We start from the raw sequence: 51,091 nt of genomic DNA, 5'->3' as shown, positions 1-51,091 counted from the left end.
TCGAGGATGCGGAACGAGACGGGCGTCTGTGCCGCGCTCTTCACGACCGTCGTGTCGAGCGCCAGCGTGTAGCCCTGGTCGGTGACCAGCAGGCCACCGGGCAGGGCACCGGCCGGTGCCGCCGCCGAGTGCTCGCCGTGCCCGGCCGGTCCGGCGGTCTCGTCCGGTTCCGGACCGACCAGGGCGCCGACGCCGAGAGCGATCCCGAAGACCGCCGCGAGGCCGAGGGTGAATCCGGCGAACTTGGTTGTCGCGTTCATCGGGTTTCCTTTCTTTCTGTGTCCGACTAGGCGACGAGGGCCAACTGGCGCGTTGCGCGCGGCCACTGCCGGTGATCGGCGTCGATGACGTAGGGGTGGGTGTGCTGGTAGAAGCGGTCGGTGATGCGGATCGCATCGGCCAGCCGGGCGGGATCGATGGTGCCGACCTCGTGGAGGTGGGTGATCTGCTCGGGATCGTGACGCGGCCAGGTCCTCAGCGCGACCGTGGTACCGATGGCTGCGAGGACGGCCAGCACGACCCAGGTGGTCGTGAATCCGGCCGCGCTGGTGAGCCACCCGGCGATCGGGTAGGTGAGCAGCCAGGCCAGGTGTGACAGGGAGAACTGAGCGGCGAACAGCGCGGCGCGATCGGCGGGCTGCGAAGACTTACGCAGGATCTGTCCGGTGGGAGTGAGGATGGCGGCGGTGCCGGCGCCGATCACGGCCCATGTCGCCATCGCGGCGCTCCAACGCCATTGGCCCGCATCGGCAGTCGACAACGTGATGGCCGACCCGAGTCCGAAGATCAACGTCGTGGCGCCGACCAGCATCACGGGCCGAGCGCCGATCCTGTCGAGGACGCGTGGCAGGGCCAGCGCGACGATCATTGTTCCGAAGCCATTGGCGGCCAGCAGAATCGCGACTCCGGTTTGTGTTCCGCCGAGCGTGTCGCGGACGTAGTTGACAGTGTTGACCATGATCACCGACCCGGCTGCCGCCACGACGAGGTTCAGGCCGAGCAGGCCGCGCAGCCGTGGAGTGGCGGCGAAGATCCGCATTCCGACCGTGATTCGTTCACGGAAGCTGCCCGGGGTGGTGGCGCCCGCGTTGGGGATACGTGTCGAGATCACGAGGACGGCTGAGACCGCGAAGCCGATGGCGGTGCCGACGAACAGCCAGTGGAAGCTGATGAGGGTGAGCGCTGCTGCGGCCAGCATCGGGCTGAGCAGCGTCTCCATGGTGGCGGCGAGCTGGGCCGCCGACAGTGCGCGGGTGTAGTCGCGTTCGTCGGGCAGGATGTCGGGGATCACGGCCTGGTAGGTGGGGGTGAAGGCGGCCGAGGCGGTCTGTAGGACCGCGATCAACACGTAGATGTGCCAGATCTGGTCGATGAACGGTAGAGCGAGCACGACTCCCGCGCGAATCGCGTTGAGCGAGACGAGGAAGAGTCTGCGCGGGAACCGGTCGGCGTAGGCGGCGACGACCGGGGCGACCGTCACATACACCAGCATCTTGATGGTGAGGGCGGTGCCGAGCACCGCACCTGCTTCGGCGCCGGCGAGTTCGTAGGCGAGCAGGCCGAGCGCGACGGTGGTGAGGCCGGTGCCGAACAAGGCGGTCATCTGGGCGGTGAACAGCCGCAGGTAGTCGCGGTTGGCGAACAACGAGGTGATCATCGGGGTTGTCCTTCTACTCCTGTAGTGGTGCTGCGCACCTGTGAAGCTGAGGGTGGCCACCCGTCCAGGGGCTCTGACTTCCCCGACGTTCTGTCGCGGTGTCACCGAATGGAAGTCGGTGACACCGCGGCCGCCTGAGAATCAGTTCTGAACGAGCTCGTAGCCGAGGTTCTCGACGGTGTCCTGAATCAGCGCGTCGTCGACCACGCCTGCGCCGATGACGGTCATCCGGCCGGTGGCGAGTTCGATGTCGACACCGTTGATGCCGTCGAGCTTGCCGATCTCGGCCTTGACCTTGCCGACGCAGCTGCCACACGACATACCCGAAACGACGTAGGTGCTGGTGCTGGTGTTGGCGCTCATGACCATTTTCTCCTTGTGCTTCTGGGGCTTTCCGAGAACGAACGATACGACGCAGAGATCCGGTTGTAAACCCCTAGGGGGTATCCGTATCAAACTTTACCTGTACCCCCATAGGGTATGTATGGTGTCGGTATGACAAAGCTGAATCGGATCGTCGTCGTCGGAGCTTCTCTCGCGGGTCTACGCGCGGTACAGGCGCTGCGGGCGGAGAACTTCGCCGGTGACATCACCTTGATCGGCGCGGAGAACCACGCGCCTTACAACCGACCGCCCCTGTCGAAAAGCGTCCTCGACGGCGACGACGACATCACCCTCCCCGGCGCGGAACTGCTCGACAGCGACTGGCTGCGCGGCAGGCGGGCCACAGCGCTGAGTACCGTCGATCGAGCAGTTGTACTCGACGATGGTTCGGAAGTTCGGTTCGACGGGCTCGTCATTGCAACCGGTGCGCGACCTCGTAGCTTCACAACGCAACCAGGCGGCGTGCACAGCCTGCGCACGGTCGACGACGCGCTCGCGCTGCGTGCCGAGCTGGCCGCAGGCCCGTCGCACGTCACCGTGGTCGGTGGTGGCTTCGTAGGCAGCGAGGTGGCATCGACGGCCCGGCGGCAGGGTATCGCTGTCACCCTCGTCGACGCCGGGATCCATCCGATGGGTGCGACAGTGGGGGAGCGGGCGGCGCGGTGGCTCGCCCGACACCACGAGCGCCACGGCGTCGAGCTGGTATCCGGCGTCCGTGCGAGTGGTTTCGACGGTGAAAGCCGGGTCACCGCAGTGCGTTTGAACGACGGACGGGCAATTCCTACGAGCCTGGTCGTCGCGGGTACCGGTGTGGAACCGAACACCGACTGGCTCCGTGAGAGCGGCCTGAAACTCGACAACGGAGTCGTGTGCACCAGTTCGCTGTTCGCTGCAGGCGAATCGGCGATCGTCGCCGCTGGTGATGTGGCGAGGTGGTCACACCCACTCTACGCTGGTGCGCTGGTGCGCGTCGAGCACTGGGCCAACGCCAATGAGCAAGGCGCCGTAGCGGCCCGCAATCTGCTCGCGGGCCCCGAGGCGGCGGAAGCGTATTCCGCAGTTCCCTCCTTTGCGACCACCGTGCACGGCGCACGCATCCAGATCGCCGGCCTACCCGCACTCGGCGACGCCGAGCGTGTCCTGATCGACGACCCGGCTGAGGATCGACTGGTGGTCGCCTTCACCGCCCGCGACGTCATCGTCGGCGCCGTTGCGGTGAGGGCACCCAAGGACCTGATCAGGCTCAAACGTGCGATCAGTGCACGGGCTTCGGCAGCAGAGATCGCAGCTTGACAGTAGCGAGCGGCGCCGGGCGGTGAATCCTGCCCGGCGCCGCATCGACCTGTGCTCGTCTGCCTTGGTCAGCGGCGAGTTCGGGCCAGCGCGCCGAGTCCTGCCGCCGCGCCGATTCCACCGAGGATCAGACCGCCGATTCCGAGCCAGAGCACGGCATCGGTATCGGTATCGGAATGACCCGCTTGGACGGATTCTTCCTCGGTGCCGTGCGAGTGACCGTCGCCGGGGTCGGCGGCCGCGAGGGTCAGCACAGGCAGCGGAAATTCCGGTTCGTCCGCACCCTCAGGCGTTGGCTGATCCCAGGTGTCGACCCGACCATCGCTATAGGTCTGCACGGCTTTGAACGCCACTGTGTCCTGCTTCGGCATGGGGCCGGCGTAGAGAACGAAACGTTGGAATCGACCGGGACCGACACCGGTGCCGGGTGCGGCAGTCCAGGTCACCGAGGTCGCCAAGTTGTTCGAGTCGCGGTGCACGACCGCGTCCCAGCCGGGCATGGTCTCGGTCCGTGCGGTTTTCAGACCCGGCAGCTCGACTGTCAACACAGTGGTCGAGGCTTCGTCTGACTCGTTGGAGATGCGGAACGACAGCACCGAAGAGACCCCTTGTTTCGCTCCGGGGGCTTCGACGGCCAGGTGTGCGGAAGCGATGCCGCCGGTCAACACAGTCGCGACCGCGACGGCGCCGGTTATGACGGCGATGCGCCGCAGGATGGTGTTCATGTCATGTGTCCTTCTGATAGTCAATGTCGGGGTGGCCGGGGACCGTTGGGGGTCCTCGGCGTTCGACTCCGGCGGTGGCGTTCCTGACTCCGTAGCGGGCGCGGCTCAACGCCGGGCCGTCGGCGAACCGGTGGCAAGCTGGTGCTGTGCCGGTTCCGGGGATGCCGCGTCGGTGCGCTCCAGCCGCACCAGGGCAAGGGCCGCGATAGTGCCGATAACGGTCAGCCCTGCCCACACCGCCCAGTCGGCTCCCGCGTCGCGGGCGGCGCCGACAACGGCTCCGGTGGCGAGGTTGCCGATGAGGATGCCGACCCCGACGACGGTGTTGTAGAACCCGTAGTGCGTCGCGACGAGTCTGTCGCCCGACAAGGACACAACGGTGTCCATCTCGAACGGGAAGACCGCGGCGGTGCCGATCGCCAGCAAGGTCGTCGTGACCAGGAGTGCCACGACGGCGGTGATCGTCCCGAACCGGCTCGGTCCCGACACCACGATCAGCGGGACGAACGATGCAGCGAGGACTGTCATACCGGCGACCAGACTTCGGCCCGCACCCCATCTGGCCCGCAGCCATGCGGTGATGCGCAATTGGCCCGCGACCGCGACCACACCAGACACGACGAAAAGCGCCGAAACCAACGTCTGAGCCTGAGCCCCCGCGATGAACTCGGCTTGAAGTGGTAGCGCCAGGTAGACCTGGAAAGACAAGACGTAGGAGCCGATCATGGCTACCGAGAACGCGAGGAATCGCCGATTGGACACCACGGTGCGCCAATCCTCGAGTACCGAGGTCTTCTCCGTCGAGAGCTTGCCTCTGCGCGCCGGCAGCGCGAACAGCTGCGCGACCGTCAGTGCGGCGAACACAGTCGCGGCAACGGCCGCAGTGGCCCGGAAATCGACCGCCATCAACGCCAATCCCACCAGAGGACCCGCGAGGATACCCGCTTGATAGAACATGTTGAACACGGCGAAGGCCTCGACGCGACGTTCACCGGCATCGGCGGCGAGATACGCGCGGACAGCTGGATTGAACAAGGCCCCGGCGAATCCGGTTGCCGCCGAGGCGATCAGGACGGTCGGTAGTGAATTCGCCACGATCAGCAGGGCGAAGCCGCCGGTGCGCAACAGGCAGCCGGCGACGATGAGCGGTTTGTAGCCGAGCCGGTCGGCCAGTGTCCCGCCGATAAGGAACATGCCCTGCTGGGAGAAGTTGCGAACACCCAGGACGAGCCCGACCGCCCATGCCGCCAGCCCGAGGGGACCGGCCAGGTAGCCGGCCAGATAGGGCATCAGCATGTAGAAGCCGAGGTTGATGCCGAACTGGTTGATCATCAGCAGCTGTGCGGGCCGGTCGAAACCGGCGAATTTGGTGAACACGCTCATGAGGTGAACTCCCCGGCCGGCCACGACAGCGGGGAACGGACTGAGGAGCACTTGGTCCAGCTCTGGACGACCCGATCCCCTGGATGTGCGATCGTGTCGGGTTCAACCGGCGGCTCCGCGTCCAACAGGTCGTGCTCGGCGCAATAGGCATCGTTGTAGATCGTGTCGAAGTAGCGCAGCGGGCCGTCCGGAAAGACAGCCGCGATATTGGTGTCCGGATCGCTGACCCGGGCGAGCCAGCCCGCGACCAACGCGACCGCGCCGACGCTCCAGCCGCCGGTCGCATGATGGGTAGAGGCCAAGGTCCGCGCGGCCCACACCGCTTCGGCGGGGGCGATCCAGTGGACTTCGTCGAAGGCGTCGTAGTCCACGTTGGCAGGAAAGATGCTCGAGCCAAGGCCGCGCATCAGCCGCGGTCCGGCGGGCTGGCCGAAGATTGTCGAGGCGATGGTGTCGACTCCGACCAGTTTCATCGCCGGGTTGAACCGGCGCAGCACTCGCGCGACGCCTGCGGAGTGGCCACCTGTGCCTACGGCGCAGACCAATGTGTCGACGGTGCCGAGCTGTTCGATCAGCTCGAGCGCAAGAGATTCGTACCCGTCGACGTTGTCGGGGTTGCTGTATTGGTCGGGGCACCAGGCGTCGGGATCTTGTGCCAACAGTTGGGCTACGCGCTCGCGACGGGCCTGCTGCCAGCCGCCGCTGGGATGTGGCTGGGCCACCAGCTCGACCTTCGCCCCGTAGGCGGCCAGCATCTTGGCCACGATCGGTTCCAGACCGGGGTCGGTCACGACGGTCACTGGATGCTGGTAGACCATGCCGGCCAGAGCCAGGCCAAGCCCTAGCGTGCCGCTCGTCGACTCGACAATGCGAGCGCCCGGGCGCAGGTCTTCGCGCTCGCGGGCGCGGCGCACCATGTGGAGCGCGGGTCGGTCTTTCATCCCACCGGGGTTGAAGCCTTCGAGCTTGGCCCAGAATCCACGCCCTGCCTCTGCGAACGGTTCTCCGATCCACAACACCGGAGTGTTGCCGACCAATCCACGCGGAGCGTGGGTGGCGTCAGGTGCACCGAGCAGACGTGGGTAGTGGTCGAGCTTGTTGGTGAGCATGACCTTGTTCACGGTATTTGTCTCTTCCTGCAATCGCGCTCGCGATGGGCAGCGCGTTACGACGACGGACAGCGGTCCCCGGCCGACATGTCGAGTCGGCCTGGCGCTGACCGGTCAGCGTCGGGCGATGCAGTGCAGAGACAGGATTGTGCGACCACAGGGGGATCGCGGCCGCCCAGGCGGGCCACGAATACCGACTCCACCCGCCGGTGGAAGCGGAGTCGCAGCGAATACCGCGGTGATCGCGGCGAGCATCAGCAAAGAGAAGACGAGCGTCACGATCCCCGGCGGGATCGCTTTGACTGTGCAGTGGAGAGTGTCGACGTCACAGTGTGCAGCTGTGGTGATCCCGTTCAGAAAGTCGTGAGCGTCGAGCACCGAGCTCGCGGCGGCGGGAGCGTGATGGCCGTCGAGGTGAGAGTGTTCGCGGACCAGCGAGCAGTCGACAGCGGGGATCACGAGCAGCGCTGCCAGGAGCAGCGCTGTCGGCCATCCGGCCCGTCGCAATCGAACGATGAGTCGCACTATGGCCCGATAATAACGGCTGGGTAACATCACCGGCAATCGCGACGCGCTCACAAATCGTCGACCGATCAACGCGGACGGGGACAAGCGGAGACGCCGAGCGAGCGACGAGCCAGGGTGAACAGGCGGCTCGAACGCAGCGCGCACCCTCGGCCTCCCTGATCGGATTTCTCGGTCATCGACAACTGGACGAAGATCAGCACGGTGACGGGACGGCAGGTCGACGACCGCACGCCAAATCTACTGTCCCGCTATGTAATAGTCTCGATGATGTGACCAGACGCACCTCGCTCGATGGCTTCTCCAGGCATGGTCGCCGAATCGGCCATCACGACGAGGTATGCCAGAATTTGACAAGCCTTGCGCTACCGCCGAGATCCACCGGTACTCGCTACGCGCCCGCGGTCAACGTATGCGATCAACACGTGCCGTTGCCGCTGGTGCGAGGTACGCACCCGACGCGAGCCGCTAGAGGAATCGGCGAATCTTGCTGTGATCCGAGAATTCGGCTATGGCGTCGCAGTGAGATCGATGAATATTGCGCCAGCGGCGTCCTATGGGAAGGTCGCAGGTTCGATTCCTCGGCGGGGCACATCGAAGACCTCCGATGTTCCTAACTGTCAAGCTGCAGCGGGTTTTGGGGTGTGAGCGGGGGCTTGGCCGAAGGCTTTGATCGAGTCGTAGGGCTCTCGGTTCTGCAGGCAGTAGTGGAGCTGTCCGAGCATCTTGTTGACCAAGTGCCGGGATGCGGCGGGGTGTCTATCGCCGTGGGCCCGGCGGTGTAGGTAGTGCTCGCGTGCGGGGCCGGGGTGGCTGAGGGCGCTGAATCCCCAGACCCAGCCCGCGGCGGCGAGGCGGTCGTTCTTGATCCGGCGGAAGGTGATCGAGATGGTTCGACCGGACGCTCGAGTGACCGGTGCTGTTCCGGCATAGGCCTTCAACGCGCGGGCGTCGGCGAAGCGGGCGCGGTCGTCGCCGATCTCGGCCAGCACTCGGGCTCCTGTGAGATCGGCCAGGCCGGGGAAACTGGTGATGATCGAATAGTCGGGATGGCGCCGGAACTCCTCCGCAGCGGCCTGTTCAAGGTCGTCGGCGCCAGAGCAGGCCGCATTCAAGGTCGCTAGCAGGGCGAGACATTGCCGGCCCATGGCCTTCTCGATCAGCTCGGGTTGGCGCAGCCCGGGGCGGCGTAGCCGCTCGACGATGTCGGCGGCGAGTTCGATGATCCCGCGTTGACGTCCAGCTCTGCGCAGCGCGGTGCAGACGCGGTTCGCGGTCAGCTTCATCGCCGCGGCCGGGGTCGACGCGATAGCCAGGACCGCGCGGACCTCTGGCTTGGCGAGGTTGGTCGCGGAATTGTCAGCGAACGCGGCGAGGAACGTCGGGTGGTATTCGCGCAACAGCGACCGCAGTTCGTTGATGGCTTTGGTCCGCCGCCATACTGCGTCTTGCTGGGCGCGGGCCAGGACCGCGATGGCTTGGGCAAGTTCGCTGTCGGCCGGGATTCGCCGGTGCATGTGGGCATCGACGCGCAAGATGTTGGCCAAGGTCATCGCGTCGGCGTGATCAGATTTCGCTCTCGCGACCGAGTGCCGTTCGCGGTAGCGGGCCACGGCCATCGGGTTGATCGCGTAGACCGGTCGGCCTGTTGCCCGGATCGCGGCGACCATCAACCCGCGCGGGGTTTCGATCGCGACAGGAATCGGGTTCTCTGCGGTGTCGCCAGCGTCGGTGAGCAGTTGGGTCAGGGTGGCGAAACCGGCCAGATCGTCGGTGATCCGTTCTTTCGACACGAGCATGCCGTCTCGGTCGACGATGGCGATGTCGTGATGGCCTTCGGCCCAGTCGATCCCGCAGTAGCGGTTCATCCCTCCTCCAATTCTTCGGTTGTTTCCGCAGGTCGCAAGACCCAGGCAGGAACGCGCGACGCTCTACTTACGAGCCTCTTTGGGCTGGCCTCCGATGAGTTGTTCGCGCTCCCAGCGCAACCCGCACGACACCTGTCTCGCTGAGAGCTGTGAGCTCGGAAATGCCGAGGTATTCGGTCGTGCGGGCGGGCTCGGACCACGATCTATGAAACGCCCGATAGCTGCTGAGCAGCAGTGGAATCGGTTGCTGCTCAGCCACTGAGTGGGCTGCCCAGCGCTCGCGCTCTTCGATGAGGCCTTGGGGCCGGATGGGAACTGGGAGTCGCCAGGCTGCGATTTCGTTACCCGCTAAGTAGATGGGAACGGGGACGACCTGCGGTTTTCGCGCGGTCAGTTAAGAATCGAAGCCGACTACGGGCTGTAGGCGGGGGCGGTGGTGATCATGAGGTATGTGAATTGCTGAGTGGCGGGTCAGGGGTTCGAGTCCCCTTAGCTCCACAGAAATAGTAGGTCAGGCCCGGTCAGTCACCGGGCCTGACCTGTTCTTGTGTCCTGGTCCCCGCAAACCCCTGTTTGGTTGTGGGTTTGATGGATCCCGTCCGGGCAGCCGTGTGGCGACACGACGCATGAGCGATCAACTCGGCGCCGAAGGCGTCAAAATCGGTCGTCACATGCAGCTGACGGGCGTCGAGTTCGGTCGTCGTCGTCGTCGCCGTGCCGGTCGCTTCAGCATGCGTTCCAGCTCTCGTGCGACTTCGACCAGGCCCGCCTCGCGTAGGTGGTCGACGATCTCCGCACCAGTAAGTACCTCGACGGTCACCAGTGTCTCGAGTTCGGCCAGTTTCACAGTATCGATCGCCATCCGCCTATCGTCCCCCACCAACTCAAGTTTCATCGCCTCGGCGACAAAGGGGTCCTGAACAAGTCTGACTGTTTGACCTGTTGACGGCAGTCACTATTGCCGAATCTGAGGCGTATTGGTTCTGATCGCGAATTCGGACACCGCTTGGTCGCGAATTTCGAGGGCGAACTATTCGTGACTGGTCGCGAATCTCGACACCACCGCACCAGCCTGGTGGCGGTGCGGCGGTACCAGGCTGAACTCCACAGCCAGGGGTTGTCAGTAGTCATCGTGATGGATCGTCGCGTTGCCACTCGGGGCCTCGACAGCAGAACTGGAATGCGTTCCCTCCTTGCTTGGCTTGGCCAGGAATCCGCGTTCTCTGGCTGACCGATAGGCGGCATGAGCGGATGTTCAGCAGGATCGGGATACAGCCACGGAGCTCAGAGCGGGTGTCGGGCAACGCGCTCCGGGCAGCGTTCGCACCAATCGGGAATTGGACGTGACCACGGGAATCCGTGGGGCAATACCTGCATGTCTGTGCCGTATTCGGTGCCGAGCATGGTCGTGACGAAGGTATGGCGCAACCGTCCGACCGGACGCGCGTGTCGCGGCATTTCCGGTATTCGCGAGGTTCGGTCGGCACGTTCCATTGAGAGCCCCGCGCGCACATCCTGCTGGCCTATCGGATCCCGAGCGCACCGAGCAGCATCGGCAGAGAGCGGTGGAAATTGTGGTGCCAGTAAGGCGGGCTGTGGGTGCCGGTGGTGAGGTGGGTAGTCACGTTGGCGTTCAATGCATGAAGCCGGTCGGCGACCAGCCGGGTGCTTTCACCCATGACCGCCTCCGTCAGGTCGACGTTGCTGGCGGGGAATTCGTTTGCGAGCCTGTCGATTTCAGGGAAGAGGCTTTCACGTGGCAGGTTCGCAGGATCGAATTCGCCGGGGGAGCCGTCACCGCTGGATAGATAGAGAGGTATCCCCGCCAGCTTGTCGGCCAGATGGTAGGGGTCGTTGGCTATCCATCGCGCGCGGTCGCGAATCGGGTCACCCCACAGTGCGGCGCCGTCGATGCCGAGGAAGGTGGCGGCGCCGAGGATCACTTCGGGGCGTCGGAGCGGGTGCAGCCAGCCGCTATAGCTGGCGGCGGCAGCAAACATATCGGGTCGGAGGGCGGCGTATTTCAGTGCGCCGTAACCGCCTTGAGAGATGCCCGCGATCGCCCGCGTCCGGCTCGCGCCGAAGTCACGTTCGATCAGCGGTATCAGGTCGTCGAGGTGGAAGGTCTCGATTTTTGGCCCGCCGTCTGCCCAGTCGGTGTAGAAGCCGAACATCGGCATTCCCGGAATTACGATCAGGACGTTTCGAAGCTGCGTTATGTCGGCGACGTCGGTGTCGGTTGTCCAGCTGGTGTGGTCGCCGTCACCGCCGGGTAGCAGGTACAGCACTGGCCACGTGCGTCCTGGTGTGCGGTCGCTCCAGCCGGTCGGGGTGATCAGCCGAACCGAGGTGTCCTGTGTGAGGGCATTCGACCGAACAGTGAGATCCACTGTGCGTTCGTCGAGGCGCTGCTGTGCGACCACCTCGATTCTCTGACCGCGATCGTCACTCGGTCGCTCGGGCACGGTTGTCGATGACGTGCACGCCGACACCGCAGAGACAGCCACGGCCGCCACGAAAATCGTGGCGGCCTCACGGAATCGGTGGCGGGTGATATCGAACATGGCGTAGACGCTACGGATCGGCCGAGTGCGCCCGCATCGGGAAACAACCCGATGCGAACCCCGATTTTCACAGTTGCTTGTACTCGCTCATCGGCGTGACAGGGCGTTCGGCGGGGTCACCCAACACATCGAAGTTCTCAGCTGTGGATACGTTCGCCGGAACCGGTGCTGTCTTCTGCGGGGTCGCTCCGTTTGCTCGCGATGATGCGTTTGGCGACCTCGACGACGATCGGCAGGACCGAGACGGCGACGATGAGTAGGAAGATGAGATCGATGTTGTCGCGGACCATCTCGATCTGGCCGAGGAGATATCCGAGGTAGGTGACCCCTGCGCCCCACAGCACGCCGCCGATGATGTTGTAGATCGCGAACGTTCGGTATCGCATGCCTGCCGCGCCCGCGACGACCGGTGCGAAGGTCCGCACGATCGGGACGAATCGGGCCAGCACGATCGTGATCGGTCCGTGTTTGACGAAGAACGCGTGGGATTCGTCGATGTAGCGTTTCTTGAAGAATCGTGCGTCGTTGTTCTTGAACAACGACGTGCCGCCGCGGGCACCGATCACGTATCCGACTTGGTCACCGAGGATCGCGGCGATGGGGATCAGGATCAGCAGGACCCCGATCGGTGCGAACGGTGCGATTTCGGTGGATTTCGACGCGGCGATCAAACCTGCGGTGAAGAGCAGGGAGTCGCCGGGCAACAGCGGGAACAGTAGCCCGGACTCGATGAACACCACCAGCAGGAGACCCGCCAGCATCCAGGTGCCGAAAGAGTTGAGCAGGTTCACCGGATCCAGAAAACCCGGCAGTAACGCCAGGTCTGTGGTCACCGAATTGGCCATGGGGTGCAACGTCATCGGGTACCTATTACCTGGGCTCGGCGATCACAGCGTGAGTATGTGGGTGCGGAGGGTCGGGCAGGGCTCACTTGCTGCCTGCCGCCCATTTCAGGCCCCACTGGTAGTCGCGGTCGAGGGCGGCCTGATTGCCGGTGATGTAGTTGACCTCGCGCTGGACCGTCATCCCTTTTCCGGTATTGGTGAGCAGCGCGATCGCGCAAATGCGGGCACCGGCGACCGCTGAATCGAGCCGGACCTCGATCTGCGGACCCGAGGTCGGGTACATGGTGACCACCCCGTCGACGGCGGCCCAATTCGCCGCACCCTCATAGATCATCGCGAAGATCAACACCCGCCGGAACAGCTCGGGCCGTTCCAGGTTGATGTGCAGGTTCTCCCCACCGGCGGCCGCACCGCTGCGGTCGTCGGCGTCCAATGCGATGTAGGGAGGCTTGTCCAGCGCGCCGAAGCTGTTGCCGAGGGCCTGGATGACGCCTTTGGACCCGTCGGCGAGCTCGTAGAGACACCCCAGATCCAGGTCGATGCCCCCGCCCAGGCCGGCGAGCTTGGCCAAGAAGCCGGTCTTGCGTGGTGCTCCGCTGGTCCAGTTCAGGTTCACCCGCATCGCGCCTTGCCGCTCACCTGACTTGGTCAAGGTGACAGTGCGCTCGGTTTTGGTGAGCGTGAGCTTGTTCAGGCTCACCGTCGGGGACGGCTCGGAGTCTTCGGTCGATGGCTTCTTCGTGTAGTCGATACCCATGGTGGTGCCACTTCCCTCGAGATGGATGTATCCGGGACTCAGATGTTGACGCCGTAGTCGCGGGCGATTCCGGCCAGGCCCGAGGCATAGCCTTGACCGATAGCGCGGAACTTCCATTCGGCGCCGTTGCGATAGAGCTCGCCGAAGACCATGGCGGTTTCGGTCGAGGAGTCCTCGGTCAGGTCGTAGCGTGCCAGCTCCGAACCGTTGGCACGGTCGACCACCCGGATGAACGCGTTGCGTACCTGCCCGAACGACTGCTGACGGGTGCCTGCATCGTGAATCGACACGGGGAAGAAGATGCTGGTGATATTCGGCGGGACCGACGCGAGATCGACGTTGATGACCTCGTCGTCGCCTTCGCCTTCGCCGGTCAGGTTGTCGCCGGTGTGCTCGATCGCACCGTCGGGGGAACGCAGGTTGTTGTAGAAGACGAAGTGCTGATCCGAGATCACTTTGTGGTTCTCACCGGTCGCGATCGCGCTTGCGTCCAGATCGAAGTCCGTGCCGGTGGTCGAGCGCACGTCCCAGCCGAGACCGACCGCGACCGAGGTCAGATTCGGCGCCTGCTTCGACAGCGAGACGTTGCCGCCCTTGGCCAAGCTCACACCCATGACAACTCACTCCTTCTGATCACTGAAGGCCAGACCGGCCCGGTCCGCCCAGCTCTTTCGGAAAACAACACGCGCCGTGTTCGGTCGGAAACTGTCTCTTGTTCAGCTGCCGAAGCGGCGATACGAACCTCGCCGACCTGTCGAATCTCTTTGCCCACACGGCGATTCGGCGATCGGTCGAGCCCGCGCCGCAAGGTCGGTAGATGCGATCACGATCGATCGACCACACAGTATCACGTGCCACGTTATAGTTGGCGCCATATGAGGGTGAGTGCAGCTCTCGCGCAGCGTGACCAACCGGCGTGGCGGTTCGAGCGCTGTTCACTGTTCGGTCGCATTCGCGACGGTAGCACGTGCCGCTGTATGGTTATGATTCGCTACGCGAAAGGAGGCGATCGTGACCGAAGCATTGCTCAAGATCGGGGAGTTGGCTGCCCGCGCCCAGGTCAGTGCCCGCACGATCGACCATTACACCAGTATGGGTTTGCTGGCCCCGGCGCAGCGTAGCGCTGGCAACTACCGTCTCTACGACCCGGCCGACGCAGAACGTATCCGCCTCATCCAAAGCTTGGAAGCCCAGGGTGTGCCGCTCGAGGAGATCGCGACGGCTCTCAACGCTGGTCAACCCCGCGATATGAACGAGATCCTCGCTCGCATCGATGACGATCTGAAGAACCTGGCAACGGTCACCGAGGCGGCGCCCGCGGAGATCCACGGGCTGCTCAACATCATCGCGACCCGCGTGCATTCGCTGATCGCGGTAGCGATGCAGATCCCACCCGATATCCCGATCCTGTAATCGGCGGCCGGGGCGCCGAACATCGACAGCGTGCGGCAGCCGCGCCATGCCGGATATGCCGCTTTCTTCTATACTGGGCTCACACCGCCGCTGAGACTCAGCGAGGAGAAAGGCCATGGACGACCCACATAGATCCAGCCGCCCATTCTGTCGCGGGCGGGCGTCATGACTCTGGATTCGGTTGTCAACATTGCGCTGGTAGTCGTGTTCATCCTGATCGGCGGTGTGTTCGCCGGGACCGAGATGGCGCTGGTTACACTGCGGGAGAGCCAGATCCGTCAGCTGGCCGAACGCGGGGAACGCGGGAAACGAACGGCGGCACTCGCCAAGAACCCGAATCGGTTCCTGTCTGCGGTGCAGATCGGAGTGACTGTCGCCGGATTCTTCTCCGCCGCCTACGGGGCCTCTACTCTGGCCCCCGACTTCACACCCACCCTCGAATCCTGGGGGCTGCCGGACGGAGTTGCCTCGGCCACGGCACTGATCGGCACCACCCTTGCCATCGCGTACCTGTCGTTGGTGCTCGGCGAGCTGGTGCCCAAACGTCTTGCGCTGCAACGCGGCATGGGCATGTCGCTGGCAACGGCACCGAGCTTGGACAGGTTCGCCGCGGTGATGCGACCGGTGATCTGGTTGCTGTCGGTGTCCACCGACGCGCTGGTCCGGATGCTCGGTGGCGACCCCAAGATCAAGGGGCAGGAGATCACCCACGAGGAGCTTCGCGATCTGCTCGTCGGGCACTCGACCGTGCCGGAGGAAGAACGCGTCATCCTGACCGAGGTGTTCGATGCCGGGCATCGCAGCCTCGCGGCGGTGATGAGGCCCCGTACCGGGGTGGAGTTCCTCTCTGCCGCCACCCCGATCAGCCAGGCGAAAGACCACGCCTTGCGCAGCGGGCACACCCGCTATCCGGTCACCGCCGGGTCGCTGGATGAGGTGGCCGGGTTCGTGCACCTGCGCGACCTGTTGCTTGCCGACCCCGTCACCACCGAGGCGGTGGCCGATGTGTCGCGTCCGGTGATGCAGTTCCCTGCGTGTAAGCCGGCATTGGCCACGCTGGCGGAGATGCGCCACGAGAACCAGCAGATCGCGATCGTCGTCGACGAGTACGGCGGCACAGCCGGCATCGTCACGATCGAAGACCTCGTCGAGGAAGTCGTCGGCGAGATCTCCGACGAGTTCGATCGTCCGCCGTCCGAGCGTCCTTCTCGCCGATCAATCCACCAACAGATCGACGGTCTGCTGGTACCCGGCGACTTCGCCGCTGCCACCGGAGTCAGGCTTCCGAAAGGCCCCTACGAGACCGTTGCCGGGTTCGTCCTGGACAAACTGCAACGAATGCCCCAACTGGGCGATGCCGTCGTCATCGACGGTCACCGCCCGACTGTCAACGCTCTGGACGGGCGCCGTATCGCGCAACTGCGCGTGACTACTCCTACACGCCGGAAGCAGCACGAAGACAACCGGCGTTGACGCTCACCCTTCCTGGGTGACGTCGGCGACGACGACGGTGACGTTATCGGGTCCGCCGCCCAGCAACGCGAGCTCGACGAGTTGCTCGGCGCATTCTTCGACCGAGCCCGCGGCGCGCAGGAATGCTGCGATCTGGTCTTCGGTCACGACGTCGGACAGTCCGTCCGAGCACAGCAGATATCGGTCCCCGGGTGCGGCGTCCGCGCAGACCAGCGTGGGTGTGAAAGGTCGACCGGTGAGGGCCTGCATGATCAGCGACCGGCGGGGGTAGGTCCTGGCTTGTTCGCTGGTGATGTGCCCGGCATCGACGAGCGCTTGAACGGAGGTGTCGTCGCGGGTGATCTGCGACAGTCCGCCGTCACGCAGCCGATAGGCGCGGGAATCCCCGACGTGGACCAGGCCGTAGCGGCTGCCGTCGAACAGCATCGCGGTCAGGGTCGTCCCCATCCCTTCCTGGTCCGATGATTGCGCCGCCCGCTGTGCGATCGCGTCGTTGCCGCGCAGCACCGCCTGCTGGAGGCGGTCGAGCAGATCACCGTCGAGGTCGTGTTCGAGCGGTGCCAGCGCAGCGATCATCAACCCGGACGCCACTTCACCGGCGGCGTGACCACCCATGCCGTCTGCCAGCGCCAGCAACCGCGGGCCGACATGAACGCTGTCTTCGTTGCCGGTGCGGACCAGGCCGCGATGCGTGCGCGTGGCACAGGTCAATCGGGTACTCACAGAGACACCTTCGTTCGAGCAAGCGGATCAGACGGCGGCGTGGTGGCCGAGCCGACGCCCAGGACCGCGCCGCGCCTTGTGCGCGAGGCTGCCACCGCCGTCATCGGCCTGACCGCTACCGCGTCGCAGCGTCACCGGTCGCGGTGGACTGGAGCAATCGTTCCAGGACGTCGGTGATGGTCAGCAGACCTACCAGGGTCGCGTCCTGCGGTGCGGTCACCAGACCGAGGTGACTGCGCGTCTCACGCATCGTCCGCAGCGCCTCGTAGACCGGCACCGTGGTGGACAGTTCCAGCACCGGCCGCATCAGTTCCTCGGCGGTGGTGCCCGGTGACGCGGTGAGGCTGTCGCGGACATGCACCACCCCACGTGTCCCCTCGCCGTCGCGTACCAACAGTCTCAAGTGGCCCGTGGCGCGGGAGGCGGCCTGGATGGCCGCGGTGTCGGCCTGCGGTGTGACCGCGCTCGGGGCCGTATTCGGTGTGACGATGTCGCCGACGGTGAGCTGTTCCAGTTCCAATGCGCTGGTGAGGTTTCCGCGGTACCGCTCGTCAAGGGTGCCGACAGTGGCCGAGTGCTCGACCAGGTGCCGTAGCGCGGCCGGGTCCTGGCCCGCGTCGACCTCGTCGACCGGGGTGACACCGACTTTGCGCAGGCACCAGTTGGCGGCGTGGTTCAGCGTGACCAGCAACGGGCGGGTCACGGTCATGAACAACTGCATCGGGATGGCCAGCATCGTGGCCGACTTCTCCGGATGCGCGATCGCCCACGACTTGGGCGCCATCTCCCCGACCACCAGGTGAAGGAAGGTCACCACGATCAGCGCGAGGACGAAACCGGCGACATCGGCGATCCACAGTGGCGCCCCGAGTCGTTCGATCAATGGGGTCAGCCAGTGGTGCACAGCGGGTTTGGTGACCGCACCCAACGCCAACGTGCACACGGTGATGCCCAGCTGGGATCCCGCGAGGAGCACCGGCAATTCCGCGGAGCTGCGCAACGCGGTCCGGGCGGCGAGGCTGGTCGGTGCGGCGTCTTCGAGCCGATGCCGCCGGGCGGCGATCAGCGCGAATTCGACAGCGACGAAGAACGCGCTGGCCGCGATCAGTGCGATGGTCACCGCGACGACCACCCAGGGGTTACTCATTGTCGCCTCGCTCGGTTCGGATGGTCAGCGATACCGACGACGGAACGTGTTGTCCTACCGCGCGCACCTCGGCGAGCACGGTGCGCGGCGCCGGGGGTTGTTGGGTGAGGAAGTCGGCTCCGCTAGGCGGCACCGCGATCTCCACCCGGTCGCCCACCTGCGGTAGTCCACCGAATTCGCTGATGACCAGCCCCGCGATGGTCTCGTAGTCCCCGTGGGGCAGGTCGACGTCGAGCAGCCGCTCGGCCTCGTCGAGATGCAGGTCACCGGCGACGAGCCAGCCTTCACCGTCGGCGATGATCTCGGCGCCGGTTCCGGAGTCGTGTTCGTCGGCGATCTCACCGACGAGTTCCTCGGCGATGTCCTCGACGGTGACGATGCCGGCGAAACCGCCGTATTCGTCGACGACCAGGGCCATCTCTTCTTTCGCGGCACCGAGCCGGGTGAAGACCTCGGGCAACGGCAACGACTCGGGGACCAGAGTTGCCGGGCGCATGTGATCGCCCGCGGTCCCGCTCACCTGTCCGTCGAGCAGGTCGTGCAGGTGGATGATGCCGCGCAGGTCGTCGCTACTGGTGCCGACGACCGGGTAGCGCGTATGCCCGGCGCCCATGCGGGCGAGGACCTTGGTGACCGGTTCGTCGACCGCAACGGTGTCGACCTGGGCCCGCGGAATCATCGCGTGCTCGGCGTTCGCGGCGGGAAAGTCGAGGATCCGGTCAAGCAAGGTCGACAATTCCTTGGGAAGTTCGCCCGCTTCGCGGGAAGCGGCGACGATGTGCTCGAGGTCGCGCGGGGTCGCTGAATGCTCGACGTCGTGCACCGGCTCGATCCGCAGCAGCCGCAACAAGATGTTGGCCGACTGGTCGAAAAGCCAGATCAGCCAACCGAAGACACGCAAGTAGATCGTCGTCGAGCGGGCCAGCCAGCGCGCCACCGGCTCGGGCCGGGCGATCGCGAGATTCTTCGGAAACAGCTCGCCGAACAGCATCTGCACCAGCGTGGAGAACACGATGGCGAGCACGGTACCGACCGCCACACCGACTGCCACGGGCACGCCGACTCCGCCGAGCAGCTCACCGAGCCCGCGTCCGATCAGCGGCTCGGCCACATAACCGACGAGCAGACCGGTCACGGTGATGCCGAGCTGGGCGCCCGAGAGCATGAACGAGGTCCGCCGGGTCACCGTCAGCGCGCGCGCCGCCGCGGTATCGCCGGTCTCGGCGCGCGCTTTCAGGCGCGACCTGTCCACTGCCATGTACGCGAATTCCTGGGCGACGAAATACCCTGTCAACGCGGTGATCAGCAGAACAACCACGACACCGGCAACAATGCTCAGTACGGTCAGCACGCCTCGACCTCGTCGCGAACGGTGCGGGCTTGTTCAGCAGCTGTGTAGTCGAACTGTCGAGATCTGCGCGTGTCGCGAGACCCCTCCTCGTCTGATTCACCATCCGGCATGCGCGCCACACTAGCACGTGCCACTGTATGGTTACCCGAGGTGTCCGACTCCCTGGCGGGACGTTGCGTCCCTGCCCGCACACCATCCCAGTTCACCGAAAGAGGCGGTCATGACGACACGGATCCGATTCGACGGCGCCTGGTACGACGTCCCGAGTGACAGACTCGACAGCGTCACCACCGCGCTGGCCGCCACCCGCGGCGGCCGAAACCAGGTCGTTGTGCTGCCGCGCCAGGGCGGGTACGTCCATCTGCTGCTCACGCCTCAGTCCTCGATCATCCTCGAAGCCGACACGATGATCGAATTCCCTGACATCCCAACGCGCTGACTCCCACACGCAAGGCTCCTGCCGCCTCATCGACAACCGCTACCGCATCGCGGCAGACCATCGGACACCATGGTAGGAATGCGGGCGCAGGTCGATCCACCCTGCCGCGCCAGCAATGTGCGCGAGGTGCGTTGGTGTCGACGTCACCCCATCCGACGGCGGCGCCGACGCACCTGCGCGTAGCGGCCGATTCACCGGCACTGTTCGATACGGCGGGCAGAGGCACTACACGATTCGTTGCGCGGCTGCACTGCAGCGGTGCAGCACCGCCTCGATGGGGCCGCGTCGAAACCTCCGCGACCACATCGTCGCCGCCACCGCGACCACGACAGCGAATCCGCCGACCACCCACCACGACCGAGCTGCCATACCGTTCGCATCCAGCAACCACAGCCCGGCGATGTGGGCCAGATAGGCGGTCAACGACATCGACCCCACGGCGGCGATCGGCGCCACCGGCCACCGCACCGCTCGGCAACGGTCGATCACCGTGGACAACAACACGATCACCATCACCGCGACGCCGGTGTTGCCGATGACCGACAGCGTTGTCTGGCTGTGTGGCGCGGCCACCAACAACCACGACCAATGCTGATGGTCGAAATAGCCGTCCGGGTTGGCCCACCACAACGACGAATCCCGCAGCGCCGGATCGACACCGGGCAACCCGCGCAGCGCGACCCACGAGCCCGCGTAGCCGAGCACTGCCATCACTGCTCCGGACAACGCCAACCACGCCCGTGTCCGTGCAGCCGAGATATCCATGCGAGCCACCGCCATCCCGGCCAGCACCAGCGGTGTCCACGACAGCGCCGGATAAGTGCCGGTCACGAGCGGATCGACTGAATCCGGAGACAGTCCCTCGAGATACGGGCGGGAGATGAACAACACCTGCGGACCCAGCAACGCCCACACTGCCGCGATCCAGGCCAGTCGACGGGCCGGAAACCTACACATCGGCACCACCAGTAACAGGTACGCGCCGTAGTAGGCGAGAATCACTTCCACCGGCGCCCCGGCCGCAGTCAACACCGTCCCCAGTGCCAGCAGGATCCCGGCCCGCACGAGGACCGCGGTCGCCACGGTCAGGCCGGAGGAGCCGGGTCGGTTTCGATCGCGGTCGACTATCGCGATCAGCGTCACGCCCACCAACACCGCGAACAGCGCCGAGGACCGTCCCTGCGCAACGTCCACCGCGACATCGACGCCACGTCCGCCCGGTTCCGGGCCCAGATGCACGGTGAACATGCCCAATACGGCTACGCCGCGGGCCACATCCAGCCCGATCGCACGCCCACCAGCAAACACCCGACCCACTCCTCGTCCCACAGACGCCCTCTATCAGGCGTCGAGACAAAACAACTGTGCCACAGTGGGTTTCGCGCACGACATCGCGGATCGGCGAGTGTTTTGCCGCAGTGACCGCTTCACACCTGGTAAGTCTGCATTTTTCGGGTCGAGCGGTAGGGGTTGCCTGACACCGTCACCGATTCAGGCTTTGGTGACCCGTGTGCCGCCCGCGAAGTTGTCGTGCCAGCCCTGTTTGGTGGAGCTCGCGCTGACCGTGACGGCGATCGAGATGGCGCTGATGAACCACAACAGCCCGCCGATCCAGGGAATCAGGTTGAACAGCATGTAGGCGTTGCGCTTTCCCGATTCGACGATGCTCGGCTTCGATGCGCCACCGGCGCCGTGCACGTGCAGGCCGAGGAGCTTCTTGCCCGGTGTCGATCCCGTCGCGACTTCGAAGAACACGAAGTACAAGAAGCCGAATCCGGCGCCGGGAAGGATCGATACCCAGCCGGGCAGGTCGGCTACCCGCTCGAGCACCCAGAACACGACCCCGCCGACGATGCCGGCGATGATCCAGTCGATGAACCTGGCCGCGGCGCGGCTGCCGATCCCCGCTGAGGCCTCGTTCGTCTGATTCTGTTGGTATCCACTCGTTGTCATGGTGACCCCTTCATTCGAGCGTCCATCGCCGTGGCCGGTGCGCCACCGGTACCACAACGAGCATCTCACGAAGTGCGCCACGTCTGCAGGGCCCAACGGAGACGAAGTCGCCGTGTGATCCTGGGCCGCAACGTCTTCCATGAACCGCTCGGTAGGCTGACACCGTGATTACGCTCGAGAAGGAAGACGGCCCAGCTGATCTGGCCGGTATCACCAAACTCAGTGTCGGCGTCAGCTGGGATCCGTCAGCGGGCAGCAGCGGCGGGCTCCTCGGTATGGCGCGCCGCAAGCGCGGGGTCGACCTGGATCTGGTCGCAGTGCTGATGCAAGGTGGAGAGCCGTTGCGCTTCGCCGGGCTGGACTCGCTGGATCCGATCGGCACCGGCGCGGTCGTACACACCGGCGACGAGCAGACCGGTGCGGCATCCGGGGATGACGAAACCGTCAACGTCGTCTTCGGTGACATCCCGGCAGCAATCGACTCGATCGTCTTCATCGCAGCCGCATTCAAGAAGGGCAGCTCGTTCGAGAAGGCCAACAACGTCTCGTTCAAGATCTACGACGCCACCGGTAGTGACTCCCAACAGGTCGCCGACATCGGCCCTCGCTGCTGGGCGCCGAGAACGCCAACGCGATCGCGCGAGCGTTCCGCAGCGGACCCGTCTGGCAACTGGAGGTCCTCGACCGAAAAGGCAAGATCAAGCAGGGCGATATGCAAGCCCTGCTGCGCTTCGCCGTCGGGTAACCACGCTGTCCTGTTCCGCCTGTCCCACAACCTATTTCAAATGTCACCGACAGTCGCGGGGCGCAAACCCTACAGTCGCACGTGCTAGTGTTCGGATGGTCGGCGCCTTTCGCGCCGCGATGATCGATGGGAGATATTCGTATGGGTGTCAGTCTGTCCAAGGGTGGCAACGTCTCGCTGACCAAGGCCGCGCCGAACTTGACCGCCGTCGCGGTCGGCCTCGGCTGGGACCTGCGTACCACCACCGGCACGGACTTCGATCTCGATGCCAGCGCGATCGGGCTCGGCGCCGACAAGAAGGTCGTGTCGAGCGGGCACTTCGTCTTCTTCAACAACCTCAAGTCACCCGAAGGTGCGATCGAGCACGCCGGTGACAACCGGACCGGTGAGGGCGAAGGCGACGACGAGGTGATCAACGTCGACCTGGCCAACACCCCGCCGACGATCGACTCGATCGTTTTCCCGGTCTCGATCTATGACGGCGCGAACCGCAGCCAGTCCTTCGGGCAGGTACGCAACGCCTACATCCGCGTGCTCGATCGCAGCAACGGTGAGGAACTGGCCCGCTACGACCTGTCCGAGGACGCCTCGACCGAGACCGCGATGGTCTTCGGTGAGTTGTACCGCAACGGCGCGGAGTGGAAGTTCCGGGCCATCGGACAGGGGTACGCGTCCGGTCTGGAAGGTATCGCCCGCGACTTCGGCGTCAACCTCTGATCGGCCGTCCTGCCCTCGCGCCCGTATGGGCGAGGGCAGGGCTAGGTCAGCCGGCCTTCGCGCGGATGGCGGTCCGAGATGCAACGGGCTGAGGAAACACCGCGCACGTCCTTGTCTTCCCATTGCTGGTGCAGCATCGCGTCATCCTGCGGTGTGTACTCGCTCAAATCGACCAAGGGCAGCGGCATCCACCATCATCGCTCCCCATCGACATGGATGGTCACATCGACCGAACTAGGCCAGCTCATGTTCGATCGTGTGCCAGCGAGCCCGGTCTACCTGGAACGCCGCGCCTACGGGGATTGGCGAACCGAAGTGGCCCGGCGCGGCGTCATCGGGACGTCTGGCGCGTTGTGGCGATCAGTGTTCGCAGTCGCTGTGCGCTGGCGGACTGTAGGTGGTCGCACCGCACGCGAGGCAGGTGTGTGCGCGGTGGTGGCCGCCGATGCGCCGACACGGCAACACGGCGACGGCCGCTCGTCCTGCACCGAGGCGGTGGCCGTCGGGGCAGAACCGCGGCGAGGGCTCTGTCCAGACTCCGAGCCGTAGGTATGGTCGCGTGGATTCGCACACCTGTTCGACTATAGCCCGCGTGTTGCTGGTAGGCGACACCCAGACGCATAGCGTGGGGGGCTAGAGGCCGACCTTCACCGGTGCCTGGTTGATGTGGGCGGCCAGCGCGGTCGTGACGTGTTCGGCGTCGCGGTGGACCCCTCGCAGGGTGTTGGAGGAGAACGACCGCTGGAACTCGAGCCCGACGTAGGCCAGGCCGGGGTGCGTGGTCGATATTCCGGCGCTGTGGAGCGGGTAACCGTTGTCGAGGGCTCCGAGGTCGGAGAGGTAGCCGAGGTTGGGGCGGTAGCCGGTGGCGAAGAGCACGGTGTCGACCGGTTCGCGTGTGCCGTCGGCCCAGACGATGGCGTCGGTGTCGAAGCTGGTGAACATGGGTCGGCGGTCCATGCGCGCGGTGTCGAGGGCGTGTTGGTAGTCACCGGTGTCCATGACCAGGGTGCCGCCGACGTAGCGGATGAGCCATTGCGGGGGGAGTTGGTCGAATCCGGTGGAGACGAGCCAGTGGTGGATGTCGTGTCCGTCGCGGTGTTGGGGCAAGAAGGTGATCGGGTTGTGGGTGGCCAGGGTGACGGTGGCGTGGTCGGCGAGTTCGTAGGCGATTTGCACGGCGGAGTTGCCCGCGCCGACGACGATGACTCGTTGCCCCGAGTAAGGCTGGGGGCGCCGGTAGTCGGCGGCGTGCAGGACGGTGCCTCGGAATTGGTCTTGTCCGGGCAGTTCGGGCACATAGGGGTTGCCGAAGGAGCCGGTGGCGGCGACGATTCCGGCGGTGTGGAGTTGTTGGCCGTCGTCGGTGTGGACGACGAAGCCTTGATCGGGGTGGGCCTCGACGGTGGTGACGGCGGTGTGGGTGCGGATGTCGGCGTCGAGGGTCTTCGCGTAGCGGCGCAGGTAGTCGACGACATCGTCACGATGCGGGTAGTGGTCGGGCTCGGCGGGGAAGTCCAGACCGGGCATGCCGGAGTGTTGGGCGGGCGAGAACAGAGTGAGGCTGTCGTAGTAGTGCGGCCAGGACCCGACGGGGTCGGGCCCGGCCTCGAGCACAACCGGGGACAGGCGGTGATCGCTGAGGGCGCGGGCGGCGGTGAGTCCGGACTGTCCTGCGCCGATGACGATTGCGTCGATCATGAGTGATGTTCTTTCGGTCAGTATTTCGGGATGGTGGTCAGCGACAGTGCCGCGGCGAGGGCAGCGGCTGCGCCCAGGATCAGGAACGTGGCGGGATAGCCGCCCAGGTTGGTGGCCATGGCGGTAGCCACGAAAGGTGCTGAGGCCACGGTGATGGTCATCGGCGCGGAGACGAGCCCGGTGAGCTGCCCGTAGTGAGTCGAGCCCCACCGATCGGTGATCGCGGTGGCTTGTAGCAGGGTGAATACCCCGCGTGCCATGCCTGACAGGATCGCGGCGACGGTCAGTGCTGCTGCGGTGGTGAAGATTCCGAGCAGCATGGTGGTGGCGGCGATCGCGGCCAGGATGATTGCGGTGCGGGTGCGCACACTGGTGCGGTTAGCGAACGCGCTGTAGCCGATGCGGCTCACGACCTGCCCGAGTCCGCCCAGTCCGAGAGCGAGTGCTGCGGTGGTGGTGGAGATCCCGCGCTCGGTCATCAACGGCACGAGGGTGACCACGACCGCGAAGGAGGCGAATCCGGTGACGCTCAACGCGATCGCCAGGGTGATGAATGCCCGGCTGCGCGCGATGGTGCCGGGGTTGCCCAGGTGGAGGTGTTCGGGGCCTTCTTCTGGTCGGGGTGGCCAGGCCAATCGTAATCCGAACCAGTGGCCGGGGATCGTCACGAACGCGAGGATTGTGGCAAGGATCAGATAGGTTGCGCGCCAGTCGAATCTGGTTGCCAGGGCTGCGGTCAGGGGTGCGAAGACGGTGGAAGCCAGCCCGCCTGCGAGGGTCAGCACGGTCAGGGCCTTCACTCGGTCAGGCCCGTACCAGCGGGTCAGCGCCGCGAAGGCCGGGGGATAGAGCACCGCGCCCATCGAGATCCCGGCCAGCGCCCAGCCCAGGAGAAACATCGTCAGGGTTTGAGCGGTGGCCACGATGAGCAGTGCCGCGACCGCGAGCGCCGAGCCTGCGGTCATCACTACTCGTGGTCCGTGGCGGTCCAGGCGTCGGCCGACGAGTATCCCGGTGAGCGCGGTGAGGAGTTGTCCGGTCGAGAACACCGCGGTCAGCGCGGTGGTCGACCAACCGGTGTCGGTGGCGATGGATCCGAGCAGGACTGGGAAGGCGTAGAACAGGATTCCCCAGCTGGTGATCTCGGTGACGCACAAGACCACCAGCACCCGCCGCAACCCGGTCGCGGCAGGTGCCGTCGGTGTCGAAACAACCTGCATCGCAGTGGATCAGCGCGCAGGCGAAGAGGTCAGGGGCAGTTCCTGGATCGCGGTCGGCGCGCCGAGGGTCAGCTCCTCCACGGCGGACGGAGCCCCGCAACACCCACCCGTGGATCCCTCGGCGGGGGCGTCGAACAGTCCGGATCCGCCGCAGACCCCGGTGTCGGGCAGGGTGAGTTCGACGCGTTGGGCGGCTTCGTGGTCTCCGGCGAGGGCGGCGACGATGGAGCGGACCTGTTCGTAGCCGGTCATCGCCAAGAACGTCGGCGCGCGGCCGTAGCTCTTCATCCCGGCCAGGAAAACGCCGGGTTCCGGGTGGGACAGTTCGGTGACTCCGTGCGGATAGACCGTGCCACAGGAATGCGCGTTCGGATCGATCAACGGCGCCAGCTTGGTCGGAGCCTGCAAGGTGGCATCGAGGTCGAGACGGATTTCCGAAAGCCACGACAGGTCCGGGCGGAACCCGGTCAGCACGATCACTTCATCGACGCCGGTGACGGGGTCACCTTCGGCGGGAACGAGCGCCAGCTGGCCGAGGTCGGTGCGTCCGACGGTCTCGGTGCGGAATCCGGTGACCACGTTGATGTGCCCGGCCTCGACCGCTGCCTGAGCGCGCAACCCGAGTGCGCCGCGAGCGGGCAGTTCGTCGGCTTGTCCGCCACCGAAGGTGGATCCGATCGTGCCCCGGCGCAGCAGCCACGTGATGCGAGTCCCCGGGTGCTCGCCGGCCAGCTCGGCGAGCACGATCAACGCCGTGAGCGCGGAGTGTCCACTTCCGGCCACGACCACGTGGCGGCCTGCGTGGCGGGCCGCGACGGCGGGGTCGGTGAGGTCGGGCACGCGGTAGGAGATGCGTTGTGCGGCAGCGGCTTCGCCGATGGCGGGCAGCCCGTCTCCGCCGAGCGGGTTCGGTGTCGTCCAGGTGCCGGAGGTATCGATGACCGCGCGTGCGGTGATGCGCTCCTCGCGGCCGTCGCCGGTGCGCACGTGCACGGTCAACGGTTCGCTGTCACGTCCGGCGTCGACGACCCGGTCGCGGCCCCGGCGCGCCACACCGGTCACTTCGGTGTCGAACCGGGCCGAATCGCCCAGCGCTGCACCGAGCGGGCGCAGGTACTGCTCGACCCACTCCGCGCCGGTCGGGTAGCCCTCGAGGTCGGGCTCAGACCAGCCCGCAGCGTCGAGCAGGGGTCGTGCGGCCGGGGCGATCAGCTCAGCCCAACGCGAGAACACCCGCACGTGATGCCACTGCGCGACAGCAGCACCGGCGTGCTCACCGCGTTCGAGCAGCAGGAACGGCAGCTCGCGACGGGAAAGCTCGGCAGCGGCGGCCAGACCGACCGGCCCAGCTCCGATGACGACGACGGGCAGGGAGTTCATGACGAACCTTCTTTCATCGATGCAGATCGATTAACTACGGCCGAGAGTATCGACTGGCATCGATGAAAGCAACCATCGATCTACGTCGATATACTGGCCGCATGCCCATCGCTCTGCCCCAAGCCCAGGTCCTGCCGACCGGCGAAGCCACCACCTACGCCGAGTGGTTCGCCTGCCTGGCCGAACCGGTGCGAGTGCGGCTGCTGCACGCGGTGGCCACGACCCCGAAAGGCATCACGGTCGGCGCGTTGACCGAGATCCTGGGCACGAGTCAGTCCACGACCTCCCATCACGTCCGCAAGCTCGCCGACGTGGGATTCGTTCGCCTGCACAAGGAAGGTGCCGCGACCATCGTCACCGTCAACGAGGCATGCTGCGCCGGACTGCCACACGCCGCCGACGCGGTGATGGGCCTGCTCGCGCCGCGCCCGTGCTGCCCCGCCGACCTGCCCGTCGACGTCACCGTCCGCGCCCTGGAACCCCGCGACTGGGCCGAGGTGCGCCGCATCTACGGCGAGGGCATCGCCACCGGAATCGCGACCTTCGAGACCGAGGTTCCCACCCGCTCCCACCTCGACAAGCATTGGCTGCCCGCCCACCGATGGGTCGCCGAGATCGACGGCCGCGTCGTCGGCTGGACCGCCGCCAGCCCGGTATCGAGCCGCGACTGCTACGCCGGTGTCGCCGAGACCTCGGTCTATGTCGCCGACTCCCACCGTGCACGCGGCGTGGGCAAGGCCCTGCTGCACAAGCAGGTCCTCGCCGCGGACGACGACGGCTTGTGGACGTTGCAGACCTCGATCTTCACCGACAACCGCGCCTCACTGGCCCTGCACCACAGCGCCGGATACCGCACCGTCGGCGTGCGCGAGCGCATCGCCCAACGCGACGGGGTCTGGCACGACACCGTCCTGCTCGAACGCCGCTCACCGGTCCGGTAGTCGCCCATGCTTACCCAGCGGGTGAATCACGACAATCGCCGATCGAGGTTTGCAGAGTCCGACCGCTCGGATTGTGCCTCGGCGAATTCCGACAACAACTCAGCCGCGCATGATGCGGCTGCCGCAGGGACGTACCGTCTCGGCGTGTGAGCGAGATCGAATACCCGCCGGGATCGACGGCCGGGGCGCGACGTGATTCGTTGATGCTGGTGTTCACCGCTGGTGCGGTGATCGGCGTACTCGGCGGGCTGATCGGTCTCGGTGGCGCGGAGTTCCGCCTGCCGCTGCTTATCGGGCTGTTCGGATTCGTGGCCTTGCACGCGGTGATCCTGAACAAGGCGATGAGCCTGATCGTGGTGCTCACCGCTCTCCCCGCCCGGTTGATCGCCTTGCCCTACGCCGAGGTGAGCCAGCACTGGACGATCGCGGCGAACCTGCTGGTCGGCAGCCTTGCCGGTGCCTGGTTGGGGGCGGGATGGGCTACGCGCATGCATTCACGCACCCTGTACCGCGTCCTGGCGCTGCTCCTCGTCCTGATCGCGGCGGCCCTGGCCGCAAGTCATCTGGGTAACGTCGGCACGCTCGCACTGCCGACGCTCGGGCGGGTAGCCATCACGGTGCTCGCCGGGGTCGGCATCGGGATCGTCGCCGCGCTGATGGGCGTGGCAGGTGGCGAGCTGCTCATCCCGACGATCGTGCTGTTGTTCGGCGTCGACATCAAGGTCGCTGGAAGTCTGTCGCTGATGGTCTCGCTTCCGACGATGCTGGTCGCGTTCTCCCGCTACAGCCGAGACCAGAGCTTCCAAATCCTGCACACCAACACCCGTTTCGTGCTCGTGATGGCCGCCGGGTCGATCGCCGGAACCATCGTCGGCGGCCTCCTGCTGGGCGTTGTGTCCAGTAGCGTGCTGATCCCGATCCTCGCCACGCTGCTGGTGATCTCCTCGGTCAAGGTCTGGCGCCACCAATAGTCCGTGATGTCGGCATCCATCGATCCGCGCGGTCCGTACAAGGGTCCCAGCGTTGCAGGGGCTCACCGACGGAAGCCGCCGTAACACTTGCATCGTGGTGTTCACCGGCTGTTTGCTTGCACCGCCGTATTGATATCGGTCAATATTGGCGTATGTCGAAGTCGAAGTTGGTGGTGACGCCTGTGCAGGCGTGCTCCGCCGCGCCCCTGGTGCGTGAGCCCCTGTCCGAACCTCACGCCGTCGAACTCGCGAGCGTGTTCAAAGCCCTCTCCGATCCGGTCCGGCTACGCCTGCTGAGCGCGATCGCCTCCCGCGAGAGCCAGGAAGCCTGCGTGTGCGACCTGTCGGCCGGGATCGAGTTGACCCAGCCCACGATTTCGCATCACCTCAAGGTGCTGCGCGAAGCCGGGCTGCTCGACAGCGAACGCCGCGCCTCCTGGGTGTACTACCGGGTCGTCCCCGAAGCCCTGCAACGCCTGTCGGAAGTTCTGCTCGTCGAAAGCGGCACCGCGACGGGAGTCACCGCATGAGCACGACCACCACCGAGCACCCCGCCGTCGTCGGCAAGCTGTCGACCCTCGACCGGTTCCTGCCGGTCTGGATCGGCGTCGCCATGGTCGCCGGACTGTTGCTGGGCCGGATGATCCCCGGTCTCGGTGACGCCCTCTCGGCCGTGGAGATCGACGGCATCTCGCTGCCGATCGCCATCGGCCTGCTCATCATGATGTATCCGGTCCTGGCGAAGGTCCGCTACGACCGCCTCGACACCGTCACCGGCGACCGCAAACTCCTGGTCAGCTCCCTGGTGCTGAACTGGGTCCTCGGCCCGGCCCTGATGTTCGCGTTGGCCTGGCTGTTGCTGCCGGACCTGCCCGAGTACCGGACCGGGCTGATCATCGTCGGTCTGGCCCGCTGTATCGCGATGGTCATCATCTGGAACGACCTCGCCTGCGGCGACCGCGAAGCCGCCGCCGTGCTGGTCGCGCTGAACTCGGTGTTCCAGGTGATCATGTTCGCCGTGCTCGGCTGGTTCTACCTCTCGGTCCTGCCGGGCTGGCTGGGGCTGGAACAGACCACCATCGACACCTCGCCATGGCAGATCGCGAAATCGGTGCTGATCTTCCTCGGCATTCCGCTGCTGGCCGGATTCCTCACCCGCCGCTTCGGTGAGCGCGCCAAGGGCCGCGAATGGTACGAATCCAGCTTCCTGCCCAAGATCGGGCCGTGGGCGCTGTACGGGCTGCTGTTCACCATCGTGATCCTGTTCGCCCTGCAAGGTGAACAGATCACCTCCCACCCCCTCGACGTCGTCCGCATCGCGATCCCGCTGCTGGCGTACTTCGCGATCATGTGGGGCGGCGGCTACGCCATGGGCGCGGCCCTGGGCCTGGGCTACGAACGCACCACCACCCTCGCGTTCACCGCAGCGGGCAACAACTTCGAACTCGCCATCGCCGTCGCCATCGCCACCTACGGCGCCACCTCCGGCCAAGCCCTCGCCGGAGTCGTCGGCCCGCTCATCGAGGTCCCCGTCCTCGTGGCCCTGGTCTATGTGTCCCTCGCCCTGCGTAAACGATTCCAGCCGACCCCACACACCGGTGTCGCGACTGTCGACGAGGTGACACCGCGGTGAGTACCACCCCGTCCGTGCTGTTCGTCTGTGTGAAGAACGGCGGCAAATCGCAAATGGCGGCCGGGCTGATGCGAGCCGTCGCCGGTGACCGCGTGCAGGTCCATTCCGCTGGAACGAAACCCGGCACTGCGGTCAACGCCCTGTCGGCCGAGTCGCTGCTCGAGGTCGGTGTCGACATCACCGCCGAGACCCCGAAACCGATCGACCCGGCCCTGCTGGCCTCGGTCGACCTGGTCGTCACCCTCGGACGCGAAGCCCACATCGACCCGGTCGACGGAGTGCGGATCGTCGACTGGGACACCGACGAACCCTCCAAACGCGGCATCGACGGCATCGAGCGCATGCGCCTGGTCCGCGACGACATCGCCGCCCGCGTCGACAACCTGCTCACCGAACTCACCACCCCCGCCGAGCAACGGATCACATCATGAGCGACAGCCCACTCGCGCCCACCCACACCCGCCACGACCTGACCATCGACCAGCAGCTCGCCCTGAAAACCGCCGCCACACACCTGCAATGTGAGTTCGACGGCACCTTCGGCGTCGAGACCATCGAACGGTTCCTGCACTCCTCCTACGACCAGTTCGCCGGACGCGCCACGGTGGTCAACTACCTGCCGCTGCTGGCCGAACGCTTCGCCCGCCAACGCCTGCACGCCCTGGCCCGCGTCGAAGGCAAAGCCCACACCGGCACCCCGACGGTGCTGTTCCTGTGCACCCACAACGCCGGACGTTCGCAGATGGCCCTCGGGTTCTTCACCCAGCTCGCCGGTGACCGCGCGGTGGCCTGGTCCGGCGGCAGCGAACCCGGTGACGAGATCAACCCCGCCGCCATCGCCGCCATGGCCGAGGTCGGCATCGACATCACCACCGAGTTCCCCAAGCCCTGGACCGAGGAAATCATCCAAGCCGCCGACGTCGTCATCACCATGGGCTGCGGCGACGCCTGCCCGCTCTACCCCGGACGCCGCTATGAGGAATGGGACCTCGACGACCCCGCCGACCTCGACATCGCCGCCATCCGGCCCATCCGCGACGAGATCGAAACCCGCGTCCGTCTCCTGCTCACCGAACTCGACCTGCCCGCCAACTGAAAGGCACCCTCACCCATGACCACCAAGCCCAGTGTGCTGTTCGTCTGCGTCCACAACGCCGGACGTTCCCAGATGGCTGCCGGATTCCTCACTCATCTGGCCGGCGACTCGATCGAGGTCCGCTCCGCCGGGAGCGCGCCCGCCGACCAGATCAACCCCGCCGCAGCGGCGGCGATGGCCGAACTCGGCATCGATATCTCCGACCAGAAGCCGAAGATCCTCACCTACGACGCCGTGGAAACCTCCGACGTCGTGATCACCATGGGTTGTGGCGACACTTGCCCGTCGTTCCCCGGTGTCAGCTACCGCGACTGGGTCCTGGAAGACCCCGCAGGCAAGGGCGTCGACTCCGTCCGGCCGATCCGCGACGAGATCAAGACCCGCGTCGAAGCCCTCGTCGCCGAGCTGCTGCCGACACGCGCCTGACAAAACGCAGGACACGAGTTGGCTCCAACGAGCCTCGCGCCACGACAACCATGGCGCGAGGCTCGAACCGAATTCGCTCGTGCCCCTTCGTTTGTCGACGGCCACCTTGGTGTCGCCGTAGGGGTTGTCCAGGTTCGTCGTGGCGGTTCCGAGGATAGGGACTTGTTATTCGGGTTCGCCGCAGGCGGCGGCGGTCGGGGAGAACCCAGAAGAGAGCCCGCGGAGAGGTTCGCATCCTCGGATACACTGACCATGCCCGTGCTCAGGTACACAACGGAGAGCCTTGAAGAGCAAGCCATTTCCGCCCTGCTGCCCCGATTCCCTCGATGATGCTGGTGAAATCCGGCGCAACGACTGGACGGCGTTCTCCTCCCTATCACGGATGGAAAACCATTGGGAGATAAAGCCCTGGCCGCCCGGCACTTCGAGTTTCTACTGGTACCTGACGTTCGGGCACGACGATGCTCTCGCGTCTACCGCTAATGCATGTCAGGACGCGCTCGAATCATTCCCGCTGCGCCCGGTCGCGGTAGAAACACTACATATGACTCTGCTGAAGGTAGGAGGCTTCGATACTGTCGAGAGTTTCGTGTTAGAGCGAGTCATCGATAATGCGTGCAATGCGCTGAAGTCGGTGAGCCGGTTCGAACTTGAGGTGGGTCCTCTGGCGGGGTCGGCAGGCGCGATTCGGTTCTCCGTCGCGCCGTGGTCGCCTGTTCTTGACTTGGTTGGGCGTCTCGGTGCTGCGCAAGAATCCGAGCCCGGTCTCAGCCCGGTCAAGCCGGGCCAGAACATGCGACCGCACATCGGTATCGCCTACAGCGCGGCCCGGCAACCGGTGGCCCCGATCCTCGACACGGTTGCTGGACTTCGGGAGCTGGCCCCGGTGGCAACGGTGGTCAAGGACGTCAAGCTGGTGCGGCTGTGGCGTACGGATTCCGCGTACGAGTGGGAAGAGAAGGCCACTATTTCCCTGCTGTGAGCTTGTCCTGTACCGAGGCCACGTTGGTTGCCGACCAGGAACGCAATTCGCTCGTGTAGTCGGAGACCGCTGGCGTATCGACTGAAGACACGGTTTCGGCGAGGTCGTGGGCGCGCTGCCACACCGAGCGGATCGGCTGGTCTCGGGAAGTGGTGAGGGCTTGGACGCCCAGGTGCATCGCCTGTTCGATGTCTCGGTTCGATTGGGTGGCTAGGGCTGTTGCGATATCGAGCCGGACCAGGGCTTGGCTCCATACCGAATCCGAGGTGTCGACCAGTTCGGAGACGAGTTGCCCGTAGTCGAGCGTGTCCGCGAAGTCACCGGCGGATAGGTGTGCGGTGGCGGCATTGGCCATCACCCGCGCCGCACCATAGGGCTCGAACGACAAGGCCGGGGTGAGTCCGGACGGTGCATGATTGGCCTCACCGAGTTCGACTGCCTGCTCTACGGCGCGTTTCACTCCTTCGGAGTCGCCGAGCTTTCCTAGCGCCCGTGCGAGACCGTTCGAGTAGAGTCTGATGGCTTGCTGATTTCCTGCTGCCGTGCGAATACCTTCTCGTGCTGCGTCTGCGGCTTGTTGGTATTTGCCTTGGTAGTAGTAGGAGAAGCTTTCTGTTCCCCGTATCCAGGCCAGTAGTTCGGGGTCGCGTGCGAATTGGGCGAGTGCGAGGGTTTCTTGAATGTAGATCTCGGAATGCCGGAATCGTCCGAGGTTGACCGCCATGTAGGCCAGTGCGCCCGAGATTTGGCCCGCGAGCCGATATAGACGTGCCAAGTGGTGGGGCTGGCGGCAGCATTCGGTGAGGCTGTCCACGTCGCGGCGCAGGGCGAGGGCTTCGGGGACGAGCCGGATCGGTCCCTCGATTTCGTATCGGTCGAGGATGTCGCGGAGCGCGATTTCCAGGGCGGTGAGAACGGGCTCCTCAACCGTGTTGTCGTGGAGCTTGCGCATCCGCTGAACGATCTCGGTGGCGTTTTCGAAGTTCTGGAGGCGTGTGGGCGCCGTCGAGACGGCGGGCTTGGTGGTGGGTGTCGAGCGGCGGTTGCGCGAGGTTCGCCATGATCTTTCGCCAGCGGCGACGATCGCTTCGAATCGGTCGCGGTCATGCTGGTCGGCGTGCAGGCGCAGCGTGGTGTCGAGGATCTGCTGTGTCTTGTTCCGCAGCCTGACCGTGCCGAGCCCGGTGCGCCAGTTGTTGATCGTGGTGGTGTCGATGCCGAGCTTTTCGGCGAACTGCCGCACCGATAGTCGCATCGCCTCCTGCAAGGCGACCGCTTCGAATCCGGTCCACTCCCGTGCTTGCACCATTGTGCCCCGCCTCAGCACCGTCCCGATCAGGGAACCTAGATAGTCTGCCCACACTACCCTGATGCCGGGCAGTTCCTGGCCGCAACCTGGCTCGGCGGCAGTGGATTTCGAAGGGCGGACATGTCGGTGCTAAATCCGCCCGCGAGGCGGCACCGGTATGGCGACGCAGCCCTCGCTGGGTGTCGATCATCGTGGCCAGGGGCAGACCTCTGGCCACTGGTGTGCGTAGCCGTGGCGGCCGAGGTAGCGGCTGGTGAGGCGGTGGTGGATGTCGGCGTAGAGCTGGAGTTCGCCCAGGTCGCAGTGGGCGTTGGGGATGTGGGTGGTCTCGTTGTTGTAGTGGTCGAGCGCGTTCTCGATGAGGGCGTGCGACAAGTGCCCGTGGGTCATGGCGGTGCTGACGACGAGTTTGGCGAGGTCGTAGCCGAAGGGTGCCAAGGTCAAGTCATCGAAGTCGATGATGCCGACGTGATCGTCGGTGAGGATGAAGTTGCGGATGTTGCTGTCTTTGTAGAGCGCGCACGGTAGGCCATTGATCTCGAAGTTTTGGGGGAGGACGGATGCGCGGGGTGAGGTGAAGTCGCCGATTGTCAGCGTCGGTGTGGCCTCGAATGGTCGGTCGAGCCGTCCCGCGTGCAGGTATCGGATGTTGGCGACGGTGTGGAGTGCGCCCAGTGCGGCGGCGACCACGGGTAGGTCATCGGGGCGCGGGCGGCGTCCCTGCAGATGTTCGAGAGTCATTCGTGTACCGGTGACTTCGCGCAACTGTGGAACGCGGACCGGTGCGTCGAGCCGAAGCAGCCAATCATGGTGTGCGCGAGCCTTTTCCGCCAGCTGGGGTGATGCGTAGTTCTTGACGTATGCCGCCGCGCTCATTCCCGGCGACTTCCGGTCAGGTAGGTGACGATCGAAGTGGCCGTCATTGCCCGCTCGCGAGTGCGACGCCGAAGCTCGGCGGCGAGTTCGCGCGGGTTCGTCGCCAGGTGCTGGGGAAGTTGGTATTTGGGGACGGTGATGGCGTAGGCGGCGAGGTGGTCGAAGTCGGTGAACCGGAAGGTGTGTTCGCGGTGGATGACGTCGATGAGTTCGATTCCGGTGGCGACGATGTCGGCGGCGTTGGTGCTGTGGAAGGTTTCGTACAGACTCGGCCGGCTGGACGCCGAGGGGTCGAGACCGGTCTCCTCTATGAGCTGGTCGATATCGTGGTAGCTGTCGGATGATTTGGTCGCCAGGACCGCCCGGCCGCCTGGTGTGAGGCAGCGGGCGATCTCGGCAACGACATCGGCGGGCCGTGTGGAGTGGTAGAGGCAGAATGCGGCTACGAGCACATCAAATGTTGCGTCGGTCAGGGGTAGGTGGTGGAAGTCGCCGTGCACGGTTTCCACGGCGATTCCGGCCTCGGCGGCGCGCTTGTTCACGGTGGCGAGGAATGCCGGGGAGATGTCGACGACGGTGTGGCGGCCGGGTGTAATCGTTTCGGCGAGGGCGAGGGTGACTGTTCCTCTGCCGCAACCGATTTCGCACACGCTCGGGTGTGGTCGTGAGTGGCGTGCGGCGAGGTCGACAATCGTGGCGGTCGCGTTCTCGCCGCTGATCTTGGCGGTGAGCAGTGCACTGGTGCGTTGCTGGGTGCGCCCGGCGTCGGCGTAGAGACCCGCGACGGTGTCGGGGTCGGTGAAGGGGGTGGAGGTCATGGACGGTTCGCCTCCGAACAGTTCGGTGTGTCAGCTGGTGGTGGAAGATTGCGCGCGCAGGCGGGCGAGGTAGCGGTTGGCTTGGCGGCGGCTGGTCAGCGTGACCAGCTCGACGTGGTCGCCGTGTTCGGCGATCAGCTCACGCACGCGGGGGCGCATCTGGGCGCGGTAGCCCCAGATGTAGCGCAGGAATCCCCAGGTGATGCGGTCGTAGACGCCGTCGCGGTGTTGACCGCCCCGGTATCGCCAGCGTCGTTGCAGCACGCCGGTGATGCAGGTGATCGCGGGCAGGTCCAGGAATATGACGGTTTCGGCCGCGGCGAGTCGGATCGGGAGAGTACCCGCGTAGTTGCCTTCGATCAGCCAACGCGGTCGCGCGACGAGGCGCTGTTGGATGGTCTGGAATTCTTCGGCGGGGAGCGGGTTCCAGTCGGCGTCGTAGTAGACGGCGTCGAGGTGAGTCAGCGGGAGCCCGTGCAGGGCGGCGAGCTGGTTGGCGAGGTGAGTTTTGCCGCCGCCGCCGCACCCGATGATCACGATTCGCTGTTCCACGCCCGGCCACGATACCGGCCCCGACTTCGGCGGACGGTGCGGCTGCCCATACCACCGAGCATCACCAATGCTCCCCGCGATTCCGCGAATCGAAATGTCCCCGTTCCCGATCCAGAATGGGCTTTGAGCAGATGTTGTTCGCGACGTTGGGATCGCTCGGTAGCTCGTACGCCCATGCCGGGAGAGGCAACTGTTTGGATCTGTCGGCAGTCGGGACTATGACGCCTTGCCGACAACTGACTGAGTTGGCTCGCCGCGCCAGGAGGTTCGACGAGGTTCCTTCGGTCTGTGCGACCTCGTTCACTCGTCGTTGCCCCGCCCTCATCGCGAGCCGGATTCGGGTGTCGTGCACCCGGGCGGTCGACAGCTCGGGTAGCTCGTCGACAACGAACAGCACAAACTGTGCGCAGCGTGGATCCAATCATGCTGTCCACTCGACTTCGCTCTGAAGTTGGCCCGTGCTCATCTGGTCCGATGCCCTAGGGCGCGGGCACCGACAGCCCTAGGGTGCGACGAGGGCTGTCGGTGCGAGGGCTATCCCAGCAACGTGGCGAGCTGTTCGCGGATTCGCTGGGCGGTTGTCTCAGCGTTTTGGTGGCGGTTGCGAATTCCAGCGACGATGTCGTCGGGTGCTTTCGACAGGAAGGCGTCGTTGTTCAGCTTCTTCTCGGCGGCTTCGATCTCCTTGAGGGCGCCGGCGAGATCCTTCTCGAGACGCCGCTTCTCGGCCTCGACGTCGATTGCCTGCGACAAGTCGAGGCTGACGCGCGAATCTCCGACTGGCAGCGTGGCGGTCGGGTCGAAGTCGGCGGTCGGGGGATCGAGGCGCAGCAGTTGGCGGATGGCCGCCTCGTGGTCGGACATTGCCGCGGTGAGGTCGAGTTCGGCGGGCACCCGCTGGCTCGAGCGGACCCCCTGCTCGGATCGGAACCGGCGAACATCGGTTACGAGCTGCTGGAGCTGAGCCACCGTGGCCTCGGCATCTGGGTCACGGAAGCCGGAATCTTGCGGCCAGGCGGCGATGACGACCGATTCTTCGCCGGTGAGAGTTGTCCACAGTTTCTCGGTGACGAATGGCACGAGCGGGTGCAGCAGGCGCAGCAAGGTGTCGAGCACGTGCCCGAGGACCCGACGTGATGCTTCGGCGGGTGAACCGCCTTGGGCGAAGACAGCTTTGGACAGTTCCAGGTACCAGTCGAAGGTTTCGTCCCAGGCGAAGTGGTACAGCAGGTCGGACAGTTTCGCGAACTGGTAGTCCTCGAAGTAGTTGTCGACTTCGGCGATCACGGTGTTCAGACGCGAGAGAATCCACCGGTCGGTGACCGAGAGTTCCTCGGTCGAGGGCAGCGACCCGCTGGTGGTAGCGCCGTTGAGGAGCGCGAATCGGCTCGCGTTCCAGAGCTTGGTGGTGAAGTTGCGGCTACCCGCCACGGTCTCTTCGGCGATGGGTGCGTCGGTGCCGGGGTTGGCGGCGCGGGCGAGGGCGAAGCGGAGTGCGTCGGTGCCGTAGGCGTCCATCCAGTCGATCGGGTCGACCACGTTGCCGAAGCTCTTGCTCATCTTCTTGCCGTGCTTGTCGCGGACCATGCCGTGCAAGGCGATTGTCTCGAACGGTGCTCGGCCCGTGGCGTAGATGCCGAACATCATCATGCGGGCGATCCAGAAGAACAGCAGGTCATACCCGGTGAACAGCACGGTGTTTGGGTAGAACTTGGCGAGGCTTTCGGTGTGGTCGGGCCAGCCCATGGTCGAGAACGGCCACAGGGCCGAGGAGAACCAGGTGTCGAGTACGTCGGGGTCCTGGGTCCAGCCCTCGGGGGCGGTTTCGTCGGGTCCGACGCAGATGGTCTCGCCGGTGGGGCTGTACCAGATGGGGACGCGGTGTCCCCACCACAGCTGGCGGGAGATGTTCCAGTCGCGCAGGTTGTCGACCCAGTCGAAGTAGCGACCGGCCAGCTCGGGCGGGTGGATGGCGACGCGGCCGTCGCGGACGGCGTCACCGGCGGCTTTGGCCAGCGGTTCGACCTTGACCCACCACTGCATCGACAGCCGGGGTTCGATGACGGTGCCGCAGCGTGAGCAGTGTCCGACGGCGTGGGTGTAGGGCCGTTTCTCCGCGACGATGCGGCCGTCGGCGCGCAGGGCGGCGACGACGGCGCTACGGGCTTCGAGACGGTCGAGTCCTTGGAAGGGGCCGGGGGCGGTGATGATCGCGTGCTCGTCCATCACCGTCAGCGAGGGCAGGTGGTGGCGTTGGCCGATCTCGAAGTCGTTCGGGTCGTGGGCTGGGGTGACTTTGACCGCGCCGGTGCCGAATTCGGGATCGACGTGCTCGTCGGCGACGACGGGGATGCGGCGAGCAGTCAAGGGAAGTTCGATCTCGCGGCCGACGAGGTCGCGGTAGCGCGGGTCGTCGGGGTGCACGGCTACAGCGGTGTCGCCGAGCATCGTTTCCGCGCGGGTGGTCGCGACGACGACCTCGTCGTCACCGTCGCCATAGCGGATCGAGACGAGTTCGCCGTCGAGGTCTTTGTGGTCGACCTCGATGTCGGAGATCGCCGTCGCGCAACGCGGGCACCAGTTGATGATTCGCTCGGCCCGGTAGATGAGCCCGTCGTCGTAGAGGCGTTTGAAGATCGTCTGGACCGCGCGCGAAAGGCCCTCGTCCATCGTGAAGCGCTCACGGTCCCAGTCGACGCCATCGCCGAGGCGACGCATCTGGTCGGAGATGGAGCCACCGGACTCGGCCTTCCATTGCCAGACGCGCTGCTCGAACGCTTCACGACCGAGGTCGTGACGGGACAGGCCCTCTTTGGCGAGTTCGCGCTCGACCACGTTCTGGGTGGCGATGCCCGCGTGATCCATGCCGGGCTGCCACAAGGTCTCGTAACCCTGCATGCGTTTGCGGCGGGTGATGGCGTCGATCTGGGTGTGTTCGTAGGCGTGGCCCATGTGCAGGCGGCCGGTGACGTTCGGCGGCGGGATGACGACCGCGTAGGCAGGTTTGTCGCTGGCCGCGTCGGCTGTGAAGTAGCCGTTGTCTACCCACCGTACGTACAGCTCGCCCTCTAGCTCTACCGGTACGAAAGTCGTCGGCAGGGTCGTGGGGTCGATGCTGTCTGTGCGGTGGGTTTCGGTCACGGTGGACCAGCATATTGGCTGAGCATCGCTGCTATCACGGCCGCCGGTCGGAGTCGGGCTCGGGTTGGTCTCTGTCATGGAATCCCCAGCACAGGTCGGCATCGCCGAGGCTGACCAAGGGGGAGATCGTGACGCAGTGGTGGGTGCCAGCCGGTGTTGCGTCGATCCCGGCCTGCAACCGGTCACCAGAGCGGAGAAGGGCCTCGGCAGTAAGGAACCGTCGTGCCTGCTCGGCGGAGCGTTGCACGTAGTAGGCGTAGTTGAAGCCCAGGATCGTGCCAGGACCGGTTTCGGTGCTACCCGGTCCAAAGCCGGTCACCACACCCGACGGGGAGGTGATTTCGGCGCAGGTGAAGGTGGGCGAGCCTGCGGTGCTCTCGGGGGCGGACACGATCGCGATCGTGGTCAGAGCTGCGAGGGTGCCGAGCACCGTCGCAGCGATCCAGCGACGGTTGTGTGAGCGAGGTGTGGGAGTGGTGTCGAACTTGGCGTACATAGGCTGGGGATTCCTTGGCTCGGGCGGGTTTTCGGGGTGGCCCCGGAGTCGCCGGGAAACAACTCTGGGGCCGCCTCGGCACGGGGTCACGACCGGGTGAGACGTCGCGGGTATCTCGCCGGGTCACGTGCGGAGGCCATTCGGTAGGTCGACGTGTGACGGCAGGGGTCAGGGCTGGAGGTAGAGGCGTTCGTTGGGCAGCCGGGGCAATCCGGTGCACCGGCCGAGATACACGGCCACGGTTCCGGGGCGGTGGACACCCACGTCGCAGACGAACACCAGCGCGGCAGTGACACAGGCGGCGAATTCCATTCGGACGCTGGACATCAGGACCGAGAGTCGGACGTCGGGTTCGTCCGGGCGTGGCGACCGCCTGCTGTCGGTGCTCATTGCCGATCCATTCTGGGCAGGAAGGCTCGCGCGCACTCGATCACTACTTCTCCGGAAGGCCGGAAGGTCCCGGTTGCCGGCGAGATCCAGGTGCGGATCATCGACGAGTCGGGGACGGGGGAGGGCAAGGCGATGTCTCCGTCTCGGATGACCACCACGCGCGCCTGCCACAACTGCGCGACGACGGCAGGGTCATCTATCGGACGCAGATCGGCTCTAACCAGGAAGGTCCACATATCCGCACGGGGGTGGCCGATGATGGACAGAGGCGCAACTCCGCGCACGTCGAGGCTGGTCTTGACGCGCTGAGCGAGCTGGCTTGGCATCATCACCGCGCCGATTAGCCGCCCTGCCTGCATCGTGATCCGTCCCGTGTCCGGGTCGACGACTGTGGGCAGCGAGCAGATCCGCCGGTAGAACTCGCAGCGGGAGCGTGGTGTCTCGGCGAAGGCAGTGGCCGGAGAAGTGCCCTGGGACATTACGTCCACCCAGCCTGGATCATCGCCTCGAACACCCGAGTCAGAACGGCAGCCGTCGGCTTGGGAACGGGCAGGGTGTACGCCTCGACAGTGAGCGTGTGGTCATCGCACCCCGGCGAAGGCTGAACGGTGGCGCAGACCAGACCGGCGTTTTCGAGGTCAGCAATGGTATCCAGCAGCTTTGGTTGGCCCTGTGCATCGCGATGCTGACTGGACAGGCGGGATGTCGAAGGCACGGGAAAGGGCCCGCGCGATGAAGGGCCGCTCCATGCGACGACTTCGCGGTCGGGCATGCAGTCGGTGTTCAGATCGCGTTTGTATTGGGAACTCGGACCGCTATCAGGCGACTGCGGGCCCGGCCCATCTTCCGAGGCGTGGTTCAGGATCGTCCTGCTCATCAATCCCCCTGGTAGGGCCCGGCGGGTGTCACACTCGACCGCTGCTCGAAGGCTCGGGTAGCCGAAGTGGACCTGCTGCAATTGGGTGGGTCACGTCCAAGCATCCAGCGTTGAAAGCCGCAGGAAGAGGGCAAGTTATGGGGCAGATTGAGGCGGTGGCAAGGCGCTCGCTGTGATGCGTTTGCCGACTACACTCAATAGCGTCCCCGTACTCCACGCGGAGGTGCCGTGCCCCCGAACACTCAGTTGCAACAACGCAGGGAAGGCACGCCGTCACGGTTTGTGCCAGGACAGACGATGACGCGGGCTGAACTGGCTGACGCGATCAATGAGCACGTATGGCGAACAACTGGCATTCGACGAGACTTGGATGCGCACGCAATCGCGAGATATGAACGGGGAGTTGTGCGTTGGCCGAACGCTGACTACCGCCGCGCGATGAACGACATCCTCGGGGCGTCGGACGCTGAACTCGGGTTTGTCGCCTCCCGCCGTCGCCAGCCAGATGAGGGGCAACCCGATAGCACGCTCGCGGTGAATCTGTTCAGTCCGTTTGGCCCGTCTGCCGATCCGACGGCATTGGTGACCTTTTCTGGTGCCGAAGGCTCGAGACCCGCTCGAGTTGGCAACAGCGAGATCACTGCGATCCGCGCCGCCACACAGGCCGCGGCAGAGACGGAGAACCTCCACGGCGGGGGCTCATCAGCGATTGTCATCGCGAGCCGGGAGCTGACGAAGTTCGCGCCATTGGTGCGCAGCTCGGTGAGCGCTAAGCTGCGTCGTTCCCTATTCGAGGCGGTCGGCAATTTGAGCAGCGTCGTAGGCTATACCGCCTTCGACGCGGGTGAGTTCCTTAATGCCGACCGCTGTTTCCAATTCGCCTTATGGTGCGCAGATTCGGCTGGATCATGGGACCTGCGTGCCAGTGCGCTCGCTGATATGGCGCGGCGGTCCGCGTTCGTTGGTGACCCTGACAGCGCACTCTCCCTGATTGAACTTGCTCAGGTCCGGTCCGACCGCCTGGCCTTCACCGTTCGGGCGATGCTGAGTGCCATGCGGGCACAGTACTTAGCGGCCTTGGGCCGTAGCGGTGAGGTAGTGGGTGAAGTTGCCCGCGCGGACGAGCTCTTCGCAGCTCGTAACCCCGACAGCGACCCGCCGTGGATGTGCTTCTACGACACAGCCGAACACCTCGGAAGCACAGGAAAAGCGCTCGCGCTCGCAGCCGAGGCACTCGACTCGATCGATGTCGCCGCACCTAGGCTTCGCTACGCCATCGACATGCACGGCTCTGAATACCTGAGGTCGCGAACTTTCTCAGAGATTCGGCTTGCTGCGTTGACGATGACGCTCGGTGACCCACGTGAGGCGGCAGCGCTCGGATGCGAAGCGGTAGAGCATAGTCGGGCGCTGAAGTCGGCGCGTATCGCAGTTGAGCTTCGTGGGCTGGCGGCTGTGGCGAATACTCACCGTCGCATTGCTGACGTCGGCGAGTTGCGAGCCATGATCGCCGCCACAGCACCACGTAAGCGAGCGAAATGAACACATCCGAAGCTGCCGAACTGGGCGCGCGAGCCATTCTCGAGCAGGCGGCGGCTAGAAGCGGCGTCGATCCGACGCACGCGGAACTCGTACGGGCCGGGTCGAACAGCATCTTCGTGGTCGACGACCTCGTTGGTCGGGTCGGCAAGGTGGGGTCGGCGGACTCGGCAATGCGGGAGTTGCGTATCTCCCGGTGGCTGAACGCATCTGGCTTGCCCACGGTTCGAGTCGCTGACGTGCCGACCCCGATTGTGGTCGTGAACGATCGCCCGGTGACCTGGTGGGAGCGTATTCCGGCCCATCGCGCGGCGAGCACGACCGAACTCGCAATCGTGCTTCGCCGACTGCACGCACTCGCAACACCGACGACTTTTACGCTTCCGGAGCACGAGCCACTCGCCGGCCTGCGCGGAGTCATCACGTCCGCAGATGAACTCGGGGATAACGATCGTGCATGGCTTCTGGAACACCTCGACACGTTGTCCAGCGGGTACCTGGCTCTTGGCGAGCCGGTGCAGCGCAAAGTGATTCATGGGGATGCGTGGCAGGGCAACGTCGTTGTTCCGCTCGATGGTGTCCCGATAGTTGTTGATTTGGACCGTGTTTCGTTGGGCCGTCCCGCATGGGACCTCGTTCAGGTAGCAGCTGACCGCACCGACTTCGACCGCTTGTCAGAAGCCGACTACCGATCGTTCGTGGACGCGTATGGTGCTGACGTCACTGCCGACCCGGCCTTCCGGCTGCTTGCCGACATTCAAGAGCTGCGATGGGTTGTCTTCGCCCTGTCTCAGTCATCGAGCAGCGAGAACGCAGCCAACCAGGTGCGGCACCGTCTGGCGTGCCTACGAGGCGAGGTCGCCCGGCCGTGGCATTGGGACGCGCTCTGAGGAGCCGATGCCCGGCGGGCGGGCCGTAGCGTCGCGCTCGCTACGGGGACACCGCACGAGCGCGGCATTGGGATCAATCGTGGCCGCGTGGTGTGTGGTCGAGTGTCCAGGGGTGTGGTTACGTCGGCGAATCCTGACGTCGTTCATCGGTGAATTCGGTCGTCGCGAGACTGCAGACTGACCCGATCCGATCGGCGAATTCTGGCGTCACTCTCCACGCGGAGGATATTCCAAGCTCGTATTGCGTGCGAGCACCGTCGACCTCACCCGAGCCGTCGACGAGCTTCTCGAGCAGAACTACCCGGTGCTCGGCACCGACGTGGAAACGGCTCGCAGCGTCCAATCCGAGCTCACCTCGGATCAGATGGGCACAACAGCTTCGCGCTACCCGATCTGGGCGGGTCTCCCCAGCGCACCGGCGCACGACTCGTGGGTTACAAAACGCGCCGCGCCAGCTGAACCGATCACTGCACATGGTGATGATCACGCCCGATCGGAGACCGCCGTCGATGGTCATCTAAAAAGTTCGGCGACCTGAGTCTCCGGGGCGAGCACGATGCCGTGCGTAGCTGCGGTATCGCGGAGCAGCAGCCAGACCCACCGCTGTAGCTGTGCCGACAATTGCTCAGCATCAACAGAATCAGGCGGACCATCGAGCCATCGATCGACGGTGACATCGACCATACCCACCATCGCGAACGCCAGCGACTGACTGGCCCAACTCGAAGGACTCCCAGCAGCCAGCACTACGTCGACGACCTTGCTGATGCGTAGCCCGACCTCGGTTTTGGCATCGACGACCGCGTGATCTCCCCCAGGCCCGGAGGGTGCGCGGGGCGAGACGAGTCGGTGCAGTGCCCTGTTCGCGCTGCACCAACTGACGTAGGCGTCGATCGTGCGGGAGATCGCTTCCAGGAACGTGCCTTCGGGGCTGAGGGTGGGCACGACTCGTGCCATCACGTCGTCGATGACGTGCTGGCGCAGTTGGGTGTCCAGTCCGGCGCGATCGCCGAAGAGTCGATAGATCAGCGACCGTGGGACCACGGCCCGGTCGGCGATTTCCTGGATGCCGACATCGGGTCCGCTCTCGCACACCGCAGCGGCGGCCGCGATCAGGATCTGTTGTCGACGGTTGGCGCGATGATCGCTCCAACGGGCGTCGCGTCCGTCGGTGGATGGCGACGGTTCTGTTGCGGGCTTCACCACCTGTCCACCGTACCGGGACCGGATCACCGACACGCCCGATCACCCATTGACTCGGACATCATGTCCGAGATACTTTGGTAGGACATCGAGTACCACCAACGGAAACGGGGCGACAACGATGTCCACACCTGCACACCACTCGATCTCTGATGACGACATCGTCGAGATCGCCGAGAAATATGCCGACACCTTACGTTTGTTGTCGGATGCCTCGGTGAACAAGCCGATGGACCCGTTTGTCAACCTCGACTGGGACAGCCCCGAGTTCCGTCCCGACACCCACCCTGAGCGTTGGATCCTGCCTCCGTCCGGCGACACACTCGGCCGGCATCCGTGGTATCTCGCCCTGCCCGTCGAACGGCAGATCGAGATCGGCAAGTATCGCCAGGCAAATATCGCCAAGGTCGGCATCCAGTTCGAAGCAATCCTGATCAGCGCGATGACCCAGCACATCATGACCCTGCCCAACGGCTCACCCGAGTTCGAATACTGCTCGCACGAAATGATCGAAGAACACCGTCACACCATGATGTTTCAAGAGATGGTGAACAGGATCGGTGTCGAGGTGCCCGGTATGGGCCCACTGACCAGCATGATCAAACACCTCGCCATTCCGGTCACCATCGCCTCGCCGATCATCTTGTTCATGGCGATCCTCGGCGGCGAGGAGCCCATCGATCACGTGCAGAAACAGGTCTTGCGTTCCGGCGACGACGTTCATCCGATCATGCGCGGGGTGATGGCCATCCACATCGCCGAGGAAGCCCGCCACATCTCCTTCGCTCACGCTGCACTCGAGCAGCGAGTACCCCAGCGCAACGCCGCCGAGCGATTCGCGCTGTCGCTGATCTTCCCGATCCTGATCCGCATCCTCGGACGGGCCGTGATCACCCCACCTCGGGCATTCTTCACCGACATGGGAATCCCCGACTGGGTGCGTCGCGAGCTGTTCTTCAAATCCGACGAAGCCAAACAGGTGTTCGCCGACTACTTCGTCGATTTGAGGTCGCTGGCCGAAGACATCGGTCTGATGAACCCGGTTGCCAAACGACTGTGGCAGCTAGCCGGCGTCGACGGTCCGAGAAGCCGATTCCGATCCGAACCGATACGCACCCTCCGCCGGTAGCTGCCTCCAGGCGGGCGGATTTTGCTCCGCTGAACTGGGATCTATCGGTCAATCCCGTCATCACCGCGCGGCGGCGGCCTGTGCCTGCGCGGTGCGGGCCAGCCGGTAGGAGTCGGTGCCGGTCTCGATGATGTTGCCGCCGAAAGTGAGCCGGTCCACGACCGCCGCGCACAGACGCGGGTCGGTGAAGGTCTTGGTCCACCCCGAGAACGACTCGTTGGACGCGATCGCGACGGAGTTCTTCTCCTCCCGTTCAGTCAACACCTGAAACAGAAGTTCCGCGCCGCGGCGGTCGAGTTCCATGTAGCCGAGCTCGTCGATGCAGAGCAGATCGACACGCCCGTAGCGAGCGATCGTCTTGGTGAGCTGCTTGTCGTCGGCCGCTTCGACCAGTTCGTTGACCAGCTTCGTGGCCAGTGTGTATTTCACCCGATGTCCCTGCATGGCGGCTTCGGTGCCCAACGCGATGAGCAGGTGAGATTTACCGGTGCCGGAGTCACCGATCAAGCAGAGCGGCAGGCCCTTCTTGATCCACTCACCGTTGGCCAAGGTGTGGATGGTGGCGGGATCGACGTTGGAGTTGGCATCGAAATCGAACGCGCGCAACGACTTGTCGCGCGGGAACCCCGCGGCACGGATGCGGCGTTCGCTGCGTCGGCGGGCGCGATCGTCGCATTCAGCGAGGAGCAGCTCGGCCAGGAATGCCCGGTAGGTCATCTGCTCGCGGGTGGCGCCCTCGGCGATCTCGTTGAACTAAGCACGGATGGTGGGGAGTCGTAGCATTCGGCAGGCTTGGTCGACGGCGGCGTCGGCGGCTTGATCGGTCATGCCGTGGCGGCGTGGTGCGGTGATGCTCATGCTGTGGTGCTCCCTTTCGTCGTGGACGGGGTTCGGCGAAGCAACTGGTCATAGGCCGCGACCGAGGGCAGCGGTCGCCGATCCGGTGGGAGCGCGGCCAGGCGGCGCCGCGTCAGCGAGGAGACCGGGCCAGGTTCGTCGAGTTCGACGACCGCGGGTTCGGAGGCTGCGGATTCACCGATCTTGCGGGCTTCCAACGCGACCGCGTCCGCGGTAAGTGCCCCGGCCTGTAGCGCGGCCGCGAGGCCGGCGACGACGTGGTCGTGGGGCAGATATCGGTGTAGCAGAAGCACTTCGATCAGTGCTCGGGTGCCGTCTCGTTCGCCGTGGGCGTGGCGAGCCGCTGACCACCAGGCTTCGTGGACCGGGGTGAACTTGCCCGCGGCGCGGGCCTGATCGAGCGCGGTCGCGCCCGGCAGGGCACCGGGTTTGCGCAGCAGCGCCTCGAGGTAGTGGTCCAGATCCAGGCGTGTCTGTCCTTTGGCGGGCAGCCGTTCGTGGCGGGCGACGACGGTGCGACTATCGAAGACAACGAGGTGACTGGCGTGCAACAACACCCGGACCTGGCGGCCGATCAACCGGACCGGCACCGAATAGTGGTTGGTGCGCACGGTGATCTGAGAGAACTTGTCGACCCGCGGGGTGAACCACCGCCCGGTCTCGGGTGGTTCGTCGGGAATTGGCTTGAGCAGCGATTTCTCGGCCGCGAACAGGTCCCCGATGGTGCGGGGTCGGGCGCCGATGCGGCGCTGTTCGTCGGCAATGTCCCAGGCATCGACCATCTCGTTGAGCTCGTCGATCGACTCGACTTCGGGGATCGGGACGAAGTGGTTTCTGCGGAACCACCCGATCTGGCCCTCGACGCCGCCCTTCTCGTGAGCGCCCTCGATCCCCGGTCGGCAATAGAACGCGTCGAAGTCGTAGTGGGAACGGAACGCGGTCCAACGGTCGGATTCCTCACGCAGTCGGGCGAATCCGATCACTCGTGCGACCGCGGCGCGCAGATTGTCGTAGCGGATCTTGCCGAACGGCACCCCGCCCAACACCTCGAAGGCGTGGACGTGTCCTTCGAAGAACGCTTCCTGACCGGCCGAGAGGAAGCATCGGTGAACGGCCTTGCCCGAAAACGACATCCGCAGCGCGAACAAACAGACCATCACCAGCTCGCCGCGCAGCCGGACAGTCACGTCGCCGAAGTCGACCTCGGCTTCTTCTCCGGGGCGGTGAGTTTGTCGAATGAAGACCTCCGCTGGGCCTTTGCCTGCCTCGGCACGGACCTGTGGCTTTCGCTCGGCGACGTAGTCGCGCAACGTCTGGTAGGCGACATCAGCCATGCCGTGTTCGTCGAGCAGCCGGGCATACAGACGTTTGATGGTGTGGCGCTGCTTGCGCGGTGCCCGCAGATCCGCCCGCAAGACCTCGTCGATGAACGGCTTGAACGGATCGAGCTTGGAGCCTCGCGTCGGATACTTCTTGCGTTCACTCGGCCACGCCGTGTTGGTCGCGGCCTGCACAGTGCGCCACCCGACCCCGTACTTCGTCTGCAACGCCCGACCCGACATCCCCGCTCGTGCGTCGCGCCGGATCGCGGCGTAGAGCTCGACCTTCGTCTGACGAGGCAACGGCGACTCCCTCCAACGCGTGTGTGCGGGGCGAAGCACACGCATCCTTGCACCACAACCAAGATCACGACGTCAAAATTCGCCGATACGAACATCTTCGGATCGAGGGCGACGTCAGGATCCACCGATCGGTGACGTCACAGATCGCCGATAGAACCACTGGCCACTGGGCGGGCTCGTAGCTGCTCGATCGAGGGCAGCGGTGTCGGTGGTTCGGCGAGTTCGCGGGTGTGGCGGGCCTGGGATTCGTTCATCTCGTAGCCGGTGATGATCTGCTCGAGCACTGTCGGCGAGGCTGGGCGGTCGCCGAGTTCGATCTTCTTGATCAGGTCTTCGCTGACCTGGATTCGACTGGCGGCCTCGGGCCGGGTGAGGCCCCGGTCCTCGCGGACTTGTCGGACCCATCGGCCCAGGTCGGGTAGGTCGGATGTGGTGCGGCGAGTCCTGCCTCGCCGCGGTCGCCGGGTCGCGCCGGTCCGCCGGTTCATGTGTCAAGCCCCTCCTATTTGAGTCTTCCGTTAGCTGCTCGTCGCGGAGTTCGACGCGGCGGTTGTTGATGTCGGCGATCATCTCTTTGTCGGGCTCGTCGATGAGTTCCAGGGACCGGATGAGGCGTTTACTCTTGGTTCCGGCTTCCACGATGTCTCGGCGCAGGGCGGCGATCTTCTGTTCCCGTTCGCGTGTGACGCTGGCGTCGAGGTCGCTGCTGCCCAATAGCGAGCGGCGGTAGGGGCCGAACACGTGGTCGTTGAGGAACGCGTTGAGGTGCTCGATGAGCCCCTGCTCGCGGACGAAGAACGACCCGCTGGTCGGTGCGGTCGTGCTCGAATGCGCCCGCGCCTGCCTACCCGAGCAATACCCGCGATGAACCCGGGCGGTGGGTCCCCACGACCGGAGGAACCCGATATCCATCTGACGATCGAGTTCCGAAGTGTGCGAATGGATTTCGTCGCCTGTCTGACCGCTGCTCTCGTGTTCGTCCAGGACGCGACCGCACGCCGACACTGCACCATCGCCGTCGATGCCGGGGCGTGCCGCGACCCTGGGGTTCCACCACGCCTACTACGTCACCCACTCCGCCGAGCACGCCCGCAGGTTCCTGGCCCCCGAACTCGGGAACAGCATCACTGGTGCACGCCTCCAGGTCGGCATCGACGTGGTCTCCGCCAACACCAGTCATTGCACACGAATCTTGTTGCAGGACAACAGTGGTGGTGTGGATCGGTGGGCGGTGGAGGTGACTGAGTACCGGCCCGGTACCGACCTCGACACCACCGTCTACGCCCAGACGGTGACCACCCACACCCGCGACGGCGTGACCCTGATCGCCGCTATCGCCCGCGCCTGGCCTCGGACCATCGAAGAATTGGCGCTGGCTCAGCGCACCTTCGCTCTACTCGCCGCCCAAGCCGCCTACGGCGAGGACGCCCGAACCATCCTGGACCGGGCCACCCATGCCACCACCTGAGCACCACCACCGCGACGAGCCCCGGACACCTCGACCCTGTCCGGGGGCTTGCCGCCAGCGGCGCATCACTTCCACAACACCAGGGCCGAGCCCGTGCCCGTGCTCCGTGACCGCCATTCCCGCACACCCTGGACTGCCACCCGTACGGAAGAAAACCACACCCGTGAGCGACCGCGACCACGCCACGGTCTCGGACCCATCCCGGCCCAACAGCGCGCGCGTGTACTCCGCCCTGCTCGTTGCGTGAATTCAATCCGGCACCGAGTCGCAACAGCCGCAGCAGCTACAGCGACTGGCACGGCTTCTGTCACCTCGTCGCCGCGCCACACCGATTCGGCGACATGTGAGCCGAAGTCGAAAGGCTAGCGCCTACGACGTCGAGGTTTGTCGAACGTGGGTAGCCAGTAGGGGCTGCTGCAGGATCGGGTGACAGTGGTTAAGCAGCCTGTCGGACTGCTGGGGACATGATGGTTTCGAATTCGATCGGGGTCAACCGGCCGAG

At 65.3% G+C, this 51,091-nt stretch carries 49 protein-coding genes and 3 pseudogenes; 18 read left to right on the top strand and 34 right to left on the bottom strand.

Annotation, left to right across the window (positions count from 1 at the left end):
• The 3 genes and pseudogenes from AB0I19_RS27940 to AB0I19_RS27930 all read right to left on the bottom strand — a co-directional run.
• Nucleotides 1-260 (bottom strand): annotated as a pseudogene (locus tag AB0I19_RS27940) (hypothetical protein); the annotation flags it as partial.
• Nucleotides 261-286: 26 nt separating this feature from the next.
• A complete protein-coding gene (locus AB0I19_RS27935; RefSeq protein WP_357152780.1) occupies nucleotides 287-1,657 on the bottom strand; it encodes an MFS transporter in 1,371 nt (456 codons plus the stop codon).
• Nucleotides 1,658-1,798: 141 nt separating this feature from the next.
• Nucleotides 1,799-2,020 carry a heavy metal-associated domain-containing protein gene (locus tag AB0I19_RS27930; protein WP_357152778.1) on the bottom strand — a complete coding sequence of 74 codons (222 nt, stop codon included), beginning with the start codon at nucleotides 2,018-2,020 and terminating at the stop codon, nucleotides 1,799-1,801.
• 132 nt (nucleotides 2,021-2,152) lie between these two features.
• On the opposite strand from AB0I19_RS27930, the gene AB0I19_RS27925 reads away from it, so the two are divergent.
• Nucleotides 2,153-3,334 (top strand): FAD-dependent oxidoreductase, encoded by a 1,182-nt coding sequence (locus AB0I19_RS27925; protein ID WP_357152776.1) that lies wholly within the window; start codon nucleotides 2,153-2,155, stop codon nucleotides 3,332-3,334.
• Between the two features lie 68 nt (nucleotides 3,335-3,402).
• Here the strand turns inward: AB0I19_RS27925 and AB0I19_RS27920 are convergent, their stop codons facing one another.
• The 9 genes from AB0I19_RS27920 to AB0I19_RS27880 all read right to left on the bottom strand — a co-directional run bounded on the left by AB0I19_RS27920 (nucleotide 3,403) and on the right by AB0I19_RS27880 (nucleotide 13,724).
• Nucleotides 3,403-4,059 carry a YcnI family protein gene (locus AB0I19_RS27920; RefSeq protein ID WP_357152774.1) on the bottom strand — a complete coding sequence of 219 codons (657 nt, stop codon included), beginning with the start codon at nucleotides 4,057-4,059 and terminating at the stop codon, nucleotides 3,403-3,405.
• Between the two features lie 105 nt (nucleotides 4,060-4,164).
• Nucleotides 4,165-5,442, bottom strand: a complete 1,278-nt coding sequence (locus tag AB0I19_RS27915; RefSeq protein WP_357152772.1) for an MFS transporter — start codon at nucleotides 5,440-5,442, stop codon at nucleotides 4,165-4,167.
• The gene (locus tag AB0I19_RS27910; protein WP_357152786.1) at nucleotides 5,439-6,479 is read right to left on the bottom strand and encodes a PLP-dependent cysteine synthase family protein; all 1,041 of its coding nucleotides are present in this window, start codon (nucleotides 6,477-6,479) and stop codon (nucleotides 5,439-5,441) included. Before AB0I19_RS27910 ends, AB0I19_RS27915 begins: the two co-directional genes overlap by 4 nt.
• 1,217 nt (nucleotides 6,480-7,696) lie before the next feature.
• Nucleotides 7,697-8,944: an IS110 family transposase gene (locus tag AB0I19_RS27905; protein WP_357152770.1), complete on the bottom strand. Its 1,248-nt coding sequence runs from the start codon at nucleotides 8,942-8,944 to the stop codon at nucleotides 7,697-7,699.
• 667 nt (nucleotides 8,945-9,611) lie between these two features.
• A complete protein-coding gene (locus AB0I19_RS27900; RefSeq protein WP_357152767.1) occupies nucleotides 9,612-9,806 on the bottom strand; it encodes a hypothetical protein in 195 nt (64 codons plus the stop codon).
• 661 nt (nucleotides 9,807-10,467) lie between these two features.
• Nucleotides 10,468-11,508, bottom strand: coding sequence for an alpha/beta hydrolase family protein (locus AB0I19_RS27895; RefSeq protein WP_357152765.1), 1,041 nt, complete (start codon nucleotides 11,506-11,508; stop codon nucleotides 10,468-10,470).
• A gap of 137 nt (nucleotides 11,509-11,645) precedes the next feature.
• Entirely contained in the window at nucleotides 11,646-12,368 is a 723-nt protein-coding gene (locus AB0I19_RS27890) for a VTT domain-containing protein (RefSeq protein ID WP_357152763.1), read from the bottom strand.
• A gap of 67 nt (nucleotides 12,369-12,435) precedes the next feature.
• On the bottom strand, nucleotides 12,436-13,110 hold the full coding sequence (locus AB0I19_RS27885; RefSeq protein ID WP_357152760.1) for a tellurium resistance protein: 675 nt from the start codon (nucleotides 13,108-13,110) through the stop codon (nucleotides 12,436-12,438).
• Nucleotides 13,111-13,148: 38 nt separating this feature from the next.
• Entirely contained in the window at nucleotides 13,149-13,724 is a 576-nt protein-coding gene (locus AB0I19_RS27880; protein ID WP_357152757.1) for a TerD family protein, read from the bottom strand.
• 397 nt (nucleotides 13,725-14,121) lie between these two features.
• Here AB0I19_RS27880 and AB0I19_RS27875 point away from each other — a divergent pair, with 397 nt between their 5' ends.
• Entirely contained in the window at nucleotides 14,122-14,523 is a 402-nt protein-coding gene (locus AB0I19_RS27875) for a MerR family transcriptional regulator (protein ID WP_357152755.1), read from the top strand.
• Nucleotides 14,524-14,688: 165 nt separating this feature from the next.
• Entirely contained in the window at nucleotides 14,689-15,996 is a 1,308-nt protein-coding gene (locus AB0I19_RS27870; protein ID WP_357152753.1) for a hemolysin family protein, read from the top strand.
• An 18-nt stretch (nucleotides 15,997-16,014) separates the two neighbouring features.
• On the opposite strand, the pseudogene AB0I19_RS27865 reads toward AB0I19_RS27870, so the two are convergent.
• The 3 genes and pseudogenes from AB0I19_RS27865 to AB0I19_RS27855 form a co-directional block, all read right to left on the bottom strand.
• A pseudogene (locus AB0I19_RS27865) lies at nucleotides 16,015-16,719 on the bottom strand (protein phosphatase 2C domain-containing protein); the annotation flags it as partial.
• 115 nt (nucleotides 16,720-16,834) lie between these two features.
• Nucleotides 16,835-17,866 carry a hemolysin family protein gene (locus AB0I19_RS27860; protein ID WP_357152750.1) on the bottom strand — a complete coding sequence of 344 codons (1,032 nt, stop codon included), beginning with the start codon at nucleotides 17,864-17,866 and terminating at the stop codon, nucleotides 16,835-16,837.
• Entirely contained in the window at nucleotides 17,859-19,217 is a 1,359-nt protein-coding gene (locus AB0I19_RS27855) for a hemolysin family protein (RefSeq protein ID WP_357152747.1), read from the bottom strand. Before AB0I19_RS27855 ends, AB0I19_RS27860 begins: the two co-directional genes overlap by 8 nt.
• A 220-nt stretch (nucleotides 19,218-19,437) precedes the next feature.
• On the opposite strand from AB0I19_RS27855, the gene AB0I19_RS27850 reads away from it, so the two are divergent.
• Nucleotides 19,438-19,656: a hypothetical protein gene (locus AB0I19_RS27850; RefSeq protein ID WP_357152745.1), complete on the top strand. Its 219-nt coding sequence runs from the start codon at nucleotides 19,438-19,440 to the stop codon at nucleotides 19,654-19,656.
• A 225-nt stretch (nucleotides 19,657-19,881) separates the two neighbouring features.
• On the opposite strand, the gene AB0I19_RS27845 is transcribed toward AB0I19_RS27850, so the two are convergent.
• Together AB0I19_RS27845 and AB0I19_RS27840 are read right to left on the bottom strand one after the other, a co-directional pair.
• Nucleotides 19,882-20,964, bottom strand: coding sequence for a DUF418 domain-containing protein (locus tag AB0I19_RS27845; protein ID WP_357152743.1), 1,083 nt, complete (start codon nucleotides 20,962-20,964; stop codon nucleotides 19,882-19,884).
• A 183-nt stretch (nucleotides 20,965-21,147) separates the two neighbouring features.
• The gene (locus AB0I19_RS27840; RefSeq protein ID WP_357152740.1) at nucleotides 21,148-21,609 is read right to left on the bottom strand and encodes an RDD family protein; all 462 of its coding nucleotides are present in this window, start codon (nucleotides 21,607-21,609) and stop codon (nucleotides 21,148-21,150) included.
• Between the two features lie 164 nt (nucleotides 21,610-21,773).
• Here AB0I19_RS27840 and AB0I19_RS27835 point away from each other — a divergent pair, with 164 nt between their 5' ends.
• Together AB0I19_RS27835 and AB0I19_RS27830 are read left to right on the top strand one after the other, a co-directional pair.
• Complete coding sequence (locus AB0I19_RS27835; protein WP_357152738.1) at nucleotides 21,774-22,442, top strand: TerD family protein; 669 nt, start codon at nucleotides 21,774-21,776, stop codon at nucleotides 22,440-22,442.
• A 53-nt stretch (nucleotides 22,443-22,495) separates the two neighbouring features.
• A complete protein-coding gene (locus AB0I19_RS27830) occupies nucleotides 22,496-23,071 on the top strand; it encodes a TerD family protein (RefSeq protein ID WP_357152735.1) in 576 nt (191 codons plus the stop codon).
• Between the two features lie 41 nt (nucleotides 23,072-23,112).
• Here AB0I19_RS27830 and AB0I19_RS27825 read toward each other — a convergent pair whose 3' ends face one another.
• The 4 genes from AB0I19_RS27825 to AB0I19_RS27810 all read right to left on the bottom strand — a co-directional run bounded on the left by AB0I19_RS27825 (nucleotide 23,113) and on the right by AB0I19_RS27810 (nucleotide 27,372).
• A complete protein-coding gene (locus tag AB0I19_RS27825) occupies nucleotides 23,113-23,259 on the bottom strand; it encodes a hypothetical protein (protein WP_357152732.1) in 147 nt (48 codons plus the stop codon).
• Nucleotides 23,260-23,704: 445 nt separating this feature from the next.
• Complete coding sequence (locus AB0I19_RS27820) at nucleotides 23,705-24,772, bottom strand: NAD(P)-binding domain-containing protein (protein WP_357152729.1); 1,068 nt, start codon at nucleotides 24,770-24,772, stop codon at nucleotides 23,705-23,707.
• A 17-nt stretch (nucleotides 24,773-24,789) separates the two neighbouring features.
• The gene (locus AB0I19_RS27815; RefSeq protein WP_357152726.1) at nucleotides 24,790-25,992 is read right to left on the bottom strand and encodes an MFS transporter; all 1,203 of its coding nucleotides are present in this window, start codon (nucleotides 25,990-25,992) and stop codon (nucleotides 24,790-24,792) included.
• Nucleotides 25,993-26,001: 9 nt separating this feature from the next.
• A complete protein-coding gene (locus AB0I19_RS27810; RefSeq protein WP_357152723.1) occupies nucleotides 26,002-27,372 on the bottom strand; it encodes an NAD(P)-binding domain-containing protein in 1,371 nt (456 codons plus the stop codon).
• Nucleotides 27,373-27,473: 101 nt separating this feature from the next.
• Between AB0I19_RS27810 and AB0I19_RS27805 the strand changes: the two genes are divergently transcribed.
• The 8 genes from AB0I19_RS27805 (at nucleotide 27,474) to AB0I19_RS27770 (ending at nucleotide 33,421) form a co-directional block, all read left to right on the top strand.
• Nucleotides 27,474-28,313, top strand: a complete 840-nt coding sequence (locus AB0I19_RS27805; protein ID WP_357152720.1) for a GNAT family N-acetyltransferase — start codon at nucleotides 27,474-27,476, stop codon at nucleotides 28,311-28,313.
• 146 nt (nucleotides 28,314-28,459) lie between these two features.
• On the top strand, nucleotides 28,460-29,284 hold the full coding sequence (locus tag AB0I19_RS27800) for a sulfite exporter TauE/SafE family protein (protein ID WP_357152717.1): 825 nt from the start codon (nucleotides 28,460-28,462) through the stop codon (nucleotides 29,282-29,284).
• Nucleotides 29,285-29,436: 152 nt separating this feature from the next.
• Nucleotides 29,437-29,814, top strand: a complete 378-nt coding sequence (locus AB0I19_RS27795; RefSeq protein ID WP_357152714.1) for a metalloregulator ArsR/SmtB family transcription factor — start codon at nucleotides 29,437-29,439, stop codon at nucleotides 29,812-29,814.
• Entirely contained in the window at nucleotides 29,811-30,917 is a 1,107-nt protein-coding gene (gene arsB / locus AB0I19_RS27790) for an ACR3 family arsenite efflux transporter (RefSeq protein WP_357152712.1), read from the top strand. The genes AB0I19_RS27795 and arsB overlap by 4 nt, the downstream gene beginning before the upstream one ends.
• Nucleotides 30,914-31,348, top strand: a complete 435-nt coding sequence (locus tag AB0I19_RS27785; protein ID WP_357152709.1) for a low molecular weight phosphatase family protein — start codon at nucleotides 30,914-30,916, stop codon at nucleotides 31,346-31,348. The genes arsB and AB0I19_RS27785 overlap by 4 nt, the downstream gene beginning before the upstream one ends.
• Complete coding sequence (locus AB0I19_RS27780) at nucleotides 31,345-32,013, top strand: arsenate reductase ArsC (protein WP_357152707.1); 669 nt, start codon at nucleotides 31,345-31,347, stop codon at nucleotides 32,011-32,013. The genes AB0I19_RS27785 and AB0I19_RS27780 overlap by 4 nt, the downstream gene beginning before the upstream one ends.
• Before the next feature lie 15 nt (nucleotides 32,014-32,028).
• The gene (locus AB0I19_RS27775) at nucleotides 32,029-32,439 is read left to right on the top strand and encodes an arsenate reductase ArsC (protein ID WP_357152704.1); all 411 of its coding nucleotides are present in this window, start codon (nucleotides 32,029-32,031) and stop codon (nucleotides 32,437-32,439) included.
• Nucleotides 32,440-32,722: 283 nt separating this feature from the next.
• Nucleotides 32,723-33,421, top strand: a complete 699-nt coding sequence (locus AB0I19_RS27770; protein WP_357152701.1) for a 2'-5' RNA ligase family protein — start codon at nucleotides 32,723-32,725, stop codon at nucleotides 33,419-33,421.
• Here the strand turns inward: AB0I19_RS27770 and AB0I19_RS27765 are convergent.
• The 9 genes from AB0I19_RS27765 to AB0I19_RS27725 form a co-directional block, all read right to left on the bottom strand.
• Entirely contained in the window at nucleotides 33,405-34,730 is a 1,326-nt protein-coding gene (locus tag AB0I19_RS27765) for a hypothetical protein (protein ID WP_357152698.1), read from the bottom strand. The two genes, AB0I19_RS27770 and AB0I19_RS27765, sit on opposite strands and share 17 nt — an antisense overlap.
• Nucleotides 34,731-34,916: 186 nt before the next feature.
• Nucleotides 34,917-35,606 (bottom strand): phosphotransferase, encoded by a 690-nt coding sequence (locus AB0I19_RS27760; protein ID WP_357152695.1) that lies wholly within the window; start codon nucleotides 35,604-35,606, stop codon nucleotides 34,917-34,919.
• A complete protein-coding gene (locus AB0I19_RS27755) occupies nucleotides 35,603-36,424 on the bottom strand; it encodes a class I SAM-dependent methyltransferase (protein WP_357152692.1) in 822 nt (273 codons plus the stop codon). The genes AB0I19_RS27760 and AB0I19_RS27755 overlap by 4 nt, the downstream gene beginning before the upstream one ends.
• 30 nt (nucleotides 36,425-36,454) lie before the next feature.
• Complete coding sequence (locus AB0I19_RS27750) at nucleotides 36,455-36,976, bottom strand: hypothetical protein (RefSeq protein ID WP_357152689.1); 522 nt, start codon at nucleotides 36,974-36,976, stop codon at nucleotides 36,455-36,457.
• A gap of 534 nt (nucleotides 36,977-37,510) precedes the next feature.
• Nucleotides 37,511-40,117 carry a valine--tRNA ligase gene (locus tag AB0I19_RS27745; RefSeq protein ID WP_357152687.1) on the bottom strand — a complete coding sequence of 869 codons (2,607 nt, stop codon included), beginning with the start codon at nucleotides 40,115-40,117 and terminating at the stop codon, nucleotides 37,511-37,513.
• A 34-nt stretch (nucleotides 40,118-40,151) separates the two neighbouring features.
• Nucleotides 40,152-40,613 (bottom strand): hypothetical protein, encoded by a 462-nt coding sequence (locus AB0I19_RS27740; protein WP_357152684.1) that lies wholly within the window; start codon nucleotides 40,611-40,613, stop codon nucleotides 40,152-40,154.
• Nucleotides 40,614-40,781: 168 nt separating this feature from the next.
• Nucleotides 40,782-40,940, bottom strand: a complete 159-nt coding sequence (locus AB0I19_RS27735) for a hypothetical protein (RefSeq protein WP_357152681.1) — start codon at nucleotides 40,938-40,940, stop codon at nucleotides 40,782-40,784.
• 59 nt (nucleotides 40,941-40,999) lie between these two features.
• Nucleotides 41,000-41,482, bottom strand: coding sequence for a DNA-directed RNA polymerase subunit beta (locus AB0I19_RS27730; RefSeq protein WP_357152678.1), 483 nt, complete (start codon nucleotides 41,480-41,482; stop codon nucleotides 41,000-41,002).
• A complete protein-coding gene (locus AB0I19_RS27725; RefSeq protein WP_357152675.1) occupies nucleotides 41,482-41,880 on the bottom strand; it encodes a hypothetical protein in 399 nt (132 codons plus the stop codon). The genes AB0I19_RS27730 and AB0I19_RS27725 overlap by 1 nt, the downstream gene beginning before the upstream one ends.
• A gap of 297 nt (nucleotides 41,881-42,177) precedes the next feature.
• On the opposite strand from AB0I19_RS27725, the gene AB0I19_RS27720 reads away from it, so the two are divergent.
• Both AB0I19_RS27720 and AB0I19_RS27715 read left to right on the top strand, forming a co-directional pair.
• Entirely contained in the window at nucleotides 42,178-43,422 is a 1,245-nt protein-coding gene (locus AB0I19_RS27720; RefSeq protein ID WP_357152672.1) for an XRE family transcriptional regulator, read from the top strand.
• On the top strand, nucleotides 43,419-44,309 hold the full coding sequence (locus AB0I19_RS27715) for a phosphotransferase (protein WP_357152669.1): 891 nt from the start codon (nucleotides 43,419-43,421) through the stop codon (nucleotides 44,307-44,309). The genes AB0I19_RS27720 and AB0I19_RS27715 overlap by 4 nt, the downstream gene beginning before the upstream one ends.
• 513 nt (nucleotides 44,310-44,822) lie before the next feature.
• On the opposite strand, the gene AB0I19_RS27710 is transcribed toward AB0I19_RS27715, so the two are convergent.
• Complete coding sequence (locus AB0I19_RS27710) at nucleotides 44,823-45,515, bottom strand: TetR/AcrR family transcriptional regulator (RefSeq protein WP_357152666.1); 693 nt, start codon at nucleotides 45,513-45,515, stop codon at nucleotides 44,823-44,825.
• Nucleotides 45,516-45,633: 118 nt separating this feature from the next.
• Between AB0I19_RS27710 and AB0I19_RS27705 the strand changes: the two genes are divergently transcribed.
• Nucleotides 45,634-46,641, top strand: coding sequence for a diiron oxygenase (locus tag AB0I19_RS27705; protein ID WP_357152782.1), 1,008 nt, complete (start codon nucleotides 45,634-45,636; stop codon nucleotides 46,639-46,641).
• A 60-nt stretch (nucleotides 46,642-46,701) separates the two neighbouring features.
• Here the strand turns inward: AB0I19_RS27705 and istB are convergent.
• The 3 genes and pseudogenes from istB to AB0I19_RS27690 all read right to left on the bottom strand — a co-directional run bounded on the left by istB (nucleotide 46,702) and on the right by AB0I19_RS27690 (nucleotide 49,609).
• A pseudogene (gene istB, locus AB0I19_RS27700) lies at nucleotides 46,702-47,499 on the bottom strand (IS21-like element helper ATPase IstB).
• Complete coding sequence (gene istA, locus AB0I19_RS27695) at nucleotides 47,496-49,121, bottom strand: IS21 family transposase (protein WP_357152663.1); 1,626 nt, start codon at nucleotides 49,119-49,121, stop codon at nucleotides 47,496-47,498. Before istA ends, istB begins: the two are co-directional and overlap by 4 nt.
• A gap of 137 nt (nucleotides 49,122-49,258) precedes the next feature.
• Complete coding sequence (locus AB0I19_RS27690) at nucleotides 49,259-49,609, bottom strand: helix-turn-helix transcriptional regulator (RefSeq protein WP_357152659.1); 351 nt, start codon at nucleotides 49,607-49,609, stop codon at nucleotides 49,259-49,261.
• A gap of 533 nt (nucleotides 49,610-50,142) precedes the next feature.
• On the opposite strand from AB0I19_RS27690, the gene AB0I19_RS27685 reads away from it, so the two are divergent.
• Entirely contained in the window at nucleotides 50,143-50,589 is a 447-nt protein-coding gene (locus AB0I19_RS27685) for a hypothetical protein (RefSeq protein ID WP_357152656.1), read from the top strand.
• The last annotated feature ends 502 nt before the right edge of the window (nucleotides 50,590-51,091 follow it).

Origin of the sequence: Nocardia sp. NPDC050413 (assembly GCF_040655475.1) — a bacterium.
GTDB classification, from domain to species: Bacteria; Actinomycetota; Actinomycetes; order Mycobacteriales; family Mycobacteriaceae; genus Nocardia; species Nocardia coubleae.
This window is presented reverse-complemented; position numbering and strand designations above follow the sequence as displayed.

Bases quoted from the DNA above. Each gene is read 5' to 3' on its own strand.
- AB0I19_RS27935 (WP_357152780.1), bottom strand. From the start codon at position 1,657: ATGATCACCTCGTTGTTCGCCAACCGCGACTACCTGCGGCTGTTCACC.
- AB0I19_RS27930 (WP_357152778.1), bottom strand. From the start codon at position 2,020: ATGAGCGCCAACACCAGCACCAGCACCTACGTCGTTTCGGGTATGTCG.
- AB0I19_RS27925 (WP_357152776.1), top strand. From the start codon at position 2,153: ATGACAAAGCTGAATCGGATCGTCGTCGTCGGAGCTTCTCTCGCGGGT.
- AB0I19_RS27920 (WP_357152774.1), bottom strand. From the start codon at position 4,059: ATGAACACCATCCTGCGGCGCATCGCCGTCATAACCGGCGCCGTCGCG.
- AB0I19_RS27915 (WP_357152772.1), bottom strand. From the start codon at position 5,442: ATGAGCGTGTTCACCAAATTCGCCGGTTTCGACCGGCCCGCACAGCTG.
- AB0I19_RS27905 (WP_357152770.1), bottom strand. From the start codon at position 8,944: ATGAACCGCTACTGCGGGATCGACTGGGCCGAAGGCCATCACGACATC.
- AB0I19_RS27900 (WP_357152767.1), bottom strand. From the start codon at position 9,806: ATGGCGATCGATACTGTGAAACTGGCCGAACTCGAGACACTGGTGACC.
- AB0I19_RS27895 (WP_357152765.1), bottom strand. From the start codon at position 11,508: ATGTTCGATATCACCCGCCACCGATTCCGTGAGGCCGCCACGATTTTC.
- AB0I19_RS27890 (WP_357152763.1), bottom strand. From the start codon at position 12,368: ATGACGTTGCACCCCATGGCCAATTCGGTGACCACAGACCTGGCGTTA.
- AB0I19_RS27885 (WP_357152760.1), bottom strand. From the start codon at position 13,110: ATGGGTATCGACTACACGAAGAAGCCATCGACCGAAGACTCCGAGCCG.
- AB0I19_RS27880 (WP_357152757.1), bottom strand. From the start codon at position 13,724: ATGGGTGTGAGCTTGGCCAAGGGCGGCAACGTCTCGCTGTCGAAGCAG.
- AB0I19_RS27870 (WP_357152753.1), top strand. From the start codon at position 14,689: ATGACTCTGGATTCGGTTGTCAACATTGCGCTGGTAGTCGTGTTCATC.
- AB0I19_RS27860 (WP_357152750.1), bottom strand. From the start codon at position 17,866: ATGAGTAACCCCTGGGTGGTCGTCGCGGTGACCATCGCACTGATCGCG.
- AB0I19_RS27850 (WP_357152745.1), top strand. From the start codon at position 19,438: ATGACGACACGGATCCGATTCGACGGCGCCTGGTACGACGTCCCGAGT.
- AB0I19_RS27840 (WP_357152740.1), bottom strand. From the start codon at position 21,609: ATGACAACGAGTGGATACCAACAGAATCAGACGAACGAGGCCTCAGCG.
- AB0I19_RS27830 (WP_357152735.1), top strand. From the start codon at position 22,496: ATGGGTGTCAGTCTGTCCAAGGGTGGCAACGTCTCGCTGACCAAGGCC.
- AB0I19_RS27825 (WP_357152732.1), bottom strand. From the start codon at position 23,259: ATGCCGCTGCCCTTGGTCGATTTGAGCGAGTACACACCGCAGGATGAC.
- AB0I19_RS27820 (WP_357152729.1), bottom strand. From the start codon at position 24,772: ATGATCGACGCAATCGTCATCGGCGCAGGACAGTCCGGACTCACCGCC.
- AB0I19_RS27815 (WP_357152726.1), bottom strand. From the start codon at position 25,992: ATGCAGGTTGTTTCGACACCGACGGCACCTGCCGCGACCGGGTTGCGG.
- AB0I19_RS27810 (WP_357152723.1), bottom strand. From the start codon at position 27,372: ATGAACTCCCTGCCCGTCGTCGTCATCGGAGCTGGGCCGGTCGGTCTG.
- AB0I19_RS27805 (WP_357152720.1), top strand. From the start codon at position 27,474: ATGCCCATCGCTCTGCCCCAAGCCCAGGTCCTGCCGACCGGCGAAGCC.
- AB0I19_RS27795 (WP_357152714.1), top strand. From the start codon at position 29,437: ATGTCGAAGTCGAAGTTGGTGGTGACGCCTGTGCAGGCGTGCTCCGCC.
- arsB (WP_357152712.1), top strand. From the start codon at position 29,811: ATGAGCACGACCACCACCGAGCACCCCGCCGTCGTCGGCAAGCTGTCG.
- AB0I19_RS27780 (WP_357152707.1), top strand. From the start codon at position 31,345: ATGAGCGACAGCCCACTCGCGCCCACCCACACCCGCCACGACCTGACC.
- AB0I19_RS27775 (WP_357152704.1), top strand. From the start codon at position 32,029: ATGACCACCAAGCCCAGTGTGCTGTTCGTCTGCGTCCACAACGCCGGA.
- AB0I19_RS27765 (WP_357152698.1), bottom strand. From the start codon at position 34,730: ATGGTGCAAGCACGGGAGTGGACCGGATTCGAAGCGGTCGCCTTGCAG.
- AB0I19_RS27760 (WP_357152695.1), bottom strand. From the start codon at position 35,606: ATGAGCGCGGCGGCATACGTCAAGAACTACGCATCACCCCAGCTGGCG.
- AB0I19_RS27755 (WP_357152692.1), bottom strand. From the start codon at position 36,424: ATGACCTCCACCCCCTTCACCGACCCCGACACCGTCGCGGGTCTCTAC.
- AB0I19_RS27740 (WP_357152684.1), bottom strand. From the start codon at position 40,613: ATGTACGCCAAGTTCGACACCACTCCCACACCTCGCTCACACAACCGT.
- AB0I19_RS27735 (WP_357152681.1), bottom strand. From the start codon at position 40,940: ATGTCCAGCGTCCGAATGGAATTCGCCGCCTGTGTCACTGCCGCGCTG.
- AB0I19_RS27730 (WP_357152678.1), bottom strand. From the start codon at position 41,482: ATGTCCCAGGGCACTTCTCCGGCCACTGCCTTCGCCGAGACACCACGC.
- AB0I19_RS27725 (WP_357152675.1), bottom strand. From the start codon at position 41,880: ATGAGCAGGACGATCCTGAACCACGCCTCGGAAGATGGGCCGGGCCCG.
- AB0I19_RS27720 (WP_357152672.1), top strand. From the start codon at position 42,178: ATGACGCGGGCTGAACTGGCTGACGCGATCAATGAGCACGTATGGCGA.
- AB0I19_RS27715 (WP_357152669.1), top strand. From the start codon at position 43,419: ATGAACACATCCGAAGCTGCCGAACTGGGCGCGCGAGCCATTCTCGAG.
- AB0I19_RS27705 (WP_357152782.1), top strand. From the start codon at position 45,634: ATGTCCACACCTGCACACCACTCGATCTCTGATGACGACATCGTCGAG.
- AB0I19_RS27690 (WP_357152659.1), bottom strand. From the start codon at position 49,609: ATGAACCGGCGGACCGGCGCGACCCGGCGACCGCGGCGAGGCAGGACT.
- AB0I19_RS27685 (WP_357152656.1), top strand. From the start codon at position 50,143: ATGCCGGGGCGTGCCGCGACCCTGGGGTTCCACCACGCCTACTACGTC.